The 55796-nt window shown below is 72.6% G+C and carries 56 protein-coding genes (2 of these 56 running past the window's edge); 34 read left to right on the top strand and 22 right to left on the bottom strand.

All coding sequences use genetic code 11. The features are described 5' to 3' along the window. The 5 genes from MUB56_RS25290 to MUB56_RS25270 all read left to right on the top strand — a co-directional run. On the top strand, window positions 1-122 hold the final stretch of the coding sequence (locus MUB56_RS25290; RefSeq protein WP_244929774.1) for a hypothetical protein. The gene continues 703 nt to the left of window position 1, outside the view; only the last 122 of its 825 coding nucleotides appear in the window; the start codon falls outside the window, past its left edge; its stop codon occupies window positions 120-122. Then, the gene (locus tag MUB56_RS25285; protein WP_244929773.1) at window positions 119-1486 is read left to right on the top strand and encodes an alpha/beta hydrolase; all 1368 of its coding nucleotides are present in this window, start codon (window positions 119-121) and stop codon (window positions 1484-1486) included. Before MUB56_RS25290 ends, MUB56_RS25285 begins: the two co-directional genes overlap by 4 nt. Beyond that, window positions 1486-1902 carry a hypothetical protein gene (locus tag MUB56_RS25280; RefSeq protein WP_244929772.1) on the top strand — a complete coding sequence of 139 codons (417 nt, stop codon included), beginning with the start codon at window positions 1486-1488 and terminating at the stop codon, window positions 1900-1902. Before MUB56_RS25285 ends, MUB56_RS25280 begins: the two co-directional genes overlap by 1 nt. Window positions 1903-2007: 105 nt before the next feature. Next, a complete protein-coding gene (locus MUB56_RS25275; RefSeq protein ID WP_244929771.1) occupies window positions 2008-2622 on the top strand; it encodes a hypothetical protein in 615 nt (204 codons plus the stop codon). Continuing rightward, window positions 2619-3674, top strand: coding sequence for a hypothetical protein (locus MUB56_RS25270; protein ID WP_244929770.1), 1056 nt, complete (start codon window positions 2619-2621; stop codon window positions 3672-3674). The genes MUB56_RS25275 and MUB56_RS25270 overlap by 4 nt, the downstream gene beginning before the upstream one ends. 95 nt (window positions 3675-3769) lie before the next feature. On the opposite strand, the gene MUB56_RS25265 is transcribed toward MUB56_RS25270, so the two are convergent. The 4 genes from MUB56_RS25265 to MUB56_RS25250 form a co-directional block, all read right to left on the bottom strand. Beyond that, on the bottom strand, window positions 3770-5059 hold the full coding sequence (locus tag MUB56_RS25265; RefSeq protein WP_244929769.1) for an ABC transporter permease: 1290 nt from the start codon (window positions 5057-5059) through the stop codon (window positions 3770-3772). Further along, window positions 5056-6300, bottom strand: a complete 1245-nt coding sequence (locus MUB56_RS25260; protein ID WP_244929768.1) for an ABC transporter permease — start codon at window positions 6298-6300, stop codon at window positions 5056-5058. The genes MUB56_RS25265 and MUB56_RS25260 overlap by 4 nt, the downstream gene beginning before the upstream one ends. Further along, the gene (locus tag MUB56_RS25255; RefSeq protein ID WP_244929767.1) at window positions 6297-7811 is read right to left on the bottom strand and encodes an ABC transporter ATP-binding protein; all 1515 of its coding nucleotides are present in this window, start codon (window positions 7809-7811) and stop codon (window positions 6297-6299) included. The genes MUB56_RS25260 and MUB56_RS25255 overlap by 4 nt, the downstream gene beginning before the upstream one ends. A gap of 105 nt (window positions 7812-7916) precedes the next feature. Then, on the bottom strand, window positions 7917-9002 hold the full coding sequence (locus MUB56_RS25250) for a BMP family ABC transporter substrate-binding protein (protein ID WP_244932473.1): 1086 nt from the start codon (window positions 9000-9002) through the stop codon (window positions 7917-7919). Window positions 9003-9194: 192 nt separating this feature from the next. On the opposite strand from MUB56_RS25250, the gene MUB56_RS25245 reads away from it, so the two are divergent. From MUB56_RS25245 to MUB56_RS25235, 3 genes are all read left to right on the top strand, one after another. Beyond that, a complete protein-coding gene (locus MUB56_RS25245; protein WP_244932472.1) occupies window positions 9195-9584 on the top strand; it encodes a cytidine deaminase in 390 nt (129 codons plus the stop codon). A gap of 21 nt (window positions 9585-9605) precedes the next feature. Then, the gene (locus tag MUB56_RS25240) at window positions 9606-10892 is read left to right on the top strand and encodes a thymidine phosphorylase (RefSeq protein WP_244929766.1); all 1287 of its coding nucleotides are present in this window, start codon (window positions 9606-9608) and stop codon (window positions 10890-10892) included. Between the two features lie 115 nt (window positions 10893-11007). Then, window positions 11008-11301, top strand: a complete 294-nt coding sequence (locus MUB56_RS25235) for a WXG100 family type VII secretion target (RefSeq protein WP_244929765.1) — start codon at window positions 11008-11010, stop codon at window positions 11299-11301. 109 nt (window positions 11302-11410) lie between these two features. On the opposite strand, the gene MUB56_RS25230 is transcribed toward MUB56_RS25235, so the two are convergent. Next, window positions 11411-15979, bottom strand: a complete 4569-nt coding sequence (locus MUB56_RS25230) for an FtsK/SpoIIIE domain-containing protein (RefSeq protein WP_244929764.1) — start codon at window positions 15977-15979, stop codon at window positions 11411-11413. 128 nt (window positions 15980-16107) lie between these two features. On the opposite strand from MUB56_RS25230, the gene MUB56_RS25225 reads away from it, so the two are divergent. From MUB56_RS25225 to MUB56_RS25180, 10 genes are all read left to right on the top strand, one after another. Next, window positions 16108-16839 (top strand): SAF domain-containing protein, encoded by a 732-nt coding sequence (locus MUB56_RS25225; RefSeq protein ID WP_244929763.1) that lies wholly within the window; start codon window positions 16108-16110, stop codon window positions 16837-16839. Then, on the top strand, window positions 16836-17615 hold the full coding sequence (locus MUB56_RS25220) for a hypothetical protein (RefSeq protein WP_244929762.1): 780 nt from the start codon (window positions 16836-16838) through the stop codon (window positions 17613-17615). The genes MUB56_RS25225 and MUB56_RS25220 overlap by 4 nt, the downstream gene beginning before the upstream one ends. A gap of 2 nt (window positions 17616-17617) precedes the next feature. Further along, window positions 17618-18934, top strand: a complete 1317-nt coding sequence (locus tag MUB56_RS25215; protein WP_244929761.1) for an ATPase, T2SS/T4P/T4SS family — start codon at window positions 17618-17620, stop codon at window positions 18932-18934. Then, window positions 18931-19800, top strand: coding sequence for a type II secretion system F family protein (locus MUB56_RS25210; RefSeq protein ID WP_244929760.1), 870 nt, complete (start codon window positions 18931-18933; stop codon window positions 19798-19800). The genes MUB56_RS25215 and MUB56_RS25210 overlap by 4 nt, the downstream gene beginning before the upstream one ends. Continuing rightward, window positions 19800-20717: a type II secretion system F family protein gene (locus MUB56_RS25205; protein ID WP_244929759.1), complete on the top strand. Its 918-nt coding sequence runs from the start codon at window positions 19800-19802 to the stop codon at window positions 20715-20717. Before MUB56_RS25210 ends, MUB56_RS25205 begins: the two co-directional genes overlap by 1 nt. Window positions 20718-20797: 80 nt before the next feature. Beyond that, window positions 20798-21004, top strand: a complete 207-nt coding sequence (locus MUB56_RS25200; protein ID WP_244929758.1) for a hypothetical protein — start codon at window positions 20798-20800, stop codon at window positions 21002-21004. A 4-nt stretch (window positions 21005-21008) separates the two neighbouring features. After that, a complete protein-coding gene (locus tag MUB56_RS25195) occupies window positions 21009-21398 on the top strand; it encodes a TadE/TadG family type IV pilus assembly protein (protein WP_244929757.1) in 390 nt (129 codons plus the stop codon). Then, window positions 21398-21826 (top strand): TadE family protein, encoded by a 429-nt coding sequence (locus MUB56_RS25190; protein WP_244929756.1) that lies wholly within the window; start codon window positions 21398-21400, stop codon window positions 21824-21826. The genes MUB56_RS25195 and MUB56_RS25190 overlap by 1 nt, the downstream gene beginning before the upstream one ends. Further along, window positions 21823-22239: a pilus assembly protein TadG-related protein gene (locus MUB56_RS25185; RefSeq protein WP_244929755.1), complete on the top strand. Its 417-nt coding sequence runs from the start codon at window positions 21823-21825 to the stop codon at window positions 22237-22239. Before MUB56_RS25190 ends, MUB56_RS25185 begins: the two co-directional genes overlap by 4 nt. Further along, window positions 22236-24992, top strand: a complete 2757-nt coding sequence (locus MUB56_RS25180; protein ID WP_244929754.1) for a bacterial transcriptional activator domain-containing protein — start codon at window positions 22236-22238, stop codon at window positions 24990-24992. The genes MUB56_RS25185 and MUB56_RS25180 overlap by 4 nt, the downstream gene beginning before the upstream one ends. A 94-nt stretch (window positions 24993-25086) precedes the next feature. On the opposite strand, the gene MUB56_RS25175 is transcribed toward MUB56_RS25180, so the two are convergent. Continuing rightward, a complete protein-coding gene (locus MUB56_RS25175) occupies window positions 25087-25542 on the bottom strand; it encodes a MaoC family dehydratase (RefSeq protein ID WP_244929753.1) in 456 nt (151 codons plus the stop codon). A 66-nt stretch (window positions 25543-25608) separates the two neighbouring features. On the opposite strand from MUB56_RS25175, the gene MUB56_RS25170 reads away from it, so the two are divergent. Both MUB56_RS25170 and MUB56_RS25165 read left to right on the top strand, forming a co-directional pair. Next, window positions 25609-26718, top strand: coding sequence for an adenosine deaminase (locus MUB56_RS25170; protein WP_244929752.1), 1110 nt, complete (start codon window positions 25609-25611; stop codon window positions 26716-26718). After that, window positions 26715-27182 carry a DUF3592 domain-containing protein gene (locus MUB56_RS25165; protein ID WP_244929751.1) on the top strand — a complete coding sequence of 156 codons (468 nt, stop codon included), beginning with the start codon at window positions 26715-26717 and terminating at the stop codon, window positions 27180-27182. Before MUB56_RS25170 ends, MUB56_RS25165 begins: the two co-directional genes overlap by 4 nt. A gap of 15 nt (window positions 27183-27197) precedes the next feature. Here MUB56_RS25165 and MUB56_RS25160 read toward each other — a convergent pair whose 3' ends face one another. The 5 genes from MUB56_RS25160 to deoC form a co-directional block, all read right to left on the bottom strand. After that, complete coding sequence (locus tag MUB56_RS25160; RefSeq protein ID WP_244929750.1) at window positions 27198-27809, bottom strand: ATP-binding protein; 612 nt, start codon at window positions 27807-27809, stop codon at window positions 27198-27200. A 37-nt stretch (window positions 27810-27846) separates the two neighbouring features. After that, complete coding sequence (locus tag MUB56_RS25155; RefSeq protein ID WP_244929749.1) at window positions 27847-28467, bottom strand: hypothetical protein; 621 nt, start codon at window positions 28465-28467, stop codon at window positions 27847-27849. Next, window positions 28464-30560 (bottom strand): WXG100 family type VII secretion target, encoded by a 2097-nt coding sequence (locus MUB56_RS25150; RefSeq protein WP_244929748.1) that lies wholly within the window; start codon window positions 30558-30560, stop codon window positions 28464-28466. The genes MUB56_RS25155 and MUB56_RS25150 overlap by 4 nt, the downstream gene beginning before the upstream one ends. A gap of 3 nt (window positions 30561-30563) precedes the next feature. Beyond that, a complete protein-coding gene (locus MUB56_RS25145; protein WP_244929747.1) occupies window positions 30564-30872 on the bottom strand; it encodes a hypothetical protein in 309 nt (102 codons plus the stop codon). Window positions 30873-30952: 80 nt separating this feature from the next. Then, entirely contained in the window at window positions 30953-31642 is a 690-nt protein-coding gene (deoC, locus tag MUB56_RS25140; RefSeq protein ID WP_244929746.1) for a deoxyribose-phosphate aldolase, read from the bottom strand. Between the two features lie 53 nt (window positions 31643-31695). On the opposite strand from deoC, the gene MUB56_RS25135 reads away from it, so the two are divergent. Beyond that, complete coding sequence (locus MUB56_RS25135) at window positions 31696-32298, top strand: hypothetical protein (RefSeq protein ID WP_244929745.1); 603 nt, start codon at window positions 31696-31698, stop codon at window positions 32296-32298. Between the two features lie 72 nt (window positions 32299-32370). On the opposite strand, the gene MUB56_RS25130 is transcribed toward MUB56_RS25135, so the two are convergent. Further along, window positions 32371-34011: a phospho-sugar mutase gene (locus tag MUB56_RS25130; protein ID WP_244929744.1), complete on the bottom strand. Its 1641-nt coding sequence runs from the start codon at window positions 34009-34011 to the stop codon at window positions 32371-32373. Between the two features lie 71 nt (window positions 34012-34082). Between MUB56_RS25130 and MUB56_RS25125 the strand changes: the two genes are divergently transcribed. Then, window positions 34083-34535, top strand: coding sequence for an SRPBCC family protein (locus tag MUB56_RS25125; RefSeq protein WP_244929743.1), 453 nt, complete (start codon window positions 34083-34085; stop codon window positions 34533-34535). On the opposite strand, the gene MUB56_RS25120 is transcribed toward MUB56_RS25125, so the two are convergent. From MUB56_RS25120 to MUB56_RS25100, 5 genes are all read right to left on the bottom strand, one after another. Further along, the gene (locus tag MUB56_RS25120; protein ID WP_244929742.1) at window positions 34483-35151 is read right to left on the bottom strand and encodes a lysoplasmalogenase; all 669 of its coding nucleotides are present in this window, start codon (window positions 35149-35151) and stop codon (window positions 34483-34485) included. The genes MUB56_RS25125 and MUB56_RS25120 overlap by 53 nt on opposite strands. Window positions 35152-35249: 98 nt before the next feature. After that, window positions 35250-36242, bottom strand: coding sequence for an aldo/keto reductase (locus MUB56_RS25115; protein ID WP_244929741.1), 993 nt, complete (start codon window positions 36240-36242; stop codon window positions 35250-35252). A 9-nt stretch (window positions 36243-36251) separates the two neighbouring features. Continuing rightward, window positions 36252-36650, bottom strand: a complete 399-nt coding sequence (locus MUB56_RS25110; RefSeq protein ID WP_244929740.1) for a MerR family transcriptional regulator — start codon at window positions 36648-36650, stop codon at window positions 36252-36254. 53 nt (window positions 36651-36703) lie between these two features. After that, window positions 36704-37504, bottom strand: coding sequence for an NAD(P)-dependent oxidoreductase (locus MUB56_RS25105; protein ID WP_244929739.1), 801 nt, complete (start codon window positions 37502-37504; stop codon window positions 36704-36706). A gap of 33 nt (window positions 37505-37537) precedes the next feature. Then, window positions 37538-38200, bottom strand: a complete 663-nt coding sequence (locus MUB56_RS25100) for a biliverdin-producing heme oxygenase (protein WP_244929738.1) — start codon at window positions 38198-38200, stop codon at window positions 37538-37540. A 201-nt stretch (window positions 38201-38401) separates the two neighbouring features. On the opposite strand from MUB56_RS25100, the gene MUB56_RS25095 reads away from it, so the two are divergent. The 6 genes from MUB56_RS25095 to MUB56_RS25070 are packed head-to-tail and all read left to right on the top strand — an operon-like array spanning window position 38402 to window position 45331. After that, complete coding sequence (locus tag MUB56_RS25095; RefSeq protein ID WP_244929737.1) at window positions 38402-39514, top strand: ABC transporter substrate-binding protein; 1113 nt, start codon at window positions 38402-38404, stop codon at window positions 39512-39514. Continuing rightward, window positions 39511-40593 carry an iron ABC transporter permease gene (locus MUB56_RS25090; RefSeq protein WP_244929736.1) on the top strand — a complete coding sequence of 361 codons (1083 nt, stop codon included), beginning with the start codon at window positions 39511-39513 and terminating at the stop codon, window positions 40591-40593. The genes MUB56_RS25095 and MUB56_RS25090 overlap by 4 nt, the downstream gene beginning before the upstream one ends. Beyond that, window positions 40590-41414, top strand: coding sequence for a heme ABC transporter ATP-binding protein (locus MUB56_RS25085; protein WP_244929735.1), 825 nt, complete (start codon window positions 40590-40592; stop codon window positions 41412-41414). Before MUB56_RS25090 ends, MUB56_RS25085 begins: the two co-directional genes overlap by 4 nt. Further along, on the top strand, window positions 41399-42481 hold the full coding sequence (locus MUB56_RS25080; protein WP_244929734.1) for a hypothetical protein: 1083 nt from the start codon (window positions 41399-41401) through the stop codon (window positions 42479-42481). Before MUB56_RS25085 ends, MUB56_RS25080 begins: the two co-directional genes overlap by 16 nt. Next, a complete protein-coding gene (locus MUB56_RS25075; RefSeq protein ID WP_244929733.1) occupies window positions 42468-43895 on the top strand; it encodes an HtaA domain-containing protein in 1428 nt (475 codons plus the stop codon). The genes MUB56_RS25080 and MUB56_RS25075 overlap by 14 nt, the downstream gene beginning before the upstream one ends. A gap of 23 nt (window positions 43896-43918) precedes the next feature. Beyond that, window positions 43919-45331 (top strand): Ig-like domain repeat protein, encoded by a 1413-nt coding sequence (locus MUB56_RS25070; protein ID WP_244929732.1) that lies wholly within the window; start codon window positions 43919-43921, stop codon window positions 45329-45331. A gap of 17 nt (window positions 45332-45348) precedes the next feature. Here MUB56_RS25070 and MUB56_RS25065 read toward each other — a convergent pair whose 3' ends face one another. The 3 genes from MUB56_RS25065 to MUB56_RS25055 are packed head-to-tail and all read right to left on the bottom strand — an operon-like array spanning window position 45349 to window position 47381. Further along, window positions 45349-45915 carry a TetR/AcrR family transcriptional regulator gene (locus MUB56_RS25065; protein ID WP_244929731.1) on the bottom strand — a complete coding sequence of 189 codons (567 nt, stop codon included), beginning with the start codon at window positions 45913-45915 and terminating at the stop codon, window positions 45349-45351. 17 nt (window positions 45916-45932) lie between these two features. Beyond that, window positions 45933-46562 (bottom strand): helix-turn-helix domain-containing protein, encoded by a 630-nt coding sequence (locus MUB56_RS25060; RefSeq protein ID WP_244929730.1) that lies wholly within the window; start codon window positions 46560-46562, stop codon window positions 45933-45935. Window positions 46563-46577: 15 nt separating this feature from the next. Further along, complete coding sequence (locus MUB56_RS25055; protein WP_244929729.1) at window positions 46578-47381, bottom strand: purine-nucleoside phosphorylase; 804 nt, start codon at window positions 47379-47381, stop codon at window positions 46578-46580. 264 nt (window positions 47382-47645) lie between these two features. On the opposite strand from MUB56_RS25055, the gene MUB56_RS25050 reads away from it, so the two are divergent. Then, entirely contained in the window at window positions 47646-48602 is a 957-nt protein-coding gene (locus MUB56_RS25050) for a hypothetical protein (RefSeq protein WP_244929728.1), read from the top strand. Between the two features lie 101 nt (window positions 48603-48703). On the opposite strand, the gene MUB56_RS25045 is transcribed toward MUB56_RS25050, so the two are convergent. Continuing rightward, a complete protein-coding gene (locus tag MUB56_RS25045) occupies window positions 48704-49156 on the bottom strand; it encodes a gamma-glutamylcyclotransferase family protein (RefSeq protein WP_244929727.1) in 453 nt (150 codons plus the stop codon). Between the two features lie 70 nt (window positions 49157-49226). On the opposite strand from MUB56_RS25045, the gene lpdA reads away from it, so the two are divergent. Both lpdA and MUB56_RS25035 read left to right on the top strand, forming a co-directional pair. Further along, complete coding sequence (gene lpdA, locus MUB56_RS25040) at window positions 49227-50627, top strand: dihydrolipoyl dehydrogenase (RefSeq protein ID WP_244929726.1); 1401 nt, start codon at window positions 49227-49229, stop codon at window positions 50625-50627. A gap of 94 nt (window positions 50628-50721) precedes the next feature. After that, entirely contained in the window at window positions 50722-52116 is a 1395-nt protein-coding gene (locus tag MUB56_RS25035; protein WP_244929725.1) for an NAD(P)H-quinone dehydrogenase, read from the top strand. Window positions 52117-52122: 6 nt separating this feature from the next. Here the strand turns inward: MUB56_RS25035 and MUB56_RS25030 are convergent, their stop codons facing one another. Beyond that, window positions 52123-52800: a DUF305 domain-containing protein gene (locus MUB56_RS25030; RefSeq protein WP_244929724.1), complete on the bottom strand. Its 678-nt coding sequence runs from the start codon at window positions 52798-52800 to the stop codon at window positions 52123-52125. A gap of 77 nt (window positions 52801-52877) precedes the next feature. Here MUB56_RS25030 and MUB56_RS25025 point away from each other — a divergent pair, with 77 nt between their 5' ends. From MUB56_RS25025 to MUB56_RS25015, 3 genes are all read left to right on the top strand, one after another. Then, window positions 52878-54065 carry a SpoIID/LytB domain-containing protein gene (locus tag MUB56_RS25025; RefSeq protein WP_244929723.1) on the top strand — a complete coding sequence of 396 codons (1188 nt, stop codon included), beginning with the start codon at window positions 52878-52880 and terminating at the stop codon, window positions 54063-54065. A 135-nt stretch (window positions 54066-54200) separates the two neighbouring features. Then, complete coding sequence (locus MUB56_RS25020) at window positions 54201-55370, top strand: SpoIID/LytB domain-containing protein (RefSeq protein WP_244929722.1); 1170 nt, start codon at window positions 54201-54203, stop codon at window positions 55368-55370. Window positions 55371-55431: 61 nt separating this feature from the next. After that, window positions 55432-55796 carry the 5' portion of a DUF309 domain-containing protein gene (locus MUB56_RS25015; protein ID WP_244929721.1) on the top strand. The gene runs 76 nt beyond the window's last position, so the window shows 365 of its 441 coding nt (coding positions 1-365); its start codon is at window positions 55432-55434; its stop codon lies off the right edge, out of view.

Genomic DNA, 55796 nt, shown 5'->3' with positions numbered 1-55796 from the left:
GCTGGTGGAGCGCCCGCACGCACCTCGGGGGCGACGGGGTTCGCCGGGTGCGCCTGGAGCCGTGCGAGCGCCGCGACCTGGTGCCGCGGCTCGCGGTCCTCATCGAGGGGGCCTGGGCGTGAGCGACCGCGACTACACCGTCGTCGGCGGCAGCCACGGGGTGGAGGCCGACCTCGACGACATGGACGCCACCGGCGACCTGATCCGCAGCAAGGGCTGGAACGTCGGCGAGACCGCCCTGGCCACCCACAAGTACGTCGTCGACCCCGACCTGCTCAGCAGCGCAGTCCTCGCCCCGACGACGTTCGCGACGTTCGAGGGCGCCGTGCTCGGCGCGCTCGACGGCCCGGGGGGCCTCAGTGCCAACGCCGTGCGGATGACCGCCACCGGGTCCTTCCTCCAGGCCAAGGCCACCGCCCTCGCGGCGACCGACCGGGCCCTGGAGTACGTCGAGGACGTCCGCCAGCACACCCAGGGCCTGGTCTTCGGGTTCGGCCTCACCGTGGCACCGGTGCCGACCGCGGCGGTGACCGCGCTGGCGTTGTGGCAGAGCGACTTCTTCGACGACCCGAACCGGTGGGTGCTGGAGCACCCCGACGTGGTCGAGGAGCTGGTCGCCAGCACGCCCGGGCTGCTCGACTACTTCATGCCCGGCGCCGGCTTCCCCGCCGACGCCGAGCAGGGCGCCGCGCTGCTCGCCCTCCTCTACGACCAGGACCTGGGGGGCCTGACCTCCGAGCAGGCCGAGGAGAAGGCTCCGGCGAACCTCGCCGAGGCGATGGAGAAGCTCGACGAGATGGCCAACCAGCCTGACGCGTTCAAGATCGAGAAGGTGGGCTCACCTCCCCACGAGGCCTACAACATCTACCTCCCGGGCACGAAGGCGTTCGACGGCCCGTTCCCCGCGGGGACTCCCGGCCTGCCCGAGCAGCTCACCGACAGCGGGCTCGTGCAGAACCTCGGCACCAACTTCGCGGGCGTCGCCGGCACCGACAACGCCTACGTCGAGGCGGTCCTGCGGGCGATGCGCGAGGCGGGCATCCCGCCGGACGCGCCGGTGAACCTGCTCGGCCACAGCCAGGGAGGCATCGTCGCGGCCCGGGTCGCGGAGGCGATCGCCGACACGGAGGGCGGACGGCCCTACCGGGTGGACAACGTCGTCACCGCCGGATCGCCGATCGACAGCATCGCGTTGCCGGACGACATGAAGGTGCTCTCGTTCGTCAACGAGTACGACATCGTGCCGCGCCTCGACGGCGAGGCGTACGACGACGCCAGCAACCACACCACGATCGTCACCCACCAGCAGGAGGGTGCGGTTGAGCTCAACCACTCGATGACCGACCTGTACCTCCCGATGGTCGAGGCCGTCGAGGCACAGGCCGCCGACGACCCGGCCCTGCACGATGCCCTGCAGCCGCTCGCCAGCATCCACCCGGGAGGCCAGGACGCGACGACGGCCTGGACCTTCCACATGGAGCGCTAGTGAGGCGGCTGCTGGGGACGGCAGCCCTGGTGGTGGTTCTCGCGGCCTGTGGTCCCGCGACGTCCCCGGAAGAGGCCGAGGCCAACCAGGGGCTCCTCGACGAGGTCGCCGAGCAGGTCGCCGCGGAGGACGGTGTCACCGACGTCGTCGCGCGCTATGTCGACGATGCGGAGAACCAGGCGCGGGCCGCGCTCACGGTCGAGTGTCGTCGCTGCGACGTACCGGCCCTGCTCGACTCGACCGTCCGCGCGGTGTGGGCCTCGGAGGTGACACCGCTGTACGGCATCAGCGTCCGGGTCTCCGACCTCGAGCGGGTCGAGTCCGACTACGTCAGCCTCAGCGTCCGCACGGACGAGGCCGAGCTGGGCGAGAAGTACGGCGAGCGCCCCGTCCCGAGCCTCCCCGAGGACGAGTGACCCACGAGGCACCGCGGTGTTTGGCACCGTGCAGCCCGGGAATGAGTGGAACGCGACCGGGGCTCTCGCCCCGGTCGCTGGAGCGAGCGACGAGGAGTGCAGTTGATGGTGGTCGCCCGGGTGGCTGTCCTGGCCTGCGTGGGAGTCCTGGCGCTGACGGGCTGCGGCGACGACGGCGGGAGCGAGGCGAAGACGCTCACCCTCGACGAGACACCCGCCGCGACCGAGTCCGGTGCGGCGACGGAGCCCGCGGACGACGGCGCGATCCCCGAGGACCCGCTCGACGGCGAGGTGGCCCGCGGCACCTCGGTGGCCGCAAGCCCCGACGAGCAGGCCGCCGCCGAGGTCTGGTTCTCCTACTGGACCGAGGTCGTGCGGATGTACCACGACGGCGAGGCGGACCGCGACGCGCTGTACGCGCTGGCCGACCGGGACGCCGCCACCGGCCCGCTGGAGTACCTCGAGCGGATGAAGTCGCGTGGGGAGACCCAGACCGGTGGCGTGGTCGCGGCGATCTCGAAGATCCGGGTCACCGGGGACGAGGCGGTCGTCGAGGGCTGTTTCCGCGACACGACCGTCACGCTGGCCCGCAACGGCAACCCGGCCGAGACCGGGCTGAGCTTCTTCACGACCAAGGGCACGCTGGTCCGCGAAGGACCCGACTGGCGGGTCGTCGAGGCCAACACCACGAGCGAGAACCAGGAGTGTGACTACCGATGAGGCTCTCACGGATGCTGGTCGCCCCGGCAGCGGCGGCGACTCTCGTGCTGGGCACGGTGGGGCCGGCATCGGCCGGCGGCGCCAGCGGCGGCACCGGCGACGACAACGGTGATGGCTACGGGGCGGGTGCCACCCACGTGACGGTGACCGGCGACGTCAGCCAGGCGCTGCGCGCCTCCGTTCCCTCGCCGCCGCCGCTGTGCTGGTGGGAGCCGGTCTCCGCGCTCGGCTGGGAGGTCGACCCCGAGGACCCCGAGGCCGTCAAGAAGTACTGGGAGGACGAGGTCAGGCCCTGGCTGACCGGACACGCGGCCGAAGGCGCCCTGGCGGTGGACTACGACCGCTTCGTCGAGGCCGTCAAGGCGCAAGCCAGCGGCACCGACATCACCTGGTACGCCCTCGAGATCAACGACGACCTGCGCCCCGAGGGCGACGGCTACGAGCAGGCCGCGGAGCTGAACGCGCGCGGCTGCGGCAGCGGTACCCAGCCGGGGCGCGAGGGCCCGATCCTGGTCACGATCAACTGGTTCCCGACCGGTCAGCAGCCCGACCCGGTGGTGGACCCCGAGATCCTCGCCGAGTACGCCTACGAGGTGATGGACCTCGTCGAGCCGACCCTGGACTGGAACCCCAAGATCGGCGACACCGCCAACGCCTCTCTGGTCAATCTTCCGACCTGGATGTGGGTCGACGACCTCGACGCGGTCGGGGAGCGCAGCGTCACCGCGTCCGCCGGACCGGTCAGCGCCACGGTCACCGCGAGCACCGACGGGCTGTCGGTCACCTCGCCGGCCGGCACCACCCGGTGTGACACCACCCAGGCGCGTCAGGCGTACGCCGCCGGCGTCGACGAGTCGAGCGGCTGCGTGCTCTCCTTCGGCCGGGCCTCGTGGGGCTACGCCAACGGATTCCCCGTGAGCACCTCGGCGATCTGGCAGGCCACCTGGACCTCCAACCAGGGCGAGGGCGGCGAGCTCGAGAACAAGACGAGCGGTGCCACGACGTACATCCCGGTGGCCGAGTCGCAGGCCCTGGTCAGCGCGGTCGACTGACCGGCGTCGATCCACGACACCGACCCACAAAGCGACGAGGGGGCGTGACCGTCACGGTCACGCCCCCTCTGCACGTCCTAGGGAACCTAGCTTCACTAGCCTTTTCGGTACGGAACCCCGACCGCGGCCGGGCCGCGGGAGCGGCCGACCAGGCCCGCGACGGCGAAGATCGTCACGACGTACGGCAGCATCAGCATGAACTCGCTCGGCACCGGCGACCCGATCACCGACAGCACGCCCTGCAGGTTGGAGGCGAAGCCGAAGAGCAGGGCCGCCAGCGTCGCCCGGATCGGGTCCCACTTGCCGAAGATGACGGCGGCCAGCGCGATGTAGCCGGCGCCACCGGTCATCTCGCGGTTGAACTGCTGGACCGAGACGAGGGTGTAGAACGCGCCGCCGGCCCCCGCGATCGCGCCGGCGATGAGCACGGTGCGGTAGCGGGTGCGCACGACGTTGATGCCGACGGTGTCCGCGGCCTTGGGGTGCTCCCCGACCGCGCGGACCCGCAGGCCCCACCGGGTGCGGTAGAGCGCCCAGGCGACGACCACGACGGCGACGTAGAGCAGGTAGACGAGGGGGGACTGCCGGAAGAAGATCGGGCCGATGACGGGGATGTCGCCCAGCACCGGGATCGCCACCGGGCCCAGCCGCGGCGGGCTGTTCAGCGACTCGGTGTTGGGGGCCAGCACCTGGGAGAACATGAAGCTGGTGAAGCCGATGACCAGCACGTTCAGAACGACGCCGACGATGACCTGGTCGACGAAGTAGGTGATCGCGAAGACGCCCAGCACCAGGGCGACCAGGGCGCCGGCCGCCATGGCGCCCAGCACGCCGGCCCACGCCGAGCCGGCGATCGAGCCGACGATCGCGGCGGCGAAGGCACCCGCCAGGAGCTGGCCGTCGATGGCGATGTTGACGACACCGGCCCGCTCACCCAGGACCCCGCCGAGCGCCCCGAAGACGAGGGGTACGGCGAGGGTCAGCGCCCCGGCCAGCAGGCCGACGACCGGGATCGACCCGCCCGCGGCCGCCCAGGAGAGGAAGCCGGTCATGCCGACCACGGAGAAGACCGCGGTCAGCCACAGCGGAGTGGTCCGACGAGCGCGGTAGCGGCGTACCGACTCGGCCGTGCACAGCGACATCAGCGCCACCATCACCCAGGCGGTCGCCTCGGCGGGGACGGTGATCGCCGGCAGCTTGTAGACGTCGTGACGCGTGGCCAGCCGGAAGGTGGTGTCGCCCGCCTGGGAGCTGAAGCCGACGGCCGCGGCCAGCGCGAGGGTCAGCACGGCGTACATCACCGGGACCTTCTTGCTGACCAGGGTGATGACCTGCGGCTGGTCGGTGACCCCCGGGGCGGGGACCGACGGGATGGTGGTGCTCACTTGGCCTCCTTCGCGGGCAGCCGGAAGACGGCCCGCACCAGCGGCGGCGCCGCGATGAACAGCACGATGAGCGACTGGATGACCAGGACGATGTCGACGGGGATCCCCTCCGAGGCCTGCATGGAGAAACCGCCGGCCTTGAACGCGCCGAACAGCAGACCGGCGGCGAGGATCCCGAACGGGTTCGACCGCCCGAGCAGGGCCACGGTGATGGCGTCGAAGCCGATGCCGGCGTCGAGGTCGACGGTGACGCCGCTGGTGACCGTGCCCAGCACCTGGTTGCTGCCGGCGAGGCCGACCAGCGCGCCGGCGATGAGCATCACGATCACGTAGGTGCGGCCGACGTCGATGCCGGCCGTGCGGGCGGCGCTCGGGTTCACGCCGACCGCGCGGAAGCGGTAGCCGAGCGAGGAGCGGCTGAGCAGCCACCACACGACCACCACCGCGACCAGGGCCAGCAGGAAGCCGAGGTGCAGGTTGTAGCGCTCGCCCACCAGCTTGGGCAGCACCGCACTGTCGTCCATCGGCAGCGACTTCGGGTTGATCGAGCCGGGAGCCTGGAGGATGCCCTGGGTCGAGAGCGCGTAGAAGACGAGGTAGAACCCGACGTAGTTGAGCATGATCGTCACGATCACCTCGTGGGCGCCGGTGCGGGCCTTCAGCAGGCCAGCGAGGCCCGCCCAGAGCGCTCCGGCGAGCATGCCGGCGGCGACGGCGACCAGCAGGTGGAGCGGGAACGGCAGGTCGACCTGGGTGCCGACCCACCCGGCGGCGGCACCCGCGAGCAGCATCTGGCCGCGGCCACCGATGTTGAACAGGCCGGCCCGGAACGCGAGGCCGATGCCGAGGCCGGCCGTGATCAGCGGTGCGGCGAACTTCAGGGTCTCGGTCAGGGGCCGGATCCCGGTCTCGAAGTCCTCGGCTCGGGTGTTGTAGACCGACCCGCGGAAGAGGGCGCCGTACGCACCGGTGATGGCGTCGCGCGCGGCGCCGAAGAAGTCACCGGGGCGGGCCGTGATGTAGCCCGCCGCCTCGCGGACCTCCTCGTCGGTCGCCAGGATCAGGATCGACCCGACGATCATGGCGAGCAGCACGGAGAGGAAGGCCACCAGCGCGTTGCCGGTCGTGATCGAGCGGAGCACGTGGTGCCACCGGTCCTCGGTGGGGTCTCGCCGCGTCCCGTCGTCCTCGGGGGGTGGGGACGCCGGCGCCTGCGTCGGCTGTTCGTCGGCGTGCGTCATGCGACAGCTCCTGCGGGTCGTTCTCCGGTCATCATCAGGCCGAGCACCTCGCGTGGGGTGTCGGCCGGCACGATACCGACGACCTGACCCCGGTAGAGCACCATGATCCGGTCGGCCAGCGCCACGACCTCGTCGAGCTCGGTGGAGACGACCAGGACGGGGACGCCGGAGTCGCGGGTCGCCACGACCTGCTGGTGGATGAACTCGATCGAGCCGACGTCCACGCCGCGGGTGGGCTGGGCGGCCACCAGGAGCCGCAGGTCCCGGGAGAGCTCGCGGGCCACGACCACCTTCTGCTGGTTGCCGCCCGACAGCTGGCCGGCGGGGGTGCTGATGCCGGGGGCGCGGATGTCGTACTCCTCGAGCTTCTCGCGGGCGAAGGTGTCGCGCGTGGTGACCTGCAGGGTGCCGTTGCGAACGAAAGGGCGGTCGAAGCTGCGGTCGAGCATCAGGTTCTCGGCGATGGAGAACTCCCCGACCAGTCCGTCCTCCTGCCGGTCCTCGGGGATGAAGCCCACGCCGGCGTCGAGGATCTTGCGGACCGGGCGACCGGCCAGCTCGTGCCCGTCGAGCACGATCGAGCCGAGCACGTGCTCCTGGAGCCCGAGCAGGGCCTCGGTGAGCTCGGTCTGGCCGTTGCCCTGGACCCCCGCGACGGCGAGCACCTCGCCGCGGCGGATGGTGAAGCTGACGTTGTCGACGTGGACGAGGCCGTTGCTGTCGGCGACGGTGAGCCCGGAGACGACCAGGGCGTCCTCCCCGAGCGTCGGGGCACCCTTGTGCACGGTCAGCTCGACGGGGCGGCCGACCATGAGGGAGGCGAGCTCGGCGTTGCTGGCGGTGGGATCGGCCTCGCCGACGACCTGGCCGCGGCGGATCACGGTGATCCGGTCGGCGACCTCGCGGACCTCGCGGAGCTTGTGGGTGATGAAGACGATGGCGGCCCCGGACTCGCGGAGCTGGCGCATGGTCTGCATCAGCTCGTCGGTCTCCTGGGGCGTGAGGACGGCGGTCGGCTCGTCGAAGACCAGGATCCGGGCGTCCCGGGAGAGCGCCTTGATGATCTCGACGCGCTGCTGGACGCCGACCGGGAGGTTCTCGACGACCGCGTCGGGGTCGACGTGGAAGCCGAACCGGGCCGAGATCTCCCGGACCCGCTCCCGGGCGGCCTCGAGGTCGAGGGAGCCGGCGAACCCGGTCTGCTCGTTGCCGAGCATGACGTTCTCCGCGACCGTGAAGACCGGGACGAGCATGAAGTGCTGGTGGACCATGCCGATGCCGGCCGCGATGGCGTCGCCCGGGTTGGCGAAGCTCATGACCTCCCCGTTGACGAGGATCTCGCCCTCGTCGGCCTGGTAGAGGCCGTAGAGGACGTTCATCAGCGTCGACTTGCCCGCGCCGTTCTCACCCAGGAGGCAGTGGATCTCGCCCTGGTCGACGGTCAGGGAGATGTGGTCGTTGGCGATGAGACTGCCGAAGCGCTTGGTCACGTTGCGCAGAGCCAGTTGCATGGTGGCGATCCTAGGAGAGGGCGACGGGGAGGCGTCGAGGGCGCACGCGGGCACCGATGCGGAAGGGAGGCCGACCGAGCCGGTCGACCTCCCTTCGCGGGGGTGTCACTTCTTGAGGTAGGACTCCACCGTGATCGAGCCGTCGATGATGCCGGCCCGGATCTCGTCGAGCTCGCCCTGGAGGGTCTCGGAGACCTCGCCCTCGAAGTTGTGGAACGGCGCGATGCCGACGCCGTCGTTCTCGAGCGTGCCGACGTAGGGCTCGCCGTCGAACTTGTCGTCGGCGGCGGCCAGGATGACCTCCTGCGTGGAGATGTCCATGCCCTTGAGGATCGAGGTCAGGATGACCTCCTGGGTCCGCGGGTCGGACTCGAACACGTCGGCGTCGGTGCCGATCATGACGGCCTCGACACCCGAGTCGGCGATGGCGGTCAGCGCGCCTTCGTAGATCGGGCCGCCGACGGGCAGCAGGACGTCGGCGTCCTGGTCGAGCAGCTGCTGAGCGGCGTTGGTGGCCTTCTCGTTGGCCTCGAAGCCGCCGGTGAAGGTGCCGTTCTCGCCGTCCCAGCCGACGACCTTGACGGCCTTGCCCTTCTGCTCGTTGTAGTACTCGACGCCCTGGCGGAAGCCGTCCATGAAGATCGTCACGGTCGGGAACGGCTCGCCGCCGTAGGTGCCGACGGTGCCGGTCTTGGTGAAGTCGGCGGCCGCGTAGCCGGCCATGAAGGCCGCCTGAGCGGTGTCGTAGAGGAGCGGCTTGACGTTGTCGGCGTCCTTCTTGCCGTCGAAGTCGTTGTCGGCCGCGTCGTCGATCAGGGCGTAGTGGAGGTCGGGGTTCGCGGTCGCGGACTCGACGGTGGCCGCGGAGAGGGCGAAACCGACGGCCACGATGATGTTGCAGCCCTCGGAGACCAGGCTCTCCAGGTTGGGGGCGTAGTCGTTCTCGCTGTTGGACTCGACGCCCTTGAACTCCGCGCCGAGCTCCTTGGCGGCCGCCTCGACGCCCTCGTAGCCGAGCTGGTTGAACGACTTGTCGTCGAAGCCGCCCGCGTCGGAGACGATGCACGGGAGGAAGTCACTCTTGGCCTCGGTCCCACCCGACGAGCCGGACTCGTCGGGGGCGTCCCCGCACGCGACCAGCGCGCTGGACGCCGCCAGGACGGCGATACCGCCGACGATGACCTTCCGCATCTTCTTCACATCTGCCTCCAAATCCTTGCCCCGCCTCTGGGGGCGACGACCGGTCACCGTAGTGCGTCCTGGAGCTTCGCGGGGCAACTCCGAGGGTCGGTGGCGAAAGGGTTATCGACTTGGGACCTAAGGACGGGCATATCTGGCGTCTGTGGCAGGCTCGGCGCGGACGAAGGAGGCGCGATGACCGAGCTGGACGAGACGTGGGAGGGCCTGCGTCGGGCCGCGATCGAGGTCGCGCAGCGGGCCTACGCGCCGTACAGCGGGTTCCCCGTGGGTGCCGCCGCCCTCGTCGACGACGGCCGGGTGGTCGTCGGCTGCAACGTCGAGAACGCCGGGTACGGCGTGACCCTGTGTGCCGAGTGCGGGCTGGTGTCGTCGCTGGTGGCCGGAGGTGGTGGTCGGCTGACCCGCTTCGTGTGCGTGAACGGCGACGACGACGTGATCATGCCGTGCGGTCGGTGCCGCCAGCTGTTGTGGGAGCACGGGGGAGCGGAGCTGCTCGTCTGGACCCCCACCGGCGTGCTGACGATGGACCAGGTGCTGCCCCAGGCCTTCGGTCCCGAGGCGCTGGAGCGCTGAGGATGCCATTAGCCTGACGCGGTGACACTCCACGATGCGGTCGAGGTGATCCTCGCCAAGCGGGACGGCGGCGCGCTGTCCGACAGCCAGATCGAGTGGGTGATCGACGCCTACACCCGCGGCGAGGTCGCCGACGAGCAGATGTCGGCGCTGGCGATGGCCATCCTGCTCAACGGCATGGACCGCCGCGAGATCTCCCGCTGGACGGGCGCGATGATCGCGTCGGGCGAGCGGATGGACTTCTCGGGACTCTCCCGGCCCACGGCCGACAAGCACTCCACCGGTGGCGTGGGCGACAAGATCACCCTGCCGCTGGCCCCCCTGGTGGCGGCCTGCGGCGTCGCGGTGCCGCAGCTGTCGGGCCGCGGGCTCGGTCACACCGGCGGCACGCTCGACAAGCTGGAGTCGATCCCGGGCTGGCGGGCCGCGCTCAGCAACGAGGAGCTGTTCGCCCAGCTCGAGGGGGTCGGCGCGGTGATCTGCGCCGCCGGCGACGGTCTCGCGCCCGCCGACAAGAAGCTCTACGCCCTGCGCGACGTCACCGGCACCGTCGAGGCGATCCCGCTGATCGCCTCCTCGATCATGAGCAAGAAGATCGCCGAGGGGACCGGCGCGCTGGTGCTCGACGTGAAGGTCGGGTCCGGGGCGTTCATGAAGGACGAGGCCAGCGCCCGTGAGCTGGCCGAGACGATGGTGGCCCTGGGCCAGGACGCCGGCGTGCACACCGTCGCCCTGCTCACCGACATGTCCACCCCCCTCGGCCTGACGGCCGGCAACGCGCTGGAGGTGGAGGAGTCCGTCGAGGTCCTCGCCGGCGGCGGTCCGGCCGACGTCGTCGAGCTGACTCTGGCCCTCGCCCGCGAGATGCTCGCCGGGGCGGGCGTGACCGACGTCGACCCCGCCGACCGGCTCGCCGACGGCTCCGCGATGGACGCCTGGAAGGCGATGATCCGGGCGCAGGGCGGCGACCCCGACGCCACCCTCCCCGTCGCGCGCGAGACCCACGTCGTCGCCGCGCCCGCCACCGGCGTGCTGACCCGGCTCGACGCGATGGCCGTCGGCCTGGCCGCCTGGCGGCTCGGAGCGGGCCGAGCCCGCAAGGAGGACCCCGTGCAGGCGGCGGCCGGGGTCCGCTGGCACGCGCGTCCCGGCGACCGGGTCACCGAGGGCGAGCCGCTGCTGACGCTGTGCACCGACGAGACCGGGCGCTTCGACCGGGCGCTCGCCGCCCTCGAGGGTGGGTACGACGTCGCGCCCGCCGGCACGTCGTACGCCCCGGCTCCGCTGGTGATCGACAGGATCGGCTGACCCGCGCCGTACCCGTCCGGCAGGCACGCGATGTCGGGTGTGTGGAGGTTTGGTCCCGGGCCGAGAGGGCAGAACGGGGTTTGTCCAGGCACCACATCATCTCGAGGAGTGACGCATGTCCGACGGCAAGATTTCCGTATCCCACGGCGATATCGAGAGCCAGGCGAAGAACCTGGCCGACATCAAGAACCAGGTCGAGTCGATCCTGACCACGGCCAAGGGCCAGGTCGACAACCTGCGCGAGAGCGGCGGCTTCAAGTCCGTCGCGGGTGACTCCTTCAACGGCACCTACGAGGAGTGGAACGCCGCCAACATGAAGAGCGTCGGCCTCCTCGAGGAGATGTCGACCTACCTCACCAAGGCCTCCGGCGCGTTCGCCGAGATCGACGCGGCCTACACCATCAAGTGACCACCCGGTGAGTTGGGCGCGGCAACGCGCTTCCTCGGGTCGATGACCGCACGAGGCCCGGCCCCCTCTCGGGGGGCCGGGCCTCGTCGCGTCGTGCGGCCTGCTCGGCTCAGCCGACCAGCGGCACCTGGACCCCGACCTGGTCGCCGTTCCCGGGAAAGAGCACGCCGCGGCCGGGCTGTACCCGCGCGACCAGCGAGGTGCGGGCGACCCGCCCGCCGAAGATGTCGGCCTGGAGCGCCTCCTGGGGCGAGAGCAGCAGGCCCTTGCGGCCCTTGCGCGCCTCGGTGATCCAGCCGGAGAAGCCCGAGCCCAGCTCGCTGATGCCGCCGGCCACCACCACGGTGAACCCGCGCTCGCGGGCCTGTCGCACCACGGCCAGCAGCACGGGGGCGAGCGGCCCCTCGCGGAGCGCCTCCCCGTCGTCGACGAGCACCACCGAGCCGTCGGTGAGGCTGCGGAGCCGCTCGACCACAGCAGTGGGCTCGGCGTCGGTCCCGACGACCGCTCGGTCGCCGAGCGCCGTGCTGAGGGCGTTGGCCACCGGGGTCACGCCGAGTACGTCGCGCCCGGTGGCCTCCGCCCAGCGGTGGAGGAAGAGCAGGGTGCTGGTACGACCGCTGCGGGGTGGGCCGACGACGAGGGCCGGCGAGCTGCCGGCCTCGACGCTCAGCAGGTCCAGGAGGTCGCCGCCGACGCCGAGCGGCACGTAGCCCGCCGGCACCGACGCCGCGTGGGCGGCCAGGGTCGCAGCGGCGTCGATCTCGGTCGGGAGCGCGGCCAGCCGCACCGGTCGGAGGTCGGCGGGAGCCGACGGGAGCGCCGCCTCACGGGCCGCGAGCTCCGCGCCGAGGTCGCGCACGTAGGCGCTCTGGGCCGCGCCCGACACGTCGTCGGTGAGGACGGCGACCTGCGCCTCGATCCCCGACTCGCCCCACAGCCCGCGTCCGTCGGCGAGGTTCTCCGGCACGTCCTTGGGGCGCAGGCCGGCGCTGGAGTAGTCGGAGCGATCGGGCAGCCGCAGCATCAGCTTGTGCTCGACCAGCGCCGCCACCCGGCCGCTCAACAGCGAGCGGTCGCCGGTCACCACGACCTGGATGCCGACGCTGGCGCCCTCGCGCAGCAGCGAGAAGACCCGGTCGTTGAGCCGACCCAGGTCGACCTCCGCCAGGTCGGAGACGAAGCCCTCCCAGCGGTCGATCAGCAGCACGACGTACGGCATCCGGTCGTCCGGGGCGGCGGCCGCGCGCTGCTCGTCGATGTCGGCGAAGCCCGACCGGCCCAGCACGTCCTGACGCCGCTTCACCTCCTCGCCGAGTCGGTCCAGCAGTCGGCCGGCGCGCTCGACCTCGGTGCGCTGCACGACGGCGCCGGTGTGGGGGAGGGCGGTGAGCGGGAGCAGTGCCCCGTTGCCGCAGTCGAGGCCGTAGAGGTGCAGGTCGCGGGAGGTGGTCGCCTCGGCCAGACCGGCGGCGATCGTGCGCATGGCGGTGGAGCGGCCCGAGCGTGCACCGCCGACGACGTACAGGTGGCCGGAGCTGCCGAGGGTGAACTCGCGGGTGCGCTGCGCCTGATCGGCGGGGTGGTCCTCCAGCACCCACGGGGTCGACCAGCCGGTCACGCGGCCGGAGTCGGTCGCGTCCGCGGTCCGGGACCGGAGCTCGTCGAGCCGGACGGGGGCGGGCAGCTCGGGCAACCACGGCGAGTGCTGGCTCTGGATCCGGAGCCGCTCGGCGGCGCCGTTGACCGCCTCGACCAGCACCGACAGGTCGGTCTCGCCCTCGTCGGTGTCGCTGCCGACGGCCTTCGGCCGGCCCGGTGCCGGGTGCCCGACCACCGACCAGGCGATCGGCCAGGCCAGCGGAGCCGCCCGCTCGAGCAGGTCGGTCGCCCCGATCCGTGGACGCGCGCCACCGACCCGGCCGGACTGGAACGGCAGCAGCGAGGAGTGGCCGAGCCGGGCGTAGCCGCGACCCGGCTGGTCGGGCCCGATGGTCGCCGACTCGACGGCGTCGATCACGTCGCGCGACTCCGACTCGTCGGTGACCCGCAGGGCGATCCGCAGGTTGGTGTTGGCCCGGATGTCGTTGGAGATGACGCCCGAAGGTCGCTGGGTGGCCAGCACCAGGTGGATGCCGAGCGAGCGGCCGCGCTGGGCGATGGTGACCAGCCCGGTCACGAAGTCGGGCAGCTCGGCCTTCAGGCTCGCGAACTCGTCGATCACGATCGCGAGCCGCGGGATCACCGGCAGCGAGGGGTCGCGCCGCTGCATCGCCCAGTAGTCCTCGAGGTCCTTGGCGCCCGGACCCGCCAGCAGGTGCTCGCGCCGGCGCAGCTCGGCACCCAGGGAGGTGAGCGCCCGGCTGACCAGGTGGGTGTCGAGGTCGGTCACCATGCCGACGGTGTGCGGCAGCTGGGCGCAGTCCTTGAACGCCGAGCCGCCCTTGTAGTCGACGAGCACGAAGGTGAGCTGCTCGGGGCTGTTGGCCACCGCCAGGGAGGCGACGAGGGTCTGCAGGAGCTCGGACTTGCCGGAGCCCGTCGTACCGGCGATCAGGGCGTGCGGGCCGTCCTTGCGGATGTCGAGGCGGAACGGACCGTCGAAGCCCACGCCGATCACGACGTCGGTGCGAGCCTCGGGGCCCCAGCGCCGGGCGACCAGCTCGGCGGTCGGGTCCTCCAGGCCCAGGACCTCCAGCAGCCGCGCGGACGACGGCAGGCCGGACGACTCGACGCTCGGGGTGGTGTCGCGCACCGGGGCGAGGGCGCGGCCGACGAGCTCTCCCCAGGCCGGCTCCACCAGGTCGGGCCGGATCCGCGCGACCACCTCACTGCCGGTACGACGCAGCTCGACCACCCCCTCGCGCAGGTCGAGCACGGCCCCGCACTCCTCGGGCAGCGAGCGCTGGTCCTCGTCGAGGCAGAGCAGGTGGATGCCGACCGCCGGGCCGTCCCGCAGCAGGCTGACCACACCGGGCAGGGTGCGCAGCCGCCGCGCCCCGTCGAGGACGACGAGGACGTCGGGCCCGGGCGGGAGGGCGTTGCGGATGGAGGCCGCCGGGCCGGAGGCCTGGGTCCGCTGGGCCAGCAGCTGGCCGAGCTCCCCGACCCGTCGTGCGACCGAGTCCTGGTCGGTGCCGAGCAGCGCGCCGACCGGCTCGCCCTCGAGTCGGCAGTGCGGCAGCCAGCGCAGCCACCCCCACTGGTCCTCACGCTCGGCACCGGTCAGGACGAAGAGCCGCAGGTCGGTCGGTGAGTGCAGCACCGCGGCCTGACCCAGGAACCAGCGCGCCACGGCGTCGACGCCGGCCTGGTCGCCGCAGGCGCCGATGATCGGGACGTCGCGCACCGAGATCGAGACGGGGACATCGGAGAGGACGTTGGGCTCCCGGGGCTCGTCGGTCTCCTTGCGCGACTTGTCCCGGACCGCCAGCGCCGAGGGACGGTCGGCGACCCCCACCCGGAGCGTGAGGTAGTCGGGGTCGGGTCGCCGACGCATCCAGAGCCGCTGGCCCGGGCCGATCGCCTCCAGCAGCACGGCGGCGGGGTCGGGGTGGTCCTGACGCAGCTCGTCGCGCTCGAGTGCCTCGGCGACGGCGAGCCGGTGGCGCACCGAACGGAGCTCGTGGCGGTACTCGACCAGCCGCTCGCGGTAGTCGCGGACGGTCCCGCGGCGCTGGGAGAGGAAGTTGAACAGCGCCATGAACGGCGAGAGCAGGGCGAACATCAGGAACCGGGGGCCGAAGAAGAGGGCCATCGGACCGGCCATCAGCAACGGCGCGATGATGAGCGGCCAGGGCAGGCTCGCCCGCCGCGGGGCCTTCGGCTCGTCGGGGATCACGAAGGACCGCTCGCGCTCGGCGCGGAGCATCCGCGGGGGTCGGTTGAAGTCGATGCCGAGCAGCTCCTCGCTGGGGCTGGTGTCGGCGTCCGGGACCCAGACCTGGCGCCACTGCAGGAGGGTGTCGCCGACCCGCAGGTCGGTCCCCTCCGGCCAGACGACCTCGGCGGACTCCTCGACCACGGTGCCCCGGCTCGTCGCGCGCTGCCGCGCCCGCGCCCGCCGGCGCTTGAGGCGTCGCTCCCGGCGGGTCAGTGCGGCGTCGGGGAGGGTGTCGAGGAAGTCCGGGTCGTCGTGGTCGACGTCCGCCTCGGCTGCGCTCAGGTCGTCCGCCGCCGGGTCGGGGTCGCCCGGTTGACGGCCGTCGACCGTCACGGGCAGGTCGCACGCCACGACCTCGACCTCGGCAGCGGTCGTGACGCGGACGGTGAGCGCGTCCGTGGGGAGCAGCAGGTCGGGCAGCGACATGCCGGCGGCGCCGTTGCCGAGCGTGTGCTCGCCGATCCCGAGCCGGTGCACCCGGCCGGCGCCCGGCCCGGAGACCACGCGGACCTCGACCACGCCGCGCGGGAGGCCGCGGGAGGAACCGGCGGGCTCGTGCAGCGCGACCACGGCCCCCGGTCGCAACCCGGCCGTGCGGAGGGTGAGGTCGTTCTCGACGCGGCCGCCGTCGACGTACACGGCGACCTGCCGGGCGAAGGACTCGTGCATCTCGACGCCGAGGGTGCGGAGCAGGACCGGGAGGAGCTCGGCGACCGTGCTCTGGGGGTCGGCGTCGATGAGCACGTCGTGCTGGAGGTCCGAGGTGCCGTCGACCACGCTGAGGCTGAATCTCACCCGGGTGTCCTTCCACCGCCGGTCTCGAATCATGCGCGCCCGGGACCGGACCAGACCACATCACACGCGCACCCGATGTGACCGAGACGGGTGGTTAGAGCACCGGTCTCAGGGGAAACAACCCCCACGTGAGCACCGACATCCAGCCCGCGGCCGCCGATCGCCAGCGCGCCCGGGCCTTCCGGCGGAACACCCCGGCGGGTTCCGCGGCCAACCGTCCCACCGAGCCGCCCCGTCAGCGCCGCCCCGCGCTGGCCGCCCTGGCGCTGCTCCTGATCGTGGGCGGCGCCCTGGCGGCCGGTCTGCTCGCCGTCCGGATGGACGAGCGCGAGACGGTCCTGGGTGCCGCGCGCGACATCCCGGCGGGCACGCTGATCACCGAGGACGACCTGCGCGAGGTGCAGGTGGCGAGCGAGGACGTGCCCACGATCTCGGTCGACCTGGTCGAGCAGGTCCTCGGCACCTACGCCAAGGTCCCGATCCCCGCGAAGTCCTTGGTCGGCGAGAACGTGATCACCAAGACGAGCCCCGTGACCGACGGCCGCGCCGAGGTCGCGATCCCGCTCAACCCGGCGCTGACGCCCGCGGGGCTGTCCAGCGGCGACCTGGTCCAGGTCATCCGGATCTCGGGCGCGGCCGGCGACGGCGGTGCCGAGGTGCTCGGGGAGGGGCTGGTCATGAAGGTGGACTCCGGCAAGTCCGAGCAGCTCGGGGGCAGCTCGGCCGGCTCGCTGAACCTGCTGGTGCCGGCCGAGGCCGCCGCGGCCATCGTCAACGCGGCCGGGTCGAACACCGCCGGCCTGGCGATCCTCGAGCGTGGCCAGTCCACCGACGTCGAGCTCTCCGGAGCCGAGCAGTGAGTGTCATCGCGCTCGCCTCGGCCAAGGGCTCGCCCGGCACCACGATCACCGGCCTGGCCCTGGCCAGCACCTGGCCGGGCGACGTCGCCCTGGCGGAGGTCGACCCCGCCGGAGGCGACCTCGGCTGGCGCTGCCGCGACCGCTCCGGCGACCCGCTCGACCCCGACCGGGGCCTGCTCTCGCTGGGCGCGGCCGCCCGCCGGGGCGCGTCCGAGACCACGCTCGGCGAGCACCTCCAGGAGGCCGCGTTCGGCCGACCGGTGCTGACCGGCGTCTCCTCGCCCGACCAGCTCGCCGGCCTCGGCGGCGCCTGGAGCCAGCTGTCGGCGATCTTCAGCGCCCACCCCGGCGACGTCCTGGTCGACGTCGGCAGGGTCACGCCCGGCTCGCCCGCGCTGCCCGTCCTGGTCCGGTCCGACGTCGTGCTCTTCGTGGTCCGACCCGACCTTGAGGGCGTGGCCCATCTGAGGGAGCGGCTGCAGTCGCTGCGCAGCGCCCTGCGCCTGGGGGAGTACGACGGCCCGCCCGTCGGCGTCGTCGTCGTGACCTCCTACCGCGACACCAACGTGGTCACCGACCTCCAGAAGCTGCTCGACTCCGAGAAGCTCGGCGTGCAGGTGCTCGGCATCGTGGCCGACGACGCCAAGGCGGCCCGCATCCTCTCTTCCAGCCGACTCGGCGACCCGCGCAAGACGCTGCTGGGCCGCTCGGCGAAGACGATCGCGGAGCGCGTCGTCCAGCTGGCCGGCGACGACCGGCTCGCGGGGGTGAGGTGAGCATGGATCAGCAGCTCGTGCGGCGGCTCCGCGAGGAGGTCGCCGAGGTCCTGTCCCGGCAGCGACGCGAGGACGCGCTCAACGGCGTCCCCCCGATGTCGGCCGAGGACGAGCGCCAGTTCGCCCGGGCCGTCGTGGCCCGGGTGCTCGACGGCTACGCCCGCGAGGAGGTCCGCGCCGGGCGCACCCCTCCGTCGCCCGACGAGGAGACCGCACTCGCCGAGGGCGTGCACGCGGCGCTCTTCGGCGTCGGTCGGCTGCAGCCGCTGCTGGACAACCCCGAGATCGAGAACATCGACATCAACGGTCACGACCACGTCTTCATCGGCTACGCCGACGGCCGCGAGGAGCGCGGCCAGCCGGTCGCCGAGTCCGACGACGAGCTGGTCGAGCTGGTCCAGACGCTCGGTGCCTACAGCGGCCTGACCAGCCGGCCCTTCGACTCCGCCAACCCGCAGCTCGACATCCGGCTGCCCGACGGCTCGCGTCTCTCGGCGGTGATGGGCGTGTGCCGGCGCCCGTCGCTGTCCATCCGGCGTGCGCGGCTCTCGCGGGTCTCGCTCGACACCCTGGTCGGCTACGGCACCATGTCGCCGGAGCTGGCGGCGTTCCTCTCGGCCGCCGTGCGGGCCCGCAAGAACATCATGATCGCGGGCGCCACCAACGCCGGGAAGACCACCCTGCTGCGGGCGCTGGCCAACGAGATCGATCCGGTGGAGCGGCTGATCACCGTCGAGCGCGCCCTCGAGCTGGGCCTCGGCGAATTCCCCGACCTGCACCCGAACGTCGTCGCCTTCGAGGAGCGGCTGCCCAACTCCGAGGGCAGCGGGGCGATCCAGATGGGCGAGCTGGTCCGTCGCTCGCTGCGGATGAACCCCAGCCGGGTCATCGTCGGCGAGGTCCTGGGCGACGAGATCGTCACCATGCTCAACGCGATGAGCCAGGGCAACGACGGGTCGCTGTCGACCATCCACGCCAACTCCTCGGCCGAGGTGTTCAACCGGATCTGCACCTACGCCATCCAGTCAGCCGAGCGGCTGCCGTCCGAGGCGACGATGATGCTCATCGGCGGTGCCATCGACTTCGTGGTCTACGTCGACCGGATCAACACCTTCGCCCAGGGCGGCCAGCTGCGCCGGATGATCACCTCGGTGCGCGAGGTCAACGGTGTGGACGGCCGGGTGCTGTCCAGCGAGGTCTTCGCGGTCGGGTCGGACGGGGTGGCCGTGCCGGCGGCCTCGGTCTCCTGCCAGGCCGACCTGGAGGCCGTCGGGTACGTCCCGGGCGCAGCAGCGACCTGGCTGGAGCCGGCCTCGTGACCCTCACTCCCGAGCTGGCCCTGGTCGTCCTGATCGGCGCGCTGGTCGGCGGCGGTCTCGTCGTACTGGTCCTGGCGCTGATCCCGCGCGAGCCGAGTCCCGTGGCCGAGGCGCCCTCGACGGTGCTCGAGCAGCTCCGCGGACTCGGGCGCCGGGTCCCGTTCGGCGTCGGCGCGGGCGTGCTGGTGCTGCTGCTCACCCAGTGGCTGGTGGCCGCCCTCGCGGTGGGCGCCCTGGTGGCGTTCTGGGGACGGCTCTTCGGCGGTGGCCGGGAGACCCGCGACGGGGTCGCCCGCATCGAGGGCCTGGCCGCGTGGACCGAGTCGCTGCGCGACACCGTGGCCGGCGCGGTCGGCCTCGAGCAGGCGATCCCGGCCACGGCGTACGCCGCCTCCCCGGCGATCTCGGCCGACCTGCAGACCCTGGCCGACCGGCTGCGCGTGCGGGTCCCGCTGCCCGAGGCGCTGCAGCGCTTCGCCGACGACATGGACGACGCCGGCGCCGACCTGATCATCGCCGCCCTGATTCTCAACGCCCGGCTGCGCGGGCCCGGCCTGCGCGAGGTGCTGACGTCGCTCGCCGAGTCGGCTCGCGCCGAGCTGGAGATGCGCCAGCGGATCAACGCCGGCCGGCGCAGCACCCAGCGCAGCGTGCAGATCGTCGTCGGTGTGACGATCGCCTTCGTCGTCGGCCTGTCCATCTTCAACCCGACGTACGTCGAGCCCTACGACAGCCCGGTCGGACAGATCGTGCTGCTGTTCATCCTGGGCCTGTTCGCTGCGGGATTCGCCTGGATGCGGGCGCTGGCCAAGTTCGAGACGCCCGAGCGCTTCCTCCGCTCCCGGGCCGCGGGGGTGGTGCGCTGATGTGGCTGCTGCTCGTCATGACCGCGGGTGCGATCGTGGGCGGTGGACTGCTGCTCGCCGGGATGCTCGTCGCCCAGCCGGGCACCTCCGGTCCGGTGGCGCTGGCCCAGCTCGATGCCCGGCTCGCCCGGGGTCGGCGGCAGGCCAGCGTCACCGCCGACCGGCGCCACCAGGAGGAGTCGGCCCGGCTGCGCAAGTTCGGAGCCGAGATCTCCGACAGCCTGGAGAACCGGGGCATCCGGCTGCCGCGCTCGCTGCGCGCGAGCCTGGCGATGGTCGGTCAGTCCCGCGAGATGTTCCTGGCCCAGACCGTCCTGTGCGGCCTGCTCGGCCTCCTGATGCCCGCGGTGCTGCTGGGCGCGCTCAGCGCGATGGGCGTGCTCGGTGCCACCATCCCGTTCTGGCTCAGCCTGATCGGCGCGGTGCTGGGCTTCGCTGTGCCCTACCTGCAGGTGAACGGCCAGGCCGCGGAGCGCCGTCGGGGCTTCCGGCACGTGGTCAGTTCGTTCCTCGACCTGGTCGCCATGAACCTCGCCGGCGGTCGCGGCGTACCGGAGGCCCTCCAGGCGGCGTCGAACATCTCCGACGGGTGGGCCATGGTGCGCATCCGGGACGCGCTGGAGGCGGCCCGCCTGCAGGGTCGTACACCCTGGGCCGCGCTGGGCGACCTCGGCGACGAGCTCGACGTCGACGAGCTGCGCGATCTCTCGGCCGCGCTCGCCCTGGTGGCCGAGGACGGCGCCAAGGTGCGCGACTCCCTGACCGCGCGCGCCGCGTCCATGCGTCGCAAGGAGCTGGCTGACGCCGAGGGCCGGGCGGCGGCACGCTCGCAGTCGATGCTGGTCGCCCAGCTGCTGCTCTGCGTGGGTTTCCTCGTCTTCCTCGGCTATCCGGCGGTCGCCCAGATCCTGGGTTGAAATCACGCCGCAGCGAGGATTCATCCGCCGAGGCCGGGGAAACCTGACCACCAGTCGTTCAATCTCAAGGAGACATCGCCATGACCGAGTTCCACCAGTACCTCCGCATCCTGCTGGCCGGCCACCTGGCCAAGGCCCGCAGCGAGCGGGGCGCGTCGGCCGTCGAGTGGGTCGTCATCACCGGTCTGGTGATCGGCATCTGCATCGCGGTCGGGGCCGTCTTGATGAGCAAGATCAAGGGTGGCGCCGACGGCATCAACCTCAACGGCGGCGGCGGCGGCAACTGAGATCATGCGGCGGACCCGACGGCGTGACGAGCGCGGTGCCTCGGCGGTGGAGATGGTCTTCTTCCTGCCGATCCTGTTCACCGTCGTGCTGATCGCGGTCCAGTTCGCCATGGTCTACCTCGGCAACCAGGCCGCCAGTGCGATCGCCCGGGAGACGGCCCGGGTGGCGCGTGCGACGGCCGACGAGGGGAAGGCCCGTCTCGCCGGCGAACGCTACGCCGACAACATGAGCACCGGCATCCTCAACGGCCACCGGATCACCATCACGCCGCTCGGGAGCGACCGGGTGCGGGTGACGGTGACGGGCGAGGCCCAGAAGATCTCGCCGATCGGCGTCCCGCAGGTCTCCCAGACCGTCGAGGGTCCGATCGAGCAGTTCGTCGGGAACGACTGATGCGCCGACTGCTGGCCCGACTGAAGGGTCGGGTGCGCGGCGAGCGCGGCTCGATGGCCGTCGAGATGGTGCTGCTGACCCCGGTGCTGATGGGCTTCGTGATGCTGATCGTGGCCTTCGGTCGCTACGTCTCGGTCCAGGGCGACGTCGAGGCCGCGGCCCGCGACGCGGCGCGGACCGCCTCGCTGCAGACCTCCAGCTCGGCGGCGGACAGTGCCGCCCGGTCCACGGTCGCAGCCTCGCTCGACGACCTGACCTCCTGCTCGACGGTCGACGTCGGCGGCACCTGGGAGGCGGGCGGCGACGTCGTCGTGCGCCTGGAGTGCTCGGTCTCGATGTCGGGCCTCGGCCTGATCGGGGTGCCGATCCGCGTCGACGTCGACGCCGAGAGCTCGGTGCCGCTCGACCCCTACCGGAGGTACGAATGAGAGCGGTCCGACGCCGCCGCGACGAGCGCGGGGCCGCCGCCACCACCTTCGTCGTCGGCATGACCGTCGTCCTGCTCGCCTGCGCCGGCCTGGTCGTCGACGGCGGTGGCGCCCTGAACGCCCGGATGAAGCTGGCCGACGAGGTCGAGCAGGCCGCTCGCGCGGGCGCCCAGATGATCGACGAGACCCAGCTGCGCGAGAACGGCGTGGTCCGGCTGAACGAGCTCGCAGCCGAGCAGCGGGCCCTGGAGTACCTGCGCGAGCGCGGTCACCCGAATCCGTACGCCGATGCCGGTCTGACCAGCATCGTCGTCACCTCGGACGACATGGTCGAGCCGACGCTGCTGAGCCTGATCGCCGTCCCTCCCTTCGACATCCACGCCACAGCCACCGCGGAGGCGGAAACCCAATGACCACGACCAGCCCCGCCCCCACCGGTCCCGAGGGAGTTCGCGGGCCCGAGCGGTTCGCCGCTCCCGCCGCAGAGGACGAGCGGCCCTCCTGGGGCAAGGTGCTCGGGTCCATCGTCGTGCTGCTGGCGCTGCTCGTCGGCCTGCCTGCCCTGCTCGTGCTGCTCACCGGCGCCCCGCCACTGCCCGACGGTCTCCCCACGAAGGAGACGCTGACCGAGCCGCTCAGCATCGACGCCGTGTTCGCGGTGCTCCGGGTCGTCGTCTGGCTGGCCTGGCTGCAGTTCGCGCTCTGCACCGCGGTCGAGGTGGTCAGCCTGCTCCGGGGCGGCGGACTGCCGCGGCCGGTGCCGCTCTCGGGGCACTCCCAGGCGCTGGCCCGCGCCCTGGTCGGCACCATCCTGATCGGTGCCTCCGTCCTCGGCAGCTCCGGTGCCGCGAGCGCGGCCGACGACGCGCGAGCGGTCGAGCGCGCGAGCACGGTCGCCGTGCAGCAGACCCAGGACACCGACCAGGCCCAGGACGGCGCCGTCGCGCAGGACCAGGTCGCCGAGGCCGAGGCCGAGGTGGACGACGCGCCGCGGATGAAGCACGTGCCCGGCGTGCCGCGCGACATGACCGACGTCATCGGCAAGAAGGTCGCGATCGTCCAACCCCCGTCGGGTCATTACCACGACAACCTCTGGGACATCGCCGAGCGTCATCTCGACGACGGCCGGCGCTGGAAGGAGATCTTCGACCTGAACAAGGGCCGGGCCCAGCCCGACGGCCTGCAGCTCGAGCTCGGCCGGCTGATCCAGCCCGGTTGGGTGCTGATCATGCCGGGCGACGCGCACGGCGTGCAGCGGGTGCAGGCGCTCGAGCAGCACGCGCCCGAGCAGGACCAGGGTGGCTCCGGTGGCGCGAGCACGGTCGTCGACCGGGACCAGGTCGAGGAGACCGGCGCCGACGAGAGCGCCGTCCAGGAGGCCGCGCCGCTGCTGCTCGGCGGGCTGCTCTCGGCGATGCTCGCCGGTGCGGCGATCGCGGAGCGCCGTCGCCGTCGTGGCCTCGCGCTCGGCGACGACGACCTCGAGGCCGAGGTGACGCTCCGGATCGGCTCCGACGAGGAGCGGGTCCGCTGGCTAGACCGCGCGCTGCGGGGCCTGAGTGCCACGTGTCGCGCCGAGCGGGTGCCGCTGCCACAGGTGTACGCCGCGACCGTCTCCGACGACGCCGTCGAGCTGCGGGTCGCCCCGCCCGTCGCGGTCGCGCCGGCGCCCTGGTCGGTCCTGGACGGTGGCAGTCGCTGGCGCCTGGACCGCGACGCGGAGGAGCCCGCCGAGAGCGGCCACGCGCCGTACCCCGGCCTGGTGTGCCTCGGCCGGGACGACCACGGGACCGACGTCCTGCTCGACCTGGAGTCCGTGGCCGGCGCGGTGACGGTGACCGGCTCGCCGACGGTGGCCCGCGAGGTCGTGTCGGCACTGGCCGTGCAGCTGGCGACCGCACCGTGGGCCGACGACCAGCGGATCTGGGCCTACGACCTCGCGCCGGTGCTCGCCGACGTCGCGGGCTCGCCGCTGCTGATGGTCGACGACCTGACCGGCCACCTCAACGCCTGGCAGCGCAGCTCGCCCGCGCGGCGGGCCCAGGAGGTCCTCGGGGGGCGGCTCGGACGCCACCCGGGCGCGGCGCCCGAGTACCTCGTGCTCGGTGGGCTGCCCGGCATCGCGGCCGGCGCCCAGCTCGACGCGCTCGGCCCGGCCGACACCCGGGGCCTGGGCGTGCTGTCCGCGGTCCCGGTGCCCGGTGCCCGGTGGCGGCTCGGCATCGACGACTCCGGTCGGCTCTCGATCCCGCTGCTCGACCTCGAGGTCGACGCGGTCCGGCTGACCGCCGACGCGGCCGACGACCTGGCCGCCCTGTTCACGAAGGTGCGCACGGACACGCCCCTCGACGTGCGCGACCGGATCTCCGTGCCGGTCCCGCCGCACGACCACGACGACAGCCACTGGCGCTCCGCGCCGATCCGGGTGGGCGTGCTCGGCCCGCTCGAGCTGCGCAGCGCGGGCCAGCTCGACCCGGCCCGCCTCGACCTCGCGACCGAGGTCGTCGTCTTCCTGGCCCTGCAGAGCGCTCCGGTGCACCCGAGCGTCGTCGGGGCCTCGGTGTGGCCGCGAGGCGTCACCGCCGAGGTCCGCGACGCGACCATCGCCCGGGTCCGCGACTGGCTCGGCGACGATCGCGACGGCAACGCGCTGCTGCGCGAGACCCCCGAGGGCCGGCTGCACCTGGCCCCCGATGTCGCCGTCGACTGGCACGCGTTCTGCGTGCTGGCCCGACGGGCGCGCGAGAGCGACGTCGGCACCGAGCGCGAGCTGCTGCGCCGGGCTCTCCAGCTGGTGCGGGGCGAGCTGATCGCCCGCCGCCCGGTGTCGCGCTACAGCTGGCTGCCGCGGACCCGTCTGGAGCGCCAGGCCGTCGACGTGGTGGTCGACGCCGCCCACCGGCTCGCCGAGCTCTCCTTCGACGACGACCCCGCGGGGGCGACGGCCGCCTGCCAGGCCGGGCTCCGGCTCGCGCCGACGTCGCAGGTGCTGTGGCGCGATCTGCTGATCGCGGAGGACCGCAACCCCGACGGCCCCGGCACGTCCGCCGTGGTCGACGAGATGGTGCGGGCGCTGCAGACGGCCAAGGCCCCGCTCGAGGCGGAGACGGAGGCGCTGGTCATCGAGCTGCTGCCGCACCGCCCCGAGGGCGAGGTCTCGGCCTGACCCACCCGGCCTGCGGGTCGACTCGCCGAGTCAGCACTACTGGTGCTGACTCGGCCCGCTACTTCTGCTGACTCGGCGAGTCTGATCGTCGGGGTCAGTCGGCGAGCAGGAGTACGACGGTCTCCGCGACGCAGGCGGGCTTGGTCTCGCCCTCGATCTCGACGGTGTAGCGGATGATCAGCTGCTTGCCGGCCGGCAGGTAGGTGACGTCGCCGAACGCAGCGTGGCCGCGGACCCGCTTGCCCACGAGCAGCGGGTTCGGGAAGCGCACCTTGTTGACCCCGTAGTTGAGCTTCGCCCCCGGGGTGTCGAGGCTGAAGATCTGGCTGCCGAGCCACGGGACCAGCGAGAGGGTGAGGTAGCCGTGCGCGATGGTGGCGCCGAAGGGCCCGTCCTTCGCGCGCTCGACGTCGACGTGGATCCACTGGTCATCGCCGGTCGCCTCGGCGAAGGTGTCGACCCGGGCCTGGTCGATGGTGACCCAGTCGGTGCTGCCGAGGTCCTCGCCGGCAGCGGCGGCGACGTCGTCGAAGCTGGTGAACACGCGCAAGACAGGCTCCTGTCGTCCGAGATCCGTCCGAGAGATCCGGGGAGAGATCTGTGATGGGATGACGCCATGAGCGCCGTCGCCGAACCTACCGGTCTGACTCGTGACGTGGTCCTGCGCGCCCCGAAGGTGCTGCTGCACGACCACCTCGACGGAGGGCTGCGCCCGCAGACGATCATCGAGCTCGCGGCCGAGTGCGGGCACGAGCTGCCGGCGTACGACGCCGACGCACTCGGCGCCTGGTTCGCCGAGTCCGCGGACTCCGGCTCGTTGGAGCGCTACCTGGAGACCTTCGACCACACCGTCGCCGTGATGCAGAGCGGGCCCGCGATCAGCCGGGTCGCGCGCGAGTGCGTCGAGGACCTCGCGGTCGACGGAGTCGTGTACGCCGAGGTCCGCTACGCACCCGAGCAGCACGTCGAGGGCGGACTGACCCTCGACGAGGTCGTCGCCGCCGTCCAGGAGGGCTTCGACGCCGGCGTCGAGGCGGCGGGCGGACGGATCGTCGTACGCCAGCTGCTCACGGCGATGCGCCACCAGGCGCGCTCCATGGAGATCGCCGAGCTGGCCGTCGCGTGGCGCGACCGCGGGGTCGCGGGCTTCGACATCGCCGGCGCCGAGGCGGGCTACCCGCCCACCCGACACCTGGACGCGTTCGAGTACCTCCAGCGCGAGAACTCCCACTTCACCATCCACGCCGGCGAGGGCTTCGGGCTGCCGTCGATCTGGCAGGCCATCCAGTGGTGCGGCGCCGACCGGCTCGGCCACGGCGTCCGGATCATCGACGACATCACCGTCGGCGACGACGGCGAGGTCACCTTGGGTCGGCTGGCGGCGTACGTCCGCGACAAGCGGATCCCGCTGGAGATGTGCCCGGCCTCCAACGTGCAGACCGGCGCGGCGGCCTCGATCGCCGAGCACCCGATCGGGCTGCTGAAGAAGCTCCGCTTCCGGGTCACGGTCAACACCGACAACCGGCTGATGAGCCGGACCTCGATGACCGCCGAGCTGTGGGACCTCGCCCAGGCCTTCGGGTACGGCGTCCGCGACCTGGAGTGGTTCACGGTCAACGCGATGAAGTCGGCGTTCCTGCCGTTCGACGAGCGGTTCGACCTGATCTCGCGGGTGATCAAGCCGGCGTACGCCGAGCTGGCCGGGGAGCCCGGGCTGCGCTCGTGACCGTCCACCCGGGGCCGAGCATCGTCCTGCTCGTGGGCGTCCTGCTGCTGCTCGCCGGCGCGGCGGCGATGGCGGCCCGCGGGCTGCGGCAGCGGCGTACGGCGGTGCAGCTCGGCGAGCGGGCCGTCGCGGCGACGGCGGTGGTGCTGGAGCTGTCCGCCAAGGACGTGAGCATCGCCGGCGATCCCACGACGCTCTACTACCCGCGGGTCCGCTTCACCTCCGAGGGCGGCGAGGTGGTGGAGGCGGAGTGCCTCACCGGCGTCGAGCCCCCACTCCCGCACGCGGGGGACGTCGTCGAGGTCCGCTACGACCCGGAGCACCCCACCGACGTGGAGATCGCCGGCGTCGACCCCCTGGTCTCTGCCGGGCGGAGCTCCTTCGTCATCGCCCGGGGACTGGTCGTCGTCGCGCTGGCGCTGCCGGTCGCGTGGTTGCTGCTGGCGCTGTTCGTCTGGGAGTGACCCCGGCCGGGGCCGCTAGCGCGGGAGGGCGGAGCGGGCCAGCTCGCGGCTGGCGGCGTACGCCTCGTCGCCGGTGACCGGCACACAGCCCAGGGCGACGGCGTGCCCGACGACCCGGCGCTGGTCGCGCAGCAGGGCGAGGCCGCGGCGTACGAGCACCAGCGGAGGCTTGCGGTGCTCGCGCAGGTCGCGGGTGAGCCGTCGCCAGAAGGTCAGCACGGGATGCTGGCGCACGCAGTACGCCGCGGCCAGCAGGTCGGCCTCGCGCGCGTGCGGCACGACCTCCTGGGCGAAGATCCCCTCCGCCACGAACAGCGGGCTGCCCGCGAGGTCGAGCACCCGCGACCCGCAGCGGCCGTCGTGGGCGATGTCGTAGATCGGCACGTCCGCGCGGCCGGAGCGACACAGCTCGTCGAGCGTGGCCATGGCGTCGTCGAGGAGCCAGGAGGCCGGATCGTCCCAGTCGACGATCCCGGTGTTCGCGCCCTCGCTGATGACGGGCAGCGTGGGGTCGCCGGCGCTCTTGTAGAAGTCGTCGAGGCGCAGCACCGGCAGCCCGATGCGTTCGGCGAGGCGGGACTTGCCGGCCCCGGAGGGTCCGGCGAGGACGATCACCCGCGCGCGCACCGGAACATTCTGCCGCAGGGTCGGCGGGCCGCCGGCCTCAGGTCGCGTCGCCCACCCTGGTGGACAGCTCACGCAGGCGGTCGCGGAGCTCGTCGGGTCCCTCGGCCTCGACCTGGTCGTCGTACCGGGTCAGGGCGTCGGAGCCGTCCTCCAGGTCGTTCGTGGTCAGGAACTCCTGGTAGCCGGGCAGCCCGTCGGTGCCCTCGACGATGCCGAGGGCGGCGACCCGTCCCAGGGTGCGGTCGTCCCCGCTCGGGGCGGCGCTGAGGACCCGGCCCGCGGCGCTCACGGCCTCGTCCTCCCCGTCAGCGGCCGCGACGTCGGCGGCCAGCTGCCGCACGGCCGCCTGCTGTGCCTGGGCGACGGCGACGGTGTCGTCGACGTCGTCGGGGTCGACGAACGCGTCGGCCAGCGCCTCCTCGAGCTCGTCGTCGCCGAGCTGGTCCGCCGCGCAGGCCAGTACACCGGGCTCGACCCAGAACCGCAGCTGCTCGTCGATGTCCCAGTCGCTGCCGCCCTCGGTGCTCGCCCCGGCGTCCTCGACGCACGTCGAGAAGCCGTCGTTCTCGGTCACGGCCCCGATCCCGGAGCCGCCGCACCCGGCGAGGAGGAGCACGGCGAGCACGGCCGGCACCAGCAGTCGACGACCTGCGGTCACTGCTCGTCCCGGGTCTCGTCGATCGTGGTGATGAGCAGGCGCATCTTCTCCCAGTCCGCCCCGGGGTGCCTGCGCATCTCGTCGAGGAACCGGTTGACCAGCTGGTGGTCGGGGACGCTGCCGTTGTTGGCGACCACGAACTCGTCGAAGCCCTCCGGGACGCCGTAGGCCTGGACGTAGAGCGAGAAGGCCAGCAGCTCCTGGGCGGCGTTCTTCTCCGCTGCCGAGTCCCAGGCCTGGTCCAGCTCCTCGATTCGCTCGATCTCCGAGAGCACCGCGTCCAGGACGCCGAGCACCGGCCCGGCCGCCTTGCCGAGCGCCCCGAGGGCGTCCTTGACGACCGACTTCACGACCCCGTCCCACTTGAAGTCCTCGCCGAGGATGTCGTCGGCGCGCAGCAGCAGGCCGATGTTCGCGGCCACCGCCTCGGGGTCGTCGCCCTGGCTGAGCTGGTGGTTGATGATGCTCTCGATGATGTCCTTGACCTTGACGCCGGAGTCCCCGATGACGTCCTTGAGGTCGCTGGGCTTGATCCGGCTGTCCTCGGCGTCGGCGAGGAGCTGGACCATCAGGGCAGGATCGTTGACGATCTGCTCGGTGAGGCCGTCCAGCATGTCGTCGTAGGGCGGTTGGCCGGCGTTGGCGTTGCGGGCCTTCAGCGCCTCGATGAGGGGAGCCAGGTCGTAGCTCTTCCCGTCGGCCTGCGCGGCGTGGAAGCGGTCCTGCATCGCCTGGATCGTCTCGCCCCACAGGTCGGCGATGAGCTGATAGTCGTCCTCGTTCATGGTGCCGCCCGGCGTCTGCACGTTGTGCATCCGGAACATGATCTCCTGGATCTCCTCCGGCGAGCAGTTCTCCAGGATCCGGGCCAGGTCGTCACCGGAGGAGCGGTCGGCCCACTGCTCCATCTGGTCGGTGTCCGGGTAGGCGTAGTTGAACACCTGCGGGAACAGCCCCGGCATGCCGAGGCCGCCGTCGCTGAGCGAGGAGTTGTAGATCTCGGACTGGTGGGCCATGGCGGCGGCGTTGATGCGCCCGTCGGCGGCATCGGCGGAGGCGAGCAGGGCCCACATCTTGGGGCCGTAGTCCTCCTTCATCCACTCGTTGAGGTAGTCGGCGAAGTCGTCGTCGGGCAGCTGGCTGACGCCGTTGGCCACCGTCTCGTTGAAGCCGGAGAGGTGCGGCCAGATCTCCTCGATGTAGAGGTCGCTGTTCTTCAGGCCGTCGTCGATCTTGAGGTAGAGGTCCTGCATGCCGCCGGGGCCAAGCGCGCGGGCGAGGGCCTCGGACCAGACCGGGTCGTCGGCATGCTCGGCGATGGCGTCCAGGGCGTCGTTGACCGCGTCCTGGTCCCCCTCGTCGAGGGCGTCGTTGAGAGCGTCCACGGCCTCCTCGACGTCGGGAGTGACCAGCTCGATGTCGCGCTGCCGGCTCAGGATCAGCGAGCTGAACAGGGGGGAGCGGTCGAGCTGGGGGCCTTCCCCGCTGCGCCACGCCTCGATCTGGGAGTCGCTGACGTCGAGCGGACCGGAGTCACGCAGTGCGGTGCCGAGGGCCCGGGTCTGCTGACCGAGCCACTGCTTGAGGTAGCCGAAGTCGACCTCCAGGTTGTGCTGGGTGGTCTGCCGGGTGTCCGCGGCGCCGGAGACGGCGTTGTCGCGGGCCCGGCGGAGGTCGGACGCGTCCGCCTCGGGGACCTTGCCGTCGTCGCCCGTGGCGTCCTCGCGGCCCTGGGTCAGCGCGGTGCCGGCCGCGGTCACGGCGTCCTGGTAGTCCTGCTCGGCCTGCTCCCACTTCTGGTTGAGCTCGGGCAGCCGCTCCAGGGCGTCGTCGTAGTCCGTGGCGAGCGATCGGAGCGCCTCGGGCAGCTCGGCCATGGCGGTCTGGAAGCTGGTCAGGTGGGCGCCCAGCGCCGTCATCTCGTGCTGGATGTCGGTGGCCGCGGTGCCGGTCCAGCGGTTGGCGATCTCGCCGGGGGTGCCGGTCACCTTGGTGGCCTGACCTCCCAGGGTCTCGGCCAGGTTGCCGAGCTTCGTGGCGGCGCTGCGCAGGCCTTCGGGATCGATGTCGAGGGTGAAGTGCTTCTCGCTCACGAGTCAGCCTCCCGAGATGTCCGGGATCACGGCGAGCTCGGCGTCGACCCGCTGCAGCTCGACCTCGAAGACGTTGGTGTTGGCGCCGATGAGCCCCGCGGTCACCCCGCAGGTGTCGAACGCCTGGCGCCACGACATGTGGAAGGCGTCGGTCGCGTCGGCGACCGCCGCCTTGAACTCGCCGCACGCGTTGTCGACGGAGGTCGCCACGCTGATCGGCTTGTGGCGCATCTCTTCGAGGATGCCCTGCAAGGTCGCGAAGCGCTCGATGATCGGCGCCGCGACATCGGCCTCCATCGCGATGTCGACCATGCTGCTCCTCGGGGGAATCGACCGGCGGGACGACGAGGGTCTACCCCCCGGAGTCCGGCGCGAAACGACCGGCGCCCGACTCAGTAGCCGGAAGGCGCGGCCCCGTCGCCGGCCAGCAGCTGGCGGCTGCCCGAGACACCGAGCCGGCTGGCACCGGCGGCCATCATGGCGCGGGCCTGCTCCAGGGTGCGGACCCCGCCGGACGCCTTCACCTGCACGGCCGGACCGACGGTCTCGGCCATCAGCCGCACGGCGTGCTCGGAGGCGCCGCCGGCCGGGTGGAAGCCGGTCGAGGTCTTGACGAAGTCGGCGCCGGCCGCGGCCGCGGCCCGGCACACGCCGACGATCTGCTCGTCGTCGAGGGCGGCGGACTCGATGATCACCTTCAGCACCGTCGGCGCGGGGACGGCGGCGCGGACGGCCGCGACGTCGGCGCGGACGTCGTCGTACCGACCCTCGCGGGCGGCACCGACGTCGATGACCATGTCGATCTCGTCGGCCCCTTCGCGGACGGCGCCGGCGGCCTCGGCGGCCTTGACGGCAGAGGTGTGCTTGCCGCTGGGGAAGCCGCAGACCGCCGCGACCAACAGGTCGCTGCCGGCGGGCACCGCCACCGGGAGCATCGAGGGGGAGACACAGACGGAGTACGTCCCGAGCTCGGCGGCCTCGACGACCAGCGCCTCGACGTCGGCGCGGGTGGCCTCCGGCTTGAGCAGGGTGTGGTCGATCGCGCGGGCGACCTCGGCGGGCGTCGGGGAAGGGGTGGTCACGCTCGCCAGGATAGGCTCACCGGGTCTGTCAGCCGCACTCTGAGGGAGGGCCCGTGCCGTCAGGGACGGTCGAGAGATTTCGGCCGACGAGCGGCCAGCTGCTCGGGTGGACCGGCCTCGTGCTCGCCGCGGTGGCCGTCGTCGGCGGTCTGGTCGAGGGCCCGTCGTGGTCAGTCGTCAGCGGTGCGCTGGCGTTCGCGGTGCTCGACTGGGCCGCCCTGCTGAAGCCGCGGTTGATCGTGTCGGGCCGCTGGCTGGTGCTGCGCAACATGCTGGAGACGATCCATCTCCCGCTCGCGGCGGTCGAGGAGCTCGCCGTGCGGCAGGTGTTCGCCGTCCGGGTGGGTGAGAAGCGGTACGTCTCCCCGGCCGTCGGACGCTCCTTCCGGCAGACGTTGAAGAGCAACCGCCGCGGCGCCAGCGCGGACACCGCGGCCGCCAAGACCGGCACCGACCTCGCGGACCAGGCCTACGCCGACTTCGTCGAGCAGCGGATCCGCCACCTCGCCGCCGAGGCGCGAGAGCTGGAGTCGGTCGGGCGCTACTCGGCCGCGCAGGACGCGCTGGCCGGCGAGGTCCGGCGGGTGCCTGCCTGGCTGGAGATCGGCCTGCTCGTCGTCACGGTCGCCGCGTTCGTGGTGTCGCTGGTCGTCTGAGGCCTCGCGGGTGCCGGACGTCGTACGACGTGGCGACCCGGGCGACCACAGGTGGATGGCGTCGCGGGGGACTCAGATGCCCGCGGCGGCCTGCACGTCCGCGCGGATGGCGTCCAGGCGGCCGGCGGCGGCGATCCGGGCGGCGTCGACCTCGTCCTCGGGGTGCACCGGCACGACCACCTCCAGGTAGCACTTCAGCTTCGGCTCCGTGCCACTCGGGCGGACGACGACCCGCGCCCCCTCGGCGAGCACGTAGCGCAGCCCCTCGGTCGGGGGGAGGTCGGCGCTGCCGAGGGACAGGTCGTCGACGCGCTCGACGGCGAGGCCGCCGAGAGTGGCGGGCCGAGCACCGCGCAGCCGCTCCATGGCGGCGCCGATCTCGGCGAGGTCGCGCACCCGCACCGACAGCTGGTCGGTGGCGTGCAGCCCGTGCTCGCGGGCCAGGTCGTCGAGCACGTCGACGAGACCGCGGCCCTCGGCCTTGGTGGCCGCCGCCAGCTCGCACAGCAGCAGCAGGGCGGAGACGCCGTCCTTGTCCTTCACGTGCTCAGGGTCGACGCAGTAGCCCAGCGCCTCCTCGTAGCCGTAGGCCAGCCCCTCCACCCGGCCGATCCACTTGAAGCCGGTGAGCGTCTCGACGTACGGGCGACCGGCCGCGCGGGCCATGGTGCCGAGCAGGCTGGAGGAGACGATCGTGGTCGCGAAGGTGCCCTCCTTGCCGGCGGTCAGCAGCGCGTGGGCGAGCAGCGCGCCGACCTCGTCGCCGCGGAGCATCCGCCAGCCGTGCGGCCCGGGGACGGCGGCGGCGCAGCGGTCGGCGTCGGGGTCGTTGGCCACCACCAGGTCGGCGCCGTACTTCTCCGCCAGGGCCATGGCCAGGTCCATCGCGCCCGGCTCCTCGGGGTTCGGGAACGCGACCGTCGGGAACTCCGGGTCGGGGTGCTCCTGCTCGGCCACCACCCGCGGCGTCGAGAAGCCGGCCGTCTCCAGGACCTGGACGACCGAGGTGCCACCGACACCGTGCAGCGGGGTGTAGACGATGTCGAGGTCGCGCGGCCCGTCGCCGGCGAGCCCCGCCACCGTGTCGTAGTAGGTGTCGACGATCTCCTCCTCGAGGACCTTCCCGGGGGCGCCGCGGGGTACGTCGGCCACCGACCCGACGGCCGCGATCCGCTCCGCGATCTCCGCGTCGGCGGGCGGGACGATCTGGCTGCCGTCGCCGAGGTAGACCTTGTAGCCGTTGTCCTGCGGCGGGTTGTGGCTCGCGGTGACCATCACGCCGGCCGCGCAGCCGAGCTCGCGGATCGCGAACGCGACCAGCGGCGTGGGCAGCGGCCGCGGCAGCAGCAGCGCACCGATCCCGGCGCCGGTCATCACCTCGGCGGTGTCGCGTGCGAAGACGTCGGAGTTGTGGCGGGCGTCGTACCCGATCACGACCGGGCCGCGCGCGCCGGTGTCGCGGAGGTACGCCGCCAGGCCGGCCGCCGCGCGGATCACGACGACCCGGTTCATCCGGTTCGGGCCGGCGCCGAGCGCGCCGCGGAGCCCGGCGGTGCCGAACTCCAGGGTGCCGTCGAACCGGTCGGCGAGATCGGTGGCGTCGCCGCCGGACTCGACGGAGGCGACGACCCGCTCCAGCTCGGCGCGCGTCGCCTCGTCAGGGTCCTCGGCGATCCAGGCGCGGGCGGACGCGAGCAGCTCGTCGTGGGTCATGGAGGGCACGATACGAGGGTGATCGCGCTGTCGCCGCCTCGAGACACCGCCCTGCCGGGGACCGAGGCGTGGTGAGCGCGTCGTACTCCTTCGCCGCCGCCTGGCACCTGGACGCGAGCCCGGAGGCGGTGCGCGACGTCGTGGTCGACCTGGAGCGCTACCCCGAGTGGTGGCCGCAGGTCGTCGCGGTCGCCAAGCTCGGAGCCGACGACGCCTGGGTGCGCTGCCGCTCGACGCTGCCGTACACGCTCGACCTGGTGCTGCACGCCGTCGCCCGCGAGCTGCCGGTGCTGGAGGTCGCGGTGAGCGGCGACCTGTCCGGGGAGGTGCGCTTCGTGCTGTCCCCGTCGTACGACGGGACGATGCTGCGCCTGGAGCAGGAGGTGAGCGTGACCGGGCTGCTCGGCGTGCTGTCGCCGCTCGCCCGGCCGGTCCTCGAGTGGAACCACGACCGGATGATGCGTGGCTGCGTCAGCGGGCTGCGCCGTCGGCTCGCGTGCGGGCCACCACGCCCAGCACGATGAGCAGCTGCGCGAGCGTGTAGGTCGCCATCACCGCGGCCGAGCCCAGCGTGGTCTCCTCGAACCCGTCCGCGAAGGCACCCAGCGCGATCAGCGCGTCCGAGACGGCGAAGACCGCCCCGCCCGCCCAGGCGAGCGGGTGCACGCCAGAGGCGAGCAGGGCCATCGCGAGCAGGCAGCCGCCGTAGACCAGGACCGCCGGCGCCAGCACGCCCGCCCCGGGCAGGGTCAGCGCCATCAGCGCCGCCGTCGGGATGAGGTACGCCGCCAGCACCGGTCGCGGACCGGTCAGCACGCTGCGGCCGGCGTACGGGCGGAACGCGACGATGTACGTCGCCTGCGCCAGCAGGAAGAAGCCCACCATCGCCAGGAACGCCGGGTCGCCGTCGAGGAGCCGGGGCACCGAGTCGCCGAGCCACGAGAAGGCCAGGGCGACCAGGGTCAGCCGGACCAGCCGCGGGCCGGTCCCGGCCAGCAGCACCAGGGCGACCGCCAGGAGCGGCATCAGCAGCACCTGGGTCGCGTTCGCCGTCTTCTCGGCCTCCGCGAGCTGGGCGGTGACGTGGACTGCGGCGAGTGCGACGTAACCGCCCAATGCCACTAGTGGGGGTCGTGACATGGGTGCACCGTAGTGGCCACGTGCGCCGAGTCGGCGCGAATGTCGTTCCCCCGCTGCGCTCCTCCACGACATTCGCGCCGACTCGGCGATATCGACGCTTACGCGTCGATGGAGCTCATGTCGCCGTAGCGGTCGCCGACGACGGCGTCGCGCGGGACGGCGTCGGTGAGCCGCCTCAGCTCGTCGTCGGTGAGTACGACGTCGGCGGCGGCGGCGTTCTCCTCGAGGTAGCGGACCCGCTTGGTGCCGGGGATGGGCGCGACGTCCTCGCCCTGGGCCAGCACCCAGGCGAGGGCGAGCTGGCCGGGGGTGCAGCCCTTCTCCTCGGCGATCGCGCGGACCGCGTCGACGAGCCGCAGGTTGGCGGCCAGCCCCTCGCCGTTGAGCCGGGGGAAGTACGCCGAGCGACGCGAGTCGCCCTCCTCCAGCACCGACTCGGAGGTGATCGTGCCGGTGAGGATGCCGCGGCCGAGCGGGGAGTACGGAACCAGGCCGATGCCGAGCTCGCGGAGCGTCGGGAGGATCTCGTCCTCGAGGTCGCGGGTGAACAGCGAGTACTCGGTCTGCAGGGCGGTGATCGGATGCGTCGCGTGCGCGCGGCGGATCGTCGCGGGAGAGGCCTCCGACAGACCCAGGTGACGGACCTTGCCGGCGGCGACGAGCTCGGCCATCGCACCGACGGTCTCCTCGATCGGGACCTGCGGGTCGACGCGGTGCTGGTAGTAGAGGTCGAGGTGGTCGACGCCGAGCCGCTGCAACGACGCGTCGCACGCCGAGCGGACGTACTCCGGCCGCCCGTCGATGTGACGGGTGCCGTCGGGGAGGGTGACGTTGCCGAACTTGGTCGCGAGCTGGACCTCGTCGCGCCGGCCCGCGATGGCCCGGCCGACGAGGCGCTCGTTGGTGTGCGGGCCGTACATGTCGGCGGTGTCGAGGAAGGTGGCACCCAGGTCGAGGGCGCGGCGGATGGTGGCGAGACCGCCCTCCTCGTCGGGAGTGCCGTAGAAGGCGGACATGCCCATGCAGCCGAGGCCGAGGGCGGAGACGGTCAGGGGGGAGGTGGTGCCGAGAGTGCGCTGGTCGATGCTCATGACACCCACTCAAACGGTTGGAGTGCGCTCCAGGTCAAGCCCGCGCCGGGTCAGGCCGTCGGTGTAGATCCCGATCTTCATGTCGATGGCGCCGAGGTGACGCTGCACCTCGGCGAGCTGGGCCAGCACCTGCTGCCGGTGGGCCTGCAGCAGGGCCAGCCGCTCCTCCTCGTTGCCGTCCCCCGCGCGGACCAGCTCGGCGTAGCGGCGTACGTCGCGGATCGGCATCCCGGTCGCCCGCAGCCGGTTGACCATCTCGATCCAGCGCAGCGCGTCGTCGTCGTACTGCCGGTGGCCGGAGGCGGAGCGGCGGACGGGACGGATCAGCAGCCCGTCGCGCTCGTAGTAGCGCAGGGTGTCGGGGGTCAGGCCGGTGCGCTCGGCCGCCTCGGCGATGGAGAGGCTCATCGGCTCAGTGTGGCCCTTGGAGTGCGCTCCAGGTCAAGGGTGCGGTCGGGTCATCAGTCGCGACGGTCCAGCGCGGGACGGTGGTACGTCGAGGTGGCGAACGGCCCGCCGACGTGCGCCCCGTCCCAGTCGTCCTCGGGCGAGGGGCTGATCGAGGCGGCGAACGCCTCGGCGTCGTCCTGCGGCTCGTAGCCGAGCGCCCGGCCCGGCTCGAGGTCCCACCAGGCGCGGGTGTTGGCGGAGATGCCGTAGAGCGCGGCGAAGCCTGGGGCGGTCGCGGTCAGGGCGGCCTCCACCATCCGGACGCAGTCGTCGGGGGAGAGCCAGGTCGAGAGGTGGCGGATCGTCTCCGGACGAGGCAGGAACGAGCCGATCCGGCAGGCCACGGTGTCGAGCCCGTAGCGATCGGCGTACAGGCTCATCAGGGCCTCGGCGGCGACCTTGCCGACGCCGTAGAAGGTGTCGGGTCGCGGCCGGGTGTCGATCGGGAGCAGCTCGCGCCGCGGGGTGCGGCCGACGGCGTGGTTGGACGAGGCGTAGACCAGCCGACTGACGTCGTGCTCGACCATCGCATCCAGCAGCGCCGCGGTCGTGTGCACGTGCGAGGTGAGGGAGTCGGGCAGGCTCGCCTCGTCGGGGTGGCCGGCGAGGTGGACGACACCGTCGAGCCGCTCCTCGGCGAAGACCGCGGCCACCGCGTCGGCGTCGGCGCAGTCGACGGTGTGGAACCGGGTCTCGTTGCCGTCGGGCTCCGGCACCCGGTCGAGCGAGACCACCTCGTGCCCGCGGGCGGCGAGCGCGACGGTGACGACGCGGCCGATGCTCCCGGCCGCGCCGGTCACGAGGACTCTCACGAGTCCCTCACGTGAGAGCCCGGCGAGGTCGGGTCAGCGGCGGTACCCATCGATGTCCTGCCCCAGCTCGACGAAGACGGCCTGGTTCAGGTGGAACGCTACCTTCACCTCGGCCACGATCCGAGCCTTGTCCTCGACCGAGAGGCCGAGACCGTCGAGGCGGGCGCGGTAGGCGTCCTTGTAGGGCTTCGGCTTGGGGATCTCGGCGAAGTCGTAGAACGCGACGCCGGCGCCGTCGAGCTCGTAGGTGCGCTCGAGGATCCGGCCGATCGCCTGACCGCCCGACAGGTCCCCGAGGTAGCGGGTGTAGTGGTGGGCGACCAGCAGTCCGCCCCACTCCGTCGCCGCCTCGACTCGCTCGCGGTACGCCGCGACCGCGGGCGAGTCCGTCGTGCGCGGACCGCCGGGGGACCAGTGGTCGAGGTCGGCGTCGATCGTGGCCAGCCGCTCCAGGGCCGGGTCGTACAGGGCCGCGACGAGCGGGTCGTCGAGCCGCGAGCGGAGCGCGGTCTCCAGCGCGTCGTACACGGCGCGGAAGCGCAGCAGGTAGTCGGCGTACGCCTGCTCGTTGAGCTTGCCGCCCATCAGCTCGCTCATGAACGACGAGTGCTCGGCGGCCTCGTGCTCGGCCATCGAGCCCTCGCGCATCGCGGCGGAGAGGGGGGTGTCGAGGAGGGTGTGGTCGAGCACGGTCATAGCGGTCTCCTGGGAGTCAGGGTGGTCAGGAGCAATAGCGGGATCGTAGGCGTGCTCCGGGGGTCGGTGCGCGTCAGGTGCTCACTTTGTGGACAAAGTGTCGAAATCGAGATGACACGTTGTCAACATCTGTCTGGACCACTTCTAAGGTCAGGCTCCCCAATGTTAGGCTCCCCTAAGTTTATCGTGAGAGGACTCTTCATGCCCGCCGCACTTCGACCACCCGCTCTCGGGGTGCTCGCCGTTCTGCTCGCCCTCGCCCTGGGGGCCTGTGGCATCAGCACCGGCGGGACCGGCGCTGCGGGCGACGGCGAGGCGGCCGGGTCGGTCGCGCCGCCGCTGGCGGACGTGGAGCCGCTCGCCGACGTCCGGTCCTGGGACGGCGCGACGCTCGCCGTCCCGAACGACGAGGTCGACCCCGTCGCGGAGGACCCCGAGCAGGACCTGCCGGTCACGGTGACGGACTCGCAGGGCACCCGGGTCGAGGTGACCGACGCCAGCCGCGTCCTGGCCCTCGACGTCTACGGCACCCTCGCGCGCACCGTCCACGAGCTCGGCCTGGGTGACCGGCTGGTCGGGCGGGACGTGTCGACCCAGTTCGACGGGGCCGCCGACCTGCCCCTCGTCACCCAGAACGGCCACGACCTCAACGCGGAGGCGATCCTCGAGCTCGACCCGACCCTGATCATCACCGACACCTCGCTGGGCCCCTGGGACGTCGTACTCCAGATGCGCGACGCGGGGATCCCGGTCGTCGTCGTCGACTCCCACCGCGGCCTCGACAACGTCGCGAGCCTGACCCACGAGGTGGCCGCCGCCCTCGGCGTGCCCGCGCAGGGCGAGAAGCTGGCCGAGCGGACCCAGGCCGAGATCGACGCCGTGGTCGCCCAGATCGCGAAGGTCGCCCCGGCCGAGGAGGGCCAGCGGCTGCGCACGGTGTTCCTCTACGTGCGCGGCCAGTCCGGCGTCTACTACATGTTCGGAGGGGGCTCGGGCGCCGACTCCCTGATCGACGCGATCGGTGGGTACGACGTCGCGGAGGAGATCGGCTGGAACGGCATGAAGCCGCTCACCGACGAGGGCCTGGTCGCCGCCCAGCCCGACCTGGTGCTGATGATGACCGGCGGGCTGGACTCCGCCGGCGGCGTCGACGGGCTGCTCGAGCGGCTCCCCGCGCTGGCCGAGACCCCGGCCGGGCAGCACCAGCGGTTCGTGTCGATGGAGGACTCCGAGATCCTCGGGTTCGGCCCCGCGACCGCCTCGGTCCTCGACGCGCTCGCCGTCGCCGTCTACGCCCCGGACGCGGTCTCTTGAGCGCGACCACAGCCCCGGTCACGCCGGTGCGGGCCACCCTGCGAGGCGTCGCGGCCCGGGTCGGGCTGCTCGGCGGGCTGACGGTGGCGCTGGCCGTGATCCTGGTCGCGGCCGCCGGCACCGGGCAGCTCGACATCCCTCGCGACGAGGTGCTGGGTTCGCTGCTGCACAAGATCGGTCTCGACCTCGGTCCGCTGCCCAGCCACCCGCAGGGCGAGAACACGCTCTGGCAGGTCCGCTTCCCCCGGGTCGTGATGGCGGCGATCGCGGGCGCGGCGCTGGCCACCGCCGGTGCCTTGATGCAGGGCGTGTTCGGCAACCCGCTCGCCGAGCCCGGCGTGGTCGGTGTCTCGTCCGGCGCCGCCGTGGCGGCCGCCAGCGTCATCGTCTTCGAGTGGACCTTCGCCGGCACCTGGACCGTCGCGATCTGCGCGTTCCTGGGCGGTCTGATCACCACCACGCTCGTCTACGTCATGTCCCGCGACGGCGGCCGCACCGAGGTCGTCACCCTGGTGCTCACCGGCATCGCCCTGAACGCGATGACCAGCGCCGGGCTGGCGTTCCTGATGTTCCTCGGCGACACCCAGGCCCGCGAGGAGATCGTCTTCTGGACCCTGGGCAGCCTCAACGGCTCGCGCTGGGAGTACGTCGGCGTCGTCGCCCCGCTCGCCGGACTCGGGATCGTCGCCGCGATGTTCCTGGCGCCCAAGCTCGACCTCCTCGCCCTCGGCGACCGAGCCGCGCGTCACGTCGGCGTCGACGTCGAGCGGCTCCGGGTCGGCACCATCGTGGTGGTCGCGGTGCTCACCGCCGCGGCCGTCAGCTTCTGCGGGATCATCGCGTTCGTCGGGCTCGTCGTCCCGCACCTGATCCGGCTGATCGCCGGCCCCGGGCACCGGCTGCTGGTGCCCGCGAGCGCGCTCGGCGGCGCCGTACTGCTGGTCGCGGCCGACCTGTGGGCGCGGACGGCGGTCGAGTACGCCGACCTGCCGATCGGCATGCTGACCTCGCTGATCGGCGGCCCGTTCTTCTTCTGGCTGCTGCGCCGCGCCCGTCGTACCGCGGGAGGTTGGGCATGAGCGTCCTGTTGTCCGCGCACGGCGTGAGCGTGACCATCGACGGTCAACCGATCGTCGCCGACGTCGACCTCGAGGTGACCGCCGGCGAGGTGGTCGTCCTCGTCGGGCCCAACGGCGCCGGCAAGTCGACCCTGCTCTCCGTGCTGTCCGGCGACGTCGGTCCGACCACGGGTCACGTCGAGCTGGTCGGCAAGCACTTCGGGCACCGGCACGCCCGGGACCTGGCCCGGCTGCGGGGTGTCCAGCTGCAGAAGCAGGGGCTGGCCTTCGGGTTCCGGGTGCGCGAGGTGGTCCGGATGGGCCGCTCCCCGTGGCACCGCACCGAGGCTGCGGAGCGCGACGACGCCGCCGTCGACGACGCCCTAGCCCGTGCCGACGTCACCGAGCTCGCGGACCGACTCTTCCCGACCCTCTCCGGCGGGGAGCAGGCACGCACCTCCTTCGCCCGGCTGCTGGCTCAGGAGACGCCGGTGCTGCTCCTCGACGAGCCCACCGCCGCGCTCGACATCCGCCACCAGGAGCAGCTCCTCGGGGTGGTCCGCGACGTCGCCGCGGCCGGGGCGGCGGTCGTGGTGGTGTTGCACGACCTGTCGCTCGCCGCGGCGTACGCCGACCGCGTCTGCGTCCTCGCCGGCGGCCGGGTCCGCGCCGACGGGCCACCCGTGGAGGTGCTGACCGGCGAGCTCCTCACCGAGGTCTACGGCCACCCGGTGGACGTCTTCCACCACGAGGGCGCGCTGCTCGTCGTACCCGTTCGTCCTCGGCCGGTGGGCACCCCGACCGGCCCGAGCGCGGAGGAGGCACCGTGCTCCGCCGGCTGATGCTCGCGGCCGCCGCGCTGCTGCCGGCGGCGCTGGTCGTGTTGCCCACGCCGGCCCAGGCCGCCTCCCGGGTGAGCGTGGTCAACGACCGCGGCGGCCAGGTCGTCGACGGCACGTACGCCACGAAGCTGACCGTGCGGGGGAGCGGCTTCCAGTCGGTCCGCGGCGGCCACGGCGGCGTCTACGTCTGGTTCGGCACCACCTCGGGGAAGTGGCAGCCCAGCAAGGGCGGGGCCTCCGGCGAGGACTACGCCTACGTCCCCGACAGCGAGGCGCGCGAGAACGCCGGCTACCAGCGCTTCGTCGCGTTCCCCGGCTCGGACACCGCCTCGTCGGCCAACGGCGGGACGATGAGTGCGGCCGGGGCCTGGTCGGTGGAGCTGACCGTCCCGGGGCCGGTCTTCGAGGCCGTCGGCCGCAACGGCTCGGTCCGCAGCGTCGACTGCCGCAAGGTCACCTGCGGGATCATCACCATCGGTGCCCACGGCGTGAAGAACGCCCGCAACGAGACGTTCACCCCGGTGCGGGTCGGCCAGGTGTACGACGCCGAGCCCGCCTCGCCTGCGCCGAGCGCCCAGCCGACCTCTGCTCCCACCGCTGCTCCCTCCGCGGGATCCGCCCCGACCAAGGCGGGCGGCCCGGCGACCGCGCCCGCCCTGGAGGTGGACCGGGCCTCGGCGCAGGCCGGCAACGCCCTCGCCTTCACCGGGTCCGGCCTTCCGGCCGGTCGACAGGTGAGCGTGGTCTTCGACGACGGCCGGGCCGCCTCCGGACCCTTCCTGGTCGGCAGCGACGGCGGCATCGCCGGCGTCGTGCTGCTCCCGGGTGACACCGCGGCCGGCACCCACGAGCTTCGGGTCTTCGGCGTCGAGAGCCCCCCGGTGGTCAACTTCGCGGTCACGGCGGCCGCACCAGCCGAGTCGGCAGAAGTTGCCGCCGCATCGGACGCCGACGGCGACGACGACCGCGCCGCGCTGGTCTTCGCCGGCGTGTCCGCGCTGGTGCTGCTGGCCGCCCTGGGGCAGCTCGCCTGGAGGTTCCGGAGGTCGCGCCGTGCAGCGGCCTGACCGGGGAGCCCGCACCGGAGCCGCTGCCGCGTTGCTGGTCGCCGGCCTGGTGAGCCTGATCGTGGGGGTGTTCGCAACCCTCCCGGCGGGTGCCGCGGGGGAGGGGCCGGACGACGAGATCACCACCACCGCGACGAGCCCGGCGACCGCCACGGCGACCCCCACTGTCGAGCCGACCGACCCCAGTGACCCCAGCGATACTGCCTCGCCGACGACCAGCCCGTCGCCGAGCGAGACTCCCAGCGAGTCGCCGACCGAGACCTCCGGCCCGACCACCGGTCCCACCCCCTCGCCGACCGCCACTGGCGGACCGGTCGAGGTCGCGGGCGCGGTGCTCCGCTGGGGCGTCAGCGACCAGACCAACGCGCGGTCGCACAACCCCGCCGCCATCAACTTCCTGGCCGCCGGCGTCGCCGACCCCGGCCGCGGCGGTGTCGCGCTCCGCGAGTCGCAGTGGCGGGCGGTCCAGGGCAACGTCACCATCGAGAAGGCCACTCCCGCCGGTGGCTGGAGCACCGCCACCTGGGCGGGTCTCGGCACCTCGCCGGCCGGAGCCCCGATCGGCGTCTACGGCCCGTTCAGCGAGCACGCCGTGGTCCTGAGGAAGGGCACCGGGACCGTGGACCGTGCCGCCGGGACGGCCACCGTGTCGTGGCAGGGGACCTTCACGGTCGTCTACTACGGCGGCAACACCATCTTCACGGTGACCGACCCGACGCTCGAGGTCGCCGGCGGCTCCGGATCACTGACCGCGACGCTCGGCGGCTTCCTCGCGGACCGCGACGACCCGACGATCTGGACCGCGGCCGTCCCGAAGCGGGTACGCCTCGCGGACTTGCCCACCGTCGACCTCGGCGCGCTCGGACTCACCGCCCAGCCGGCGTACGACGACGTGGCCGTCACCGGCTCGGAGCCCCAGGACCGCACCGGCTCGGGCTGGGGGGCGTTCCCGCAGGCCTTCGTGAGCTACCTCCAGCCGTTCGGCGTCGACCAGTTCTGGTACTCCACCGGCCTCCAGTCCGACTCCACCAAGCGCCCGCTGCCGCTGACGATCAGCTACTCGGCGAAGGAGATCGCGGCGCCGGCCCCGACGAAGGCTCCGTCCGCGACGCCCGACGTCGACAACTCCGCGCCGGCCGCTCCGACGCCCGTCGCCGCCCCGGTGCCGCCAGTGACGGCACCGCTCGCGGTCGCCGGCGTACCCGCAGGCACCACCCCGCTGGCGCTCGCCGCTCCGGCCCCGCTGCCGGCGACCGTCCAGCTCGCGTCCGCTCCCGTCGCCGGTTCGACGCCTGCGGCCTCCGCTGCCGCGGCCAGCGCCGGGTGGTTCGTCGGCGGCGCGCTCCTGCTCGCTGCCGCGTTCCTTCTTCTCCTCCCCGCTCCGGGCTCGGGCCCGCGCCGGACACCCTCCTGAGAATGCACGACGAAAGGAACACCATGTCCATGCTCACCCGAGGCGGGTCGCGGCTCGCGGCCCTCGGCACGGCCGGCGCGCTCGCCGCGTCCGCGCTCGTCCTCTCCGCACCCGCGGCCCAGGCGGCAGAGATTGGAGGGCGCATGGATGGCTCCATGACCTGGGGCCTCTCCGACTACCTGACGACTCCGGCGATGGGCAGCATCACGTCTCTGGCGTCCGGCTACGCGGCCCCGGCCAGCTACGACGGCACCACGAAGCTGAGCACGTTCGAGGTCGAGTCCGCGACGATCGCCCCCGACGGCGGCGCCGTCATCGCCTTCGACGGCGCCTCGCTCAAGTACGCCCCCACCGGCAACCGCTGGCTCAAGTTCGAGGACCCGATCGTCGACGTGGGCGCCGACGGGAATGGCCAGCTCAGCGCCCTGGTCTCCTACGGCCCGGGCGTCGGCTCCTACCCGACGAGCTCCTACGACCCGGCGGTCGCGGCGTACCGCGGTCCGACGCGCACGCCCCTCGTCGACCTCGTCGGCAATACCAGCGCCGCCGTCGACACGGGCACGTACCTCTCCACCTGGACCGGCCTCGCCGGCACCTGGGCTCCCGAGCTGGTCACCTTCCTCGCCGGCGACGCCGCTGCGGTTCCCCCGGTGCCCGGGCTCTCCTACCGGTCGCAGCTGACCAACGACGCAGGCAAGGCTCCGAAGCCCCTGAGCATCACCGTCGAGCGCCTTCCCGAGGTTGCGGTCGCGGTGACCAAGTTCGACAAGAACTACCTCGACCTGTCGATCTCCGGCGCCGGCTTCAATCCCGACTCGGGCGTGCAGCCGATGTCCAACGGCGTCTACATCGGCGTCGCGGCCGCGGGTGGCATCCTCGGTCTCGGTGGCGGCGGCGCCGCCGAGGGCATGGCCCAGTTCGCCGGCTCCGACCACGTGGCCGGCGGTGCGATCGTCGACGGCGCGTTCACCCGGGGGCTGGCGGTCGAGACCGCCAAGCTGACCAAGGGGCGTGCCTACTCGCTCTACACTTGGAGCGCCCACGGCAACCCGGTCGCTGGCGACTCGCAGATGACCGAGACCCCGCTCGCCATCGACTGGAACGCGCTCACCCCGCCGGTGACCCCGGCGCCCACCAAGGTCGTCCCGAAGCTGACCGTCAAGGTCGCCAAGGCCCCGACCACCCGCAAGGCGGGTCGTGCCGTGATCACGGTCAAGGGCAGCAAGGGTGCCGCCACCGGCAAGGTCAAGGTGCAGATCCTCAAGGGCAAGAAGGTCGTCAAGAACCTCGGCGCCAAGGCCCTGAAGAACGGCAAGCTCACCGTCACCCTGCCGAAGCGGGCCAAGGGGACCTACAAGGTCAAGGTCACCTACGCCGGCAGCACGGCGTACAAGAGCGCCTCGAAGACGAAGGCGTTCAAGGTCCGCAAGCGCTGACCTGAGCAGTCCCGCCCTCAGCCCGCGGCACCCACCGCGCCGAGCACGAACGTCTCGATCGTGCCGGCCGGAAGGTGCCGCGGGCTGAGGCACGCGTGGACCAGCGACAGGGTGCCGTCGAGGTCGTCGATCCGGAACGCGCCCGCGTCGACCCCGCTGCGCAGGATCTCCCGCAGCACGTCCTCGACCGCGACGACGTGCTCCCGGATCGCCTGGCGCGACGAGGGCGGCAGGATGCCGTACAGCTGTGGACCGAGGCCCATGTGGAACTGCTCCCCGGCCTCGAGGTGGTGGCGCAGGTAGGTGCGCAGCTGGGCGACCGGGTCGGAGCTGCCCTGCATGGCCTCGCGCAGCTGGGCGACGTACTGCTCGGTCTCGTGGGTGGCGAACGCGACGACCACCGCTTCCTTGTCGCGGAAGTGGTGGTAGATCGCGGTGCGGCCGAGCTCGGCGCGCTCGGCGATCAAGGCCATCGTGATGGCGTCGAAGCTCCGCTCGGCCATCAGCTCGGCGAACGCGACGAAGACCCGACGCTGAAGCTGCTCGCGGTGCTGCTGCAGGTTCTCGCCGGAGATGCGGGGCACGCGAGCAGGCTAGCGGCTCACGGGACCGGTGCGGTCACCATCGCGGTGACCATGGAGATCAGGTTCCGGATGAAGTCCTCGGTCGACAGCTGGGCGCGCCCGGGGGTCTCCCGGTCGCGGGCCCGGGCCCGGTCGGCGATCGAGCGCAGCAGGAAGCTCGTCGCGAGCGCGGTCCGCTCGATCTGGAGCGCCTCGGGCATCGGCGGCATCCGCTGGTCCAGCAGGTCGTAGACCTCGAAGCCGCCCGTGCGGCCGAGCACCTCCTGGACCGCCGGATCGGTGCTGCCCGGCCCGTCGTCGACGAGCTGGGCGACGATCTGCAGGAAGCACCTGCCCCGCCAGCCGGTCTCGGCGAGCTCGACGGCGGGGCGTACGACGGCCTCGAACACGCTCGCGAGATCCTCACGGGGCCGGCTCTGCGCGACCGCCAGCAGCTCGCGCTCGCGGGGACCGAGGAACTCGGCCTCCCGCGCGAGGACCGCGACGAGCATCCCCTCCCGGGACCCGAAGTGGTAGTGCACAGCCCCGCGATTGCGCTGCCCGGCCTGCCTGGTGATCTCGAGCAGTGACGCGTTGTGCACGCCGTGCTCGGCGAACGCTCGGGTGGCTGCGTCGATCAGCAGCTGCCGGGTGTCGTCTGCGCTCATCTGGTTCCCCTCGTCCTAGATCCTCGGCACGATCCGTCCCAGCAGGTCCCCCATCCGGGACGCCGCAGACCGCCCGGCCTCGAGAACCTCGGCGTGATCGAGGGGCGCACCGCTGATGCCGGCGGCGAGGTTGGTGACCAGGCTGATGCCGAGCACCTCCAGGCCTGCCTCGCGTGCGGCGATCGCCTCCAGGGTGGTGCTCATGCCGACCAGGTGGCCGCCGATCACGCCGGCCATGCGCACCTCGGCCGGAGTCTCGTAGTGCGGGCCCGGGAACTGGACGTACACGCCCTCGTCGAGGGAGGGGTCGATCTCGCGGCACAGGGCGCGCAGCCGCGGGGAGTACAGGTCGGTCAGGTCGACGAAGCGGGCGCCCACGATCGGCGAGCGGCCGGTGAGGTTGATGTGGTCGCTGATCAGGACCGGGGTCCCCGGCGTCCAGCTCTCCTTCAGCCCCCCGCAGCCGTTGGTCAACACGATGGTGCGGCAGCCCGCCGCGGCCGCGGTGCGGACCCCGTGGACGACGGCCTCGACACCCTTGCCCTCGTAGTAGTGGGTGCGGCTCAGGAAGACCAGCAGCTGCTTGTCACCCGCCGCGATCGAGCGGATCTTGCCCGAGTGCCCCGCGACCGCCGCCGCCGAGAAGCCCGGCAGGTCGGTCGTGTCGATCTCGGCCGTCGCCGTCCCGAGCGCGTCGACCGCCGGCAGCCAGCCCGACCCCAGGACCAGCGCCACGTCGTGGCTGGCCACCCCGGTCAGCTCCGCAAGGGTCGCGGCGGCCTCCTCGGCCAGGTCATACGGGGTCTGCGGATCCGTCACGGGGCGGACTCTAGTCCTCCGGGTGGCTTGGCAGCAGCGACGCGCGGCGGGTGGGGGTGCGTTGGGAAATTCCCCGGTTCACCGGGGAAGTTGGACCTTCTCAGCCATCGCGACGGCCCAGAACGTCAGGAAAGGCCCGAGAAGTCAGGGCCGCCCGGGGCATCGGGGGCCAGGAATCGTGCACAGCCGGCGCTCCCCGGGGGCTGTCCCCAGCCGACGAGACTGGTGGGGTGGGCAGCGTCGTACGCCGGGCACGACCCGGCCATGATGATTCCGCCCCGTGAGCCAGACGACCCCCGCAACAGCGATGTGCTCCTGCGTCGCCGTCTCCTGGAGGAGGGCTGGAACGACCGGGCGATCAGACGCCGGCTCGCCGACCGGTCCTGGGTGAAGCTGCGTCACGGCGCCTACCTCCCCACGCCGATCTGGGACCAGCTGGACGAGTCGGGCCGCCACGGGCTCCTGGCCCGGGCCGTCCAGCTCCAGGCGAGCACCGAGGTCGTGCTGTCCCATGTGTCGGGTCTCCCGGAGTACGACGCTCCCACCTGGGGCCTCGATCTCTCAGAGGTGCACGTGACCCGGAAGGACGACCGCACGGGCCGGCGCGAGGCCGGGGTGTGCCAGCACTGCGGGACCATCGAGGAGGGCGACGTCGTCACCCGCAACGGCGTCGAGGTCATGAGCGCCACTCGATTGGCGCTGGAGGTGACGACGATCGCCAGCGTGGAGGCGAGCCTGTGCGTCGTGAACTACCTGCTGCACGCGGGGGCCACGACCCCGGAGGCTCTCGCGCGCCGGAACGAGAAGATGACGCACTGGCCGCACACCCTGAGCACGGACCTGGTGCTGCGTCTCGCGGATCCTCGGATCGAGTCGGTGGGCGAGTCACGGAGCTTCCACCTGTGCTTCCGCTACCGGCTCCCGATGCCGAAGTCGCAGTACGAGGTGCGGGACGAGTCGGGTCAACTGCTCGGCAGGGTCGACTTCGCGTGGCCGGAGCACAAGGTGTTCCTGGAGTTCGACGGGAAGGTGAAGTACGAGAAGCTGCTGAAGCCGGGGGAGCGGGCGAGCGATGTCGTCATCCGGGAGAAGCGTCGCGAGGAGCTGATCTGCCGGCGCACGGGCTGGCGCTGCATCCGGATCACCTGGGCCGATCTGGAGGACCCGGAGCGGACCGCCGCCGCGATCCGGTCGTTGCTGTTCCCGTCGCTCGGGGCCTGACCCCGTCGTACCTCTCGGGCATTCCCGGACGTTCTCGGCCGAAGTTTCGGCGCAGAAGGTCCAAATTCCCCGGTAAACCGGGGAATTTGCCCGCCCCCGCCCTACAGCCCCGTCGAACGGCAGGGCCGCTGGCGCAGGGCGGCGACGTAGTCGTCGGGGGCGTCGGCGGCCTCCGCGGCATTGGCCAGGACGCCGAGGTGCAGCGCGGAGGGGAGACCGCCCTCGTAGGCGTCCAGCACGTAGGTCCAGGCGACCAGCTCACCGGTCATCGTGGCGACCCGCACCTTGGTCTTGCGGTAGAGGCCCGAGTCCGCGGACTCCCAGCCGTCGAGCAGCGTCTCGTCCTCGCGGGTGACGTCGTACACCGCGACGAAGACCTGCTCGAAGGGGTCCTGGACGATCGTCGGGAGCGCGCCGTCCCAGCCGTGCTCCTCGCCGCCGAAGGTGAGTCGCCAGCCCTCCAGCCAGCCGGTGGTGTGCAGCGGGGAGTGGGGGCAGCGCTCGCCCATCCGGGTCGGGTCCATGTTGGTCCCGTAGGCGGCATAGAGCGTCACGGGGAGCAGGCTACTGCCGAGAGTGCTCCCGGCTTGGGGTGACCTGCGCGACAGTCCTAGGCTGGAGGCCGTGACCACCCACTTCGATGTCCTCGTCCTCGGCGCCGGCCCCGGTGGCTACGTCGCCGCGATCCGCGCCGCTCAGCTCGGCAAGACCGTCGCCGTCGTGGAGGACAAGTACTGGGGCGGTGTCTGCCTCAACGTCGGCTGCATCCCGTCCAAGGCGCTGCTGAAGAACGCCGAGCTGGCGCACACCCTGACCCACGAGAAGGCCAAGTACGGCATCGAGGGCGACGCGACCATGTCCTTCGGCCCGACCCACAAACGGTCGCGCCAGGTGAGCGCCGGCATCGTCAAGGGCGTCCACTTCCTGATGAAGAAGAACAAGATCACCGAGATCGACGGCTGGGGCACCCTGACCGGCTCGAAGGGGATCGACGTCAAGGACAAGGACGGCGGTACGACGTCGTACACGTTCGACAACCTGATCCTCGCCGCGGGCGCCCAGGTGCGGATGCTGCCGGGCATGCAGAAGAGCGCCAACGTGGTGACCTACGAGGAGCAGATCCTCGACGAGAACCTTCCCGGCTCGGTGATCATCGGCGGCTCCGGCGCGATCGGGGTCGAGTTCGCCTACGTGATGAAGAACTTCGGCGTCGACGTGACGATCGTGGAGTTCCTCGACCGGATGGTGCCGACCGAGGACGCCGACGTGTCCAAGGAGCTGCTGAAGCACTACAAGAAGCTCGGCGTGAAGGTGCTGCTCTCGACCAAGGTCGAGAACGTCGAGGACACCGGCTCCGGCGTGAAGGTCACCGTCAGCCCGGCCGGCGGCGGCGACAGCCAGGTGCTGGAGGCCGACAAGATGCTGGCGGCCTTCGGGTTCGCCCCGCGAGTGGAGGGCTACGGCCTGGACGCGGCCGGCGTGGAGCTCACCGACCGTGGCGCGATCGCGATCGACGACTTCGGCCGCACCAACGTCGAGGGCGTCTACGCCATCGGTGACGTCACCGGGAAGATGATGCTCGCCCACGTCGCCGAGGCGATGGGCATCGTGGCCGCCGAGACGATCGCCGGCGCCGAGACCATGCCGGTCGACTACGTCATGGTGCCGCGCGCGACGTACTGCCAGCCCCAGGTGGCGTCGTTCGGCTACACCGAGGCCCAGGCCGAGGAGAAGGGGTACGACGTCAAGACGGCCACCTTCCCGTTCTCGGCCAACGGCAAGGCCCAGGGCCTCGGCGAGGCGGTCGGCTTCGTCAAGGTCGTCGCCGACGCCGAGCACAACGAGATCATCGGTGCGCACCTGATCGGCCCCGACGTGACCGAGCTGCTGCCGGTCCTGACGCTGGCCCAGAAGTGGGACCTGACCGCCGACGAGGTCGCCCGCAACGTCTTCGCCCACCCGACGCTCGGTGAGTCCGTGAAGGAAGCCGTCCACGGCATCGCCGGCCACATGATCAACTTTTAGAGGCCTGCGTCGGCCGAGAAGGTCGAGTGGCGCCGCGGCTGAGGAACGAAGCCGCGACGCGGCGTATCGAGACCCCGTTACCGAGAGGAACAAGATGAGCGACCGCGTCGTCATCGTCGGCGGTGGCCCCGGCGGCTACGAGGCCGCCCACGTGGCTGCCCAGCTCGGGGCCGAGGTGACCATCGTCGACTCCGACGGGATCGGCGGCTCGGCCGTGCTCACCGACTGCGTGCCCAGCAAGACCCTGATCGCCACGGCCGAGGTGATGAGCGAGCTCTCCGGGGCCGCCGAGCTCGGGGTCAGCTTCCTCGACCTCGAGGGCGACCCCGCGGAGCTGATCCGGGTCGACCTCGCCCGGGTCAACGCCCGGGTCAAGCAGCTCGCCACCGACCAGTCCTCCGACATCGCGCGCCGGCTGGTGCGCGACGGGGTGCGGATCGTCAGCGGCCGGGCCCGGCTGGACGGGACCAACCGGGTCGTGGCGGCGCTCGCCGACGGCGGCGAGGAGACCCTCGAGGCCGACGCCGTCCTGGTCGCCACCGGCGCCGCGCCGCGCACGCTTCCCTCCGCGGTGCCCGACGGCGAGCGGATCCTGACCTGGGAGCAGGTCTACGACCTCACCGAGGTGCCCTCCGAGATGATCGTGGTCGGCTCCGGGGTCACCGGCGCCGAGTTCGCCAGCGCCTACCTCAACCTCGGCATCCCGGTCACCCTCGTCTCGAGCCGCGACCGGGTGCTGCCCGGCGAGGACGCCGACGCGGCGGGCGTGCTGGAGGAGGTGCTCCGGCGGCGGGGCATGACCGTGCTCTCCAAGTCGCGGATGGAGTCGGTGACCCGCTCCGGCGACACGGTCACGGTCACCCTGACCGACGGCCGGACCGTCGAGGGGTCGCACTGCATCCTGGCGCTCGGCTCGGTCCCCAACACCGCCGACATGGGCCTCGAGGAGGCCGGGGTGGTCCTCAAGGACGGCGGCTTCGTCAACGTCGACCGGGTCTCTCGTACGTCGGCCCGCGGCGTCTACTCCGCCGGCGACTGCACCGGCGTGCTGATGCTCGCCTCGGTCGCCGCGATGCAGGGTCGGATCGCGATGTGGCACTTCCTCGGCGACACCGTGCACCCGCTGGACCTGAAGAAGGTCTCCTCCAACGTCTTCACCGCGCCCGAGATCGCCACCGTCGGCTGGTCCCAGCAGGCCGTCGACGCGGGGGAGATGCAGGCCGAGGTCGTGATGCTGCCGCTGTCGGGCAACCCGCGCGCGAAGATGCAGGGGGTCCGCGACGGCTTCGTGAAGCTGTTCTGCCGCCCCGGTACCGGCATCGTCGTCGGCGGGGTGATCGTCGGCCCGCGGGCCAGCGAGCTGATCCATCCGGTCTCGATCGCCGTCGCCGAGTCGCTGACCGCCGACCAGTTGGCCCAGGCGTTCACGGTGTACCCGTCGATGAGCGGATCGGTCGCCGAGGCTGCTCGGCGCCTGCACCGCTTCTGAGCCGGCTCACTCCAGCTCGGCGAGGATCCGCTCCATCCGGGTGACCTCGGCGCCCTGACCGGCGGCGACCTTCTCGGCGATCTCGGCGACCCGCGGGTCGGTCCCGTCGGCCAGGACGTCGCCCGCCATCGCGATTGCGCCCCGGTGGTGGCGCACCAGCGCGCCGAGGAACAACCGGTCGAAGGCGGCCCCGTCCGCGGCGGCCAGCTCGGCCAGCTCGTCGTCGTCCAGCAGGCCGCGCATCGGGTGGTGCCCGTGGTCGCCGTGGTCGTAGTCGTGCGGATCGTCCTGGGGCGACGGTACGTCGATCCCGCGCTCGGCCAGCCAGCCCGCCATCAGCCAGGTCTCCGGTCCCCGGGCGGCCTGGACCCGGGTGGCGAGCGCCCGCACCCGTCGGTCCGCGGCCCGGGTCGCCGCCAGCTCGGCCAGGTCCAGCGCCTGGCCGTGGTGGGGGATCGTCATCTGCAGGTAGGACACGTCGTCGTGGTTCCACGCGGGCGCAGCGGACCCGGCCGGCGACACGGCATCCGCGGGTGCGGAGGTCGACGGGTGGGTGTGGTCGGCCTGGCCCGGGAGGTGCTCGTGGCCGGCCGGCGGGGAAGTGGAACCGGCGCCCGAGCAGCCCGCGACCGCGCCGTACCCCACGACCAGGGCGGCGGCGAGCAGCGGACGGAGGGGACGCACCCGCTCAGCACATCACGGGACGGCCTCGTTCGGACGGCGGCTAGCCTGGACGACTCACCGACCTCGGGAGCTGATCCATGCGCCACCTCGTCCTGCCCGCCGCACTCGCCGCCGTGCTGGCCCTCGTCCCGGGGGCGTCTTCCGCGGCGGAGGCCGCGTCCGCCGCGGAGGCCGGGCCCGCCCGGCTGGTCCTGCAGGGGCACGGCTGGGGGCACGGTCACGGGATGTCGCAGTACGGCGCGCAGGGCGCGGCACTGCAGGGCCGCAGCCACCGCCAGATCCTCGGCTTCTACTACCCGGGCACGAAGTGGGGCCGGGCGGGCGGCCGGGTCCGGGTGCTGATCTCGGCCGACACCTCCGCCGACGTGGTGGTCCGCGCCCGCGCGGGCCTGCAGGTGCGTTCGCTGACCAACGGGAACCAGATCGACCTGGCCGAGCGCCGGCCCGCGGCCCGGGCCTGGCGGATCACCGCCCCCTCGCCGACCCGGAGCCTGGTCTCGTGGAAGGGACGCTCCGGCGGCTGGCACCCGCTGCGGACATTGAAGGGCGACGCGCAGTTCCAGGCGACCGGCCCGATCACCCTGGTCACGCCGGCGGGCTCGGTCGCCTACCGGGGCGCGCTGCGCTCGGCGACGGTGAAGCCTGGTCGTACCGCTCGCGACACGGTCAACGTCGTCTCCCTGGAGAGCTACCTGCGCGGCGTGGTCCCTGCGGAGGTCATCGCCTCCTCCTGGCGACCGGCCGCGCTCCGGGCCCAGAGCGTCGCGGCCCGCACGTACGCCGCGTACGAGCGCCGTCAGCCGCTCGCCCGGCACTACCAGATCTGCGACACCGCCCAGTGCCAGGTCTACACGGGGACCGCCAACGAGCATCCCCGCACCGACGACGCCATCCGCAGGACCCGGGCGCGGGTGCTCACCCACCGCGGGCGGCCGGCGTTCACCCAGTTCTCTTCCAGCAACGGCGGTTGGACGTCGGCCGGCGGGTTCCCCTACCTCCCCGCGAAGCGGGACCCGTACGACGCGACGCCCTCGAACCCGAACCACACCTGGCGCCACGTGGTGCGGGCGACCGCGATCGAGGCGGCCTGGCCGGCGCTCGGCGCCTTCCGCCGGATCCGGGTGCTGGAGCGCGACGGCCACGGCGCCTGGGGCGGCCGGGTGGAGCGGGTCCGGGTGGTCGGATCGCGGACCAGTACGACGGTCTCCGGGGACACCTTCCGCAGTTACCTGGGGCTGAAGTCGGACTGGTTCCGGGCGCGCTGAGAACTACAGATCTGTAGTTCGCCCGACCTCGTTGCGGGGCTGCTGGGACGCGTGATGCGATGGGTGTTCCCACTGGTCACGGATGCAACTCGATGCACCCCAGCCACACCTCCTCGCCCGGAAGCTCGGCCCTCCATGCGCCTGCGCCTGCTCGTCGTCCCTGTCCTGACCGGGGTGTTCCTGGCCCCCTCCGCCGCCCAGGCCGTCGACCGGTGGGCGGTGCCCGCGGGTGCGACCGTCACCATCTCCGGGCACGGCTACGGGCACGGCCACGGGATGTCGCAGCACGGCGCGCAGGGCGCGGCCAAGCAGGGGCTGAGCCACGAGCAGATCCTCGACTTCTACTACGCCGGGACGACGCCGGGCCGGGCCGCCGGCCGGGTGAGCGTGCTGATCTCCGCCGACACCACCGACGACCTCCTCGTCCGGGCGCGCCCCGGACTCACCGTCACCGACCGGGCGAGCGGCCGGCGCTGGGTGCTGCCCCAGAACGGCGCCCGGCTGTGGCGCGTCGCCACCTCCCGCAAGGGCGTCACCCGGGTCGCGTTCCGGACCGACCGGTGGCGCCGGTGGCGGGTCCTGAGGGGCGACGGCGAGATCGCCGCCGGCGGCCGGCCCGTCACCGTGGTGACCCCGTCGGGCGACCGTCCCTACCGCGGCCGACTGCGGCACGCCACCGCGCCCGGTGGCGGCCACGACACGGTGAACGTGCTGTCGCTCGAGGCCTACCTGCGGGGCGTCGTACCTCTCGAGATGCCGGCGACCTGGAGTCCCGCGGCGGTCCGCGCGCAGGCGGTCGCGGCGCGCACCTACGCGGCGTACGAACGCGCCCACCCGCGCTCGCGGCACGCGCAGCTGTGTGACACGACGTCCTGCCAGGTCTACGGCGGGTATGCCGCCGAGCACCCCGCGTCGAACGCCGCGATCGCCGCCACCCGAGGCAGCGTCCTGCTCGACGGCGGGCAACCGGCGTTCACGCAGTTCTCCTCCAGCAGCGGCGGCTGGACCTCGGCCGGCTCGGTGCCCTACCTGCGCGCGGTCGAGGACGTCTACGACGCCTGGTCCGGCAACCCGGTGCACGCCTGGACCGTCCGGCTCGCCCCCGCGCGCCTGGAGCAGGCCTGGCCGAGGATCGGCGTCCTGAGCGACATCCAGGTCACCGCCCGCGACGGCAACGGCGACTGGGGCGGCCGGGTCCGCTCGGTCACGCTGACCGGCAGCGCCGGCGCGGTCACGGTCTCCGGTGACACCTTCCGAAGCGTGCTGGGGCTTCGGTCGACGTACCTGACGTTCGGGGTCTCCTGAGCGCCGATCTCCCGTCCCCGAGTCCGTAGGGTGGGGGTCGGGGACAGCGGAGGGACGACGAATGCAGCACGGGTCACCGGCCGATCGCGACCGCAACGAGCAGGGGCGGGCCCAGCAGGCTCGGCCGCGCGACGCGCTCGGACGCCCCCTGCCGTACGGCGTTGTCGGCGTCGAGCCCATCTCCGAGGAGCCGCTCCCGCCCGCGGAGACCCTGGCCTACGCCCGCCGCCTGCTCGACGAGGGACGCCCCTTCGCGGCGCACGAGGCGCTCGAGGTCAGGTGGAAGTCGGGCCCCGACGAGGAGCGCGAGCTCTGGCAGGGCCTGGCCCAGCTGTGCGTGGGCCTGACCCATCACGAGCGCGGCAACGGCGTCGGCGCGGCCCGGTTGGTCGAGCGCGCAGCGGGCCGACTGGCGTCATACGAGCG

The organism is Nocardioides sp. W7 (genome assembly GCF_022919075.1).
Classification (GTDB): Bacteria; Actinomycetota; Actinomycetes; order Propionibacteriales; family Nocardioidaceae; genus Nocardioides.
Note: the sequence above shows the minus strand (reverse complement) of the source record. Positions and strands in the feature narration are given on the sequence as shown.

What these genes read in the sequence shown, in the direction of transcription:
- MUB56_RS25270 (WP_244929770.1), top strand. Translation starts at nt 2,619, where the DNA reads ATGAGGCTCTCACGGATGCTGGTCGCCCCGGCAGCGGCGGCGACTCTC.
- MUB56_RS25205 (WP_244929759.1), top strand. Translation starts at nt 19,800, where the DNA reads ATGTGGCTGCTGCTCGTCATGACCGCGGGTGCGATCGTGGGCGGTGGA.
- MUB56_RS25145 (WP_244929747.1), bottom strand. Translation starts at nt 30,872, where the DNA reads ATGGTCGACATCGCGATGGAGGCCGATGTCGCGGCGCCGATCATCGAG.
- MUB56_RS25275 (WP_244929771.1), top strand. Translation starts at nt 2,008, where the DNA reads ATGGTGGTCGCCCGGGTGGCTGTCCTGGCCTGCGTGGGAGTCCTGGCG.
- MUB56_RS25200 (WP_244929758.1), top strand. Translation starts at nt 20,798, where the DNA reads ATGACCGAGTTCCACCAGTACCTCCGCATCCTGCTGGCCGGCCACCTG.
- MUB56_RS25235 (WP_244929765.1), top strand. Translation starts at nt 11,008, where the DNA reads ATGTCCGACGGCAAGATTTCCGTATCCCACGGCGATATCGAGAGCCAG.
- MUB56_RS25215 (WP_244929761.1), top strand. Translation starts at nt 17,618, where the DNA reads ATGGATCAGCAGCTCGTGCGGCGGCTCCGCGAGGAGGTCGCCGAGGTC.
- MUB56_RS25070 (WP_244929732.1), top strand. Translation starts at nt 43,919, where the DNA reads ATGTCCATGCTCACCCGAGGCGGGTCGCGGCTCGCGGCCCTCGGCACG.
- MUB56_RS25120 (WP_244929742.1), bottom strand. Translation starts at nt 35,151, where the DNA reads ATGTCACGACCCCCACTAGTGGCATTGGGCGGTTACGTCGCACTCGCC.
- MUB56_RS25170 (WP_244929752.1), top strand. Translation starts at nt 25,609, where the DNA reads ATGAGCGCCGTCGCCGAACCTACCGGTCTGACTCGTGACGTGGTCCTG.
- MUB56_RS25185 (WP_244929755.1), top strand. Translation starts at nt 21,823, where the DNA reads ATGAGAGCGGTCCGACGCCGCCGCGACGAGCGCGGGGCCGCCGCCACC.
- MUB56_RS25180 (WP_244929754.1), top strand. Translation starts at nt 22,236, where the DNA reads ATGACCACGACCAGCCCCGCCCCCACCGGTCCCGAGGGAGTTCGCGGG.
- MUB56_RS25050 (WP_244929728.1), top strand. Translation starts at nt 47,646, where the DNA reads ATGATGATTCCGCCCCGTGAGCCAGACGACCCCCGCAACAGCGATGTG.
- MUB56_RS25190 (WP_244929756.1), top strand. Translation starts at nt 21,398, where the DNA reads ATGCGCCGACTGCTGGCCCGACTGAAGGGTCGGGTGCGCGGCGAGCGC.
- MUB56_RS25115 (WP_244929741.1), bottom strand. Translation starts at nt 36,242, where the DNA reads ATGAGCATCGACCAGCGCACTCTCGGCACCACCTCCCCCCTGACCGTC.
- MUB56_RS25195 (WP_244929757.1), top strand. Translation starts at nt 21,009, where the DNA reads ATGCGGCGGACCCGACGGCGTGACGAGCGCGGTGCCTCGGCGGTGGAG.
- MUB56_RS25035 (WP_244929725.1), top strand. Translation starts at nt 50,722, where the DNA reads ATGAGCGACCGCGTCGTCATCGTCGGCGGTGGCCCCGGCGGCTACGAG.
- MUB56_RS25260 (WP_244929768.1), bottom strand. Translation starts at nt 6,300, where the DNA reads ATGACGCACGCCGACGAACAGCCGACGCAGGCGCCGGCGTCCCCACCC.
- MUB56_RS25255 (WP_244929767.1), bottom strand. Translation starts at nt 7,811, where the DNA reads ATGCAACTGGCTCTGCGCAACGTGACCAAGCGCTTCGGCAGTCTCATC.
- MUB56_RS25085 (WP_244929735.1), top strand. Translation starts at nt 40,590, where the DNA reads ATGAGCGTCCTGTTGTCCGCGCACGGCGTGAGCGTGACCATCGACGGT.
- MUB56_RS25130 (WP_244929744.1), bottom strand. Translation starts at nt 34,011, where the DNA reads ATGACCCACGACGAGCTGCTCGCGTCCGCCCGCGCCTGGATCGCCGAG.
- MUB56_RS25060 (WP_244929730.1), bottom strand. Translation starts at nt 46,562, where the DNA reads ATGAGCGCAGACGACACCCGGCAGCTGCTGATCGACGCAGCCACCCGA.
- MUB56_RS25110 (WP_244929740.1), bottom strand. Translation starts at nt 36,650, where the DNA reads ATGAGCCTCTCCATCGCCGAGGCGGCCGAGCGCACCGGCCTGACCCCC.
- MUB56_RS25020 (WP_244929722.1), top strand. Translation starts at nt 54,201, where the DNA reads ATGCGCCTGCGCCTGCTCGTCGTCCCTGTCCTGACCGGGGTGTTCCTG.
- MUB56_RS25100 (WP_244929738.1), bottom strand. Translation starts at nt 38,200, where the DNA reads ATGACCGTGCTCGACCACACCCTCCTCGACACCCCCCTCTCCGCCGCG.
- MUB56_RS25250 (WP_244932473.1), bottom strand. Translation starts at nt 9,002, where the DNA reads ATGCGGAAGGTCATCGTCGGCGGTATCGCCGTCCTGGCGGCGTCCAGC.
- MUB56_RS25025 (WP_244929723.1), top strand. Translation starts at nt 52,878, where the DNA reads ATGCGCCACCTCGTCCTGCCCGCCGCACTCGCCGCCGTGCTGGCCCTC.
- MUB56_RS25095 (WP_244929737.1), top strand. Translation starts at nt 38,402, where the DNA reads ATGCCCGCCGCACTTCGACCACCCGCTCTCGGGGTGCTCGCCGTTCTG.